Here is a 47960-nt window from a genome sequence, read left to right as displayed (position 1 = left end):
TCGGAACAATCCATACGGTGAGGCGGTGCTCCCGGATTACCAAAGCAATGGTGCAGACTTGCGGTCGATCCACATACACAATTTTTCGTAATCCGGTTTTCGTTGATCGCCCCAGGACAACTCACCGTGCCGTTGAAACGTCCATCTAACGGTAGTTTTATGCCACCCGCTGTCACCCCAACACTCTGCGGAGGTCCCTAGTGCGCACTGCCCGTTTCATCGGGAGCTGGTTGGCGGGCCTGCTCTCGTTGGCAACCGCAGCACTTCTCTTCATGCTGTGGCTCAGGTTCGTCCTCGGCTCCGGTAACGACACCCCGGTTGCCTTCCTGCTGATCATCGGGGTAGGCCTCAACCTCATGGTCTGGTCGCTGATCGGCCTGATCAGACTGATCGATGAATGGATCCATAAACTACTCGGCCGCGATCCCTTCGGCTCCCGCCGGGAGCTTCCACGCCGTGCGAAGGCTCGGATCCGGGACGAAGACAAGCGGGTCACCTTCGCCGCCCGGTCCCGAAGCGGTGCGCGGCGCGCCCGCCGCACTCCCACCCCGGTGCTCAACCCGGACACCGGGGAATTCGAGATCCCCAAAGTCAACACCGACCCGGAGACCATTTCGCTCGCGGTCATCATCCCGGCGCACAACGAAGAACCCGTCATCGACGGCGCTATCCGTTCCGCCCTTCGACTCTTCGACCGCTGGGACATCTACGTGGTGTCGGACAGTTCGAGCGACGCCACCGCCGAAATCGCCGCCCAGACCGGTGTCAACGTCTTGGAACTGCTGACCAACCGCGGTAAGGCGGGCGCGATCGAAGCGGTCATTCAGGAATTCGACCTCATCGACAACTACGACGGTGTCGTCATCCTCGACGCCGACACCGAGCTCGACGAGAACTACGTCAAAGGCGTCCGCGACCAGTTGCGGGACCCCACGGTCGCCGCTGTCGCCGGATTCGTTGTCGCCGAGTGGAAGCCGCAGCAGCGCACCGTCATCGGCCGCCTGATCGCCGCCTACCGCGACCGGCTCTACTGGCTGATGCAGTACATGCTCCGGTTCGGCCAGACCTGGCGATTCACCAGCGTCACCTTCATCGTCCCCGGGTTTGCCAGCACCTACCGCACCAGTGTCCTGAAGCACCTGGATATCAACCCCGAGGGCCTCGTCATCGAAGACTTCAACATGACCTTCGAGGTGCACCACAAGAAGCTGGGCCGCATCTCGATGCGTCCCGACACCAAGGCCTACTCCCAGGACCCCTTCACGCTAAGCGACTACAAGAGCCAGGTGCGGCGGTGGAGCCTCGGCTTCTGGCAGACCGTGCGGCGTCACGGTATTTGGCCGAGCCTCTTCTGGTTCTCGCTGTTCTTCTACATCCTGGAGATCGTTCTGGTCGCGGCCCTGCTCCTGCTGACCGCGCTGATCTTCGTGTTCGTGCTTCCTCCGGCCCTGTTCGGGGAGGAAGTGCTCGTCGTGGAGTGGTACGCCGCAGGCTACGCCGCGGTGACCTCGGTCCTGCCGCTGAGCACGGTGGCGGTCGGCCTCTTCGTGCCGGACTACATCCTCACCTGCGTCGTCGCGATGATCCGCCGTCGGCCGAGCTACCTGTTCTACGGCCTGTTCTACCTGCCGCTGCGGCTGCTCGACTCCTACCTGATGCTCATCACCATTCCGCAAGCGTGGACGACCAAGTCCGACGGCCGGTGGAAGAGCCCCACCCGTATGCCGGTCAAGACGCCGTGACCACGGCACAGCCGGCATCCCGACCCGGGTCACGGGCGTCCAGCACAGCGCTTAGTCTCAAAGAGGAAGCGGAGAACACGGGCCCGGTTGTCCGGCGGCCTCCTGGGCGGTGCCGCCGGACAACCGGGTCCGATCACGAGGTCGAAGCCGAGGTGCCCAAGTGGAGAACAAGCGTCTTCCTCTCACGGTCTACCGTGTCCTGGCCTACGTCACTTCGACGTGGCTGCTGCTGTTGACGTTCGTGGCGATGCCCGCCAAATACCTCGTCGGGGAGACCGCCCAGTTCTCCGTGGTTCCCGCCCCCGCCGGCTTGGAGCAGTGGTTCGGTGCGGAGACTCCGCTGATGATGTACATCGCGATCCCGCACGGCTACATCTACATGGTGTTCGTGCTGTCCGTGCTGTGGCTGGCGCTCAAGCGCCGGTGGAACGCGCTCCGGACCGTCGGGGTCATGCTGTCCGGCACGATCCCGGTCGTGGGATTCTTCGTGGAACGCAAGATCGCAGCCGAGGAGCAGGCCGCGATCGACGCGGAAGAGCAGACGTCCGGTGCCGCTCAGTCGGCGACCATCTCCGCCGACGGCTGAGCCGGTTCGGCAGGGCCCTCGGCCGCCGCACCGCCGTCCTGCCGCGCCTTCCGGTGGTCGTCCAGCTCCCGCCGCATCAGGGAGACCCAGAACACGATGGCGGCCAGCCCGAACACCCACCACTGGGCGGCATAGCTGAGGTTCCGGAAGTTCCACACGATCCCCTGTGGCGGGTCCGGCGGCGGGAACTCTTCCAACGCACTCCCCGCTCCGGCGGGCGTCGGCGGACTCTGCTCCCCTAGCGTGACGTACCCCTCATAGAGCTGGTAAGGCCACTCGTTGACCAGCAGGGCGGAGGAGATCCGCGCGATCTGCCCCTCCGGGAGGATCGCCGAATAGCCGCGTGACGCCTCGTCCTGCGGCAACTGGAGCCAGCCGCGGACCGTGACCTCGCCGTCCGGCGGGGGAGGAACCTCGTCGGCGGCGTCGAGGGGGATCCACCCCCGGTTCACCGCTACCGCGACGCCGTCCTCGGTCACCAGCGGAATCACCACGGAGTACCCTTCAGCGCCGTCCGGGGACAGCGCCGGGGAGAGCAACTGGTGCTCGGCGTCGTAGGTCCCCGTCACGACCACGGCCTCGTTAGCGAGGTCCTGAGGCATGTACTCGCCGGGGCGGAGCAGCGTGCTGATATCCACCGCCGCGGCAAGATCCGCAACCGGGTTGGTCACCGTCTCACGGTCCGGCCGCTGCGCCCGTTCGTACTGCCAGTAGCCGAACAGGGTGCAGGTGAGCACCGCGAGGAGCGCGAGCAGGTGGATACCGAGCCAGCGGGGTCGCAGAAGGAGTGGGACACGCACGCTTCCAGGCTATGCGCGCTGCTGCGCGGCCGCTCAGCACCCCCGCGGCACGGCGGGAGTTGACTGTGCGCAAAGGAACGAATAGCCATCACTTTAAGTGTTCATCAGTGACTCACGGTTGTTTCAGCAGATGAGCATGGGTACTCTGGATATCACCACGGGAGAGAACCACGGCCTCCCGTGACGTAGGCCATTCCGAAGGTCGCCGGCTTCTGGGGGGAGGAGTCGGCGGCCGTTCCCTAGCGAAGGCCGCCTCCGTGCTTTGAGGGGGGACACGGGGGCGGCCTTTGCGCTGCCCTCGCCACTGGACCCCGTGATCTCGCTCTCCTTTTCCTGATGACCGACTCTTTCGTGTTGTCAGCCAATGCCCGAAAAAGGGTTTTCGGTCTTTTCGACAGAACCAACTCTTCTGTGATTTCGTTCATCTGTTCCTGTAGGTGCGTCACGTTCCAGGGAACGGGAATGTGCTCTGGCGGAACCGCCCACGGTGTGGTTCGCTGATGGAGCATGATCGTTCCAGTGGCCATTCACCTAGCCTGCCCGCTCATTCCCGGACGGTTCCCGACATGACGCGGTTTGGAGCCATCCAGTGCCCGGCGGAGTGGAGGGAGAGAACAGTCGTATGACAAGTCCGCTACGGCCTGAGGACCCCACTCGGGTCGGGGATTACGACCTTGTTGCCCGTATCGGCAAGGGCGGCCAAGGCGTGGTGTACCTCGGCAAAGCTCCCGACGGCACCCGCGTCGCCGTCAAAGTCATGGAGACCTCCTGGGCCTCCAACAGCCGAGCGCGCAGCAGGTTCGCCAAAGAGATCGAAGCGGCCTCCAAAGTCGCCCCCTTCTGCACCGCGGCGCTTTTGGACTCCGACATCAACGCGGACCCGCCCTACATCGTCAGCGAGTACATCGAAGGCCCGTCGCTCCGCGACGCCGTGCTCCGTGACGGGCCGCGGACCGGGGCCGCGCTCGACCGGCTCGCTATCTCCACCGCCACCGCCCTCGTGGCGATCCACCAGGCAGGCGTGATCCACCGCGACTTCAAACCGGCCAACGTCCTGCTGGGACCGGACGGCCCCAGGGTGATCGACTTCGGGATCGCCCGGCACTCCGAGGCCACGGTGACCGCGACCGACTCCATCGTCGGCACCCCCGCCTACATGGCCCCGGAACAGGTGGAAGGACGCGAACTCACCCCGGCCGTGGACATCTTCGCCTGGGCCGGGGTCATGGTGTTCGCCGCCACCGGACAGTCGCCCTTCCACGACGAAACCCTGCCCGCGATCATCAACCGGGTCCTCCACCAGCCGCCCCGCCTCGACGGAGTGGACGAGCGGCTCCGGCCGCTCCTGGAGGCCTGCCTCGCCAAAGAGCCGGAGCGCCGCCCCACCGCGGTGCAGGTCCTCGGTGTCCTCGTCGGCCACGACCCGGCGACACTCCCCCAGGTGCCGGTCGAAGAAGTCCTGGAAAACGGGTACACCGCGGCCCTCAACGAGCAGACGCAGATCGCGGCGACCGCTGCACTGCCGATCCCCATCGGCGACCAGGCCCCAGAACCCGCCCCCACCGCGGTGATGCCCGCGGCCGAAGACACCCCCGCCCCGGAGTCCCGCACGCCGGTGAGCGGCCTGGCCGCGCTCGCCGCGAACCGCCCCGCCGACGAGGCCCCCGCCAGCAGTCCCCCGAGCGGCCCGCTGCGTACCACGAGCGGACTCGCCGCCCTCGTCAACACGGGAGAGAACAAGCAGCCAACCGCCTCCTCTCCCGGGGAGGGCCCGCCGCGCCGGAGTGCCGGTCCCGGCCACCAGCCGCTGCCCCCGCGTTCCACACGCGAGCGGAAAACCGTCCTGTCCTGGCTTGTGGCCGCGGGGATCCTCATCATCGTCCTGGCCGGCGGCTGGTTCCTCATCGACACGTTCCTGCTCTCCCCCAACGGGCAGTCCCCCGAAGCCACCCCGGTGGACGGCACCCGCCGCGACACCCCGGCACAGGACGGCATCGACGACTCCGTCCCTTCCCCGTCCGCGATCGACCCCGACACCCCCACGAGCAGCGACACCGGCTACCCCGGCGGAGAGCTCTACCCGTCCCTGCCGTACGACGACATGTCCCAGACCGACCCCATGGAAGAGCCGCACCTCAACCCCACCATTCCCGGGGAAGGCCCCTGGCACAGTCCCCCCGCCGGGGAGGAGGCTCCCGGACAGCCCCACGGAGGCGGTGCTGAGGAAGGCGGTTCCGAAGGGGGCGAGCAGCCGGGCACCGGCGGGCCCGGGGGAAGCGGAGAAGGCGGGGCCGGCGTAGGCCGAGTGGCTGTCTCGCCGGCCGCTCCATGACCGGAACGGCCTGCTCCGTGCCGGACGCACCCGGAAAATGCCCTACGGCTCAAGGGAATGCCGGTAGGCTTTGGCTCGCTGTCCCAGGAGGTCCCAGATGGCCGTTGTCCCCCTTCAGCACCGCTTCGACGGACCGCGGACCGCACCGGTGGTGGTGCTGGTCCCCACCCTCGGCACGAAGTGGTCGATGTGGGAGCCGCAGATGCCGGAGCTCACCCGCCGCTTGCGGGTACTCCGTGTCAACCACCGCGGCCACGGCTCGTCTCCCGCTCCTCCCGGCCCCTATTCCATGCAGGAGCTCGGCGGCGACCTGCTGACCCTCCTCGACGAGTGTGACCTGGAGCAGGTGTCGTTCATCGGGATCGGTTTGGGGGCGATGGTGGCGCTGTGGGTGGCTGCCACGAACCCTTCCCGGGTCTCCCGGCTGGCATTGGTCTCCACCACGGCGTGGGCGCCCCCGCTGCCCCGTTGGCGCGACATCGGCGACCGGGTACGCCACTTCGGGATCTCCTCAGTGATCGACGAGGTCACCCGCTCCTGGTTCACGCCTGGTTTCTGCGAGCGGCGGCCCGACATTGTCACCCGGTTCACCGAAGAATTCGAGAAGATCTCGCCGGAAGGCTACGCCGGGTGCTGTGACGCCATCGCCGCCTTGGACCACCGACCGCTGGCGCGGCTAGTCCACGCACCCACCGTGGTGATCGCGGGCGCCCACGACCCGCAGACCCCGCCGGGTCACGGCCGCAGGCTCGCAGCCCTCCTCCCCCACGCCCGCTTTGAGGTCGTCAGCGGTGCCGCTCACCTCGTCAACGTGGAACGCTCCGACGTCGTCAACGAGCTGCTGCTCCAGCACCTGGACCCGCTCTCGGTCCACTGGCCTTGACTGCGGTACCGCAATAGAGACGACGCCCCGTCTCACACCGGCGGCCCTGCCGTGGCGGCAGCTCTGCGCCTACCCGTTCCGGAGGTCAAAAGGCCGTCCGCTGGCCTGTGCCGCCAGGCCCGCCATTCCGAATCCAGAAAATTCACGCCTTCGGGGATAGACGCACATCCCCTTTTTTATTTCCGGGACTACCCGGAAAGCACACCACCGGGTCTTCTGCGACAGCGGTCCGGAATATCTGCCCCGGCACAAAAACCTCGGAAACATCTTCAGTTGCTCGCGGCCGCCCGCTGAAGAATTTCCTTCTCTTCCCGCAAAACACGCGTCCGGGGTTTTCGCCGCGGCGGCCGCTTTTCCAACCTTCAACAGCGGAATGCGTCAGCGGGGAACCGCGGGCGGGCGCTCCGCCCCTGCCGCGGACCGCGCCACGCCGCCCCCACCGCGGTCGCCGGCATCACCGCTCGTAGCGGCGGCGGCGACTCACCCAGTAGACGTTCAGACACGCCGCGAGGAAACCCGCACCCAAAACGACCGCCAACGGCACGGAGTCCGCCCACACCGCGGCGAGCACCGCTCCCACCAGGAGCACCACTGCACCGAAGACAGCGAGGACCAGGCGGAACGTCAGCGCGCTCGCCGGCCGGTCGTGACTTCCCAACGGCCCTTTGAGACTTCCGCGTCGCATACTCCCCTCCACCGACGGTCGTAGCCTCGCAACGGTCTTCCCTCGGAGGGCAGAACGACGGCTATGACGACGTCCGCCCAGCGGCTACCGCACTGCTGTGGTGTACCGCAGGATGGCCCCGACGCCCTCCGCAGCGCTGTTGTCCGTCAACTCTACGAACTCGGCATCGGTGTAGGCAGCCGCCCGCAGGAGCAGGGCACTGGCCGGCGCCTGGATCGCGTTCTCGGGGTCGCTCAGCGACTCCCGGTCCACCGACACTTCCAGCGGATCGGTGCGGGAGCCCCAAATCCACGGCTCCTTCCCCAAGTCCGCTGCCAGGAGCAGCGTCTTCACTTGGGCGCGGCGCAGGGCTTCCGCGGCAGCCGCGATCCCCTGGGTCGCCCCCTCACCCCGGCTCAGCGCCGTAGTGAACTCGGCACGTTCCCGCTTCCTGGTCTCGGCCACCACGCAGTCCACCACACCGTCTGCGGCCTCCCGCAGACTGGCCAGCGCCGCCGGATCGTGCCGTCCCCCGCCGGGATGCTCCACGAGGATGTCGCGCACCCGTTCGCTCAAGTGGTCACGGAGCTTGCCGATCGCCCGCTCGTCTCCGCCGACGAACACGACCTCGGCGCCCACATGGGCAGCCGTATCCTCCACGTCTTTGGCCACTTCTTGGGCGTTGGCGTCCCACAGGTTCTCCGAGCGGCGCTGGTAGTGCTTGTGCGTCCACCCGCCGACCCGCACCTTCTGGATGTGCAGGGTGCTGCCGGAGAAACTCCGCTGGAACTCGGGTTTGTGCTGGGCAGCGGTGTAGGCGGACACATCAGCCCCTTCCCGGTCCGCCGCCACCGTCACATAGGGGATCTGGTGGTTGCGGTCGATGACCACGCCGAGAGGGTAAGCGACCGGCCACCAGACCGCGCTGTCCCGCAGCGGCGGCCGGGACAGGGTGAACGCGCCCAGCACTCTTCCCTCTGCGGCGAACAGTGCCTCCCCCTGCGGGCCGGGAACACCGGGTTCTCCCTCCGCCACTTCGTCCAACGCTTGCAGGGTCGCCTCATCGGCCCCCTGCTCGGCGAGGCGCTCCCGGGCGGCACGCCAGCGCAGCTCGATCTCTTTGAAGGCGCTCTCTGTGGTCCGAGTGGTGTCCAGGTAGACCGAGGCCACCGGAGCGGTCGTCTCGTACAACGGTCGCAAGAAACCCAGATGCATGCGCCGCGGGCCTGTTGATCGGCGGCCCGCTCACCCCCTCCGAACTCGGTGGTCAACCTTGTCCGGTTCCGCTGCCCGACTCGGGAAGGAGCATGCGCAGGGCTGGGGAAAAAGCCCGCGGTCCGCCCGGTTCGCGCCGGTGCATTGCGGGACTTCTGGGGCGTGGAACGCGTTTCCTGACCGGATGGTCGGGTAGTGCGAAGGATCCAGCCGGTTCAGGAGGTGGAAGGGAGACACCCCTCATGGAGCGCGGCAGCGATAAACACGGTCCCCGACTCGACGAGAGCCTCAAACACGAGATCGAGGGGGCACTCAAAAGCGGCGGCCCGACCCGGGCCCACGAAGACCGCGAACCGGAGCCTTTGGTTGATGACGAGGGAATCCCGGCCACCGACCGTGAGGCAATCCAGCGCAGGCAGCGGAGCGAATAAGCCGCTGCCCGGTCTGCACCCCCGCACGATCCCCGACCGCAGGCTTGGCCCGGCCCCAACTCGGCGGGGCCGGGCCGTACCACAAACTACTTGTTCCCGAAGAGCGCGGGCAGCGTCGACTCGTACGCGTCGCGCAGCTCGGCCACCTCAATGCTGATCCGCCCGGTGCGGTGGACCATGGTCAGCGCGGACCCACCGACAGTACCCAGCCTCCTGACCGGAACCCCGTGCTTGGCGCACAGGTCCACCAGGGCGGTCTCGTGCTCGGGCCGCACACTCACCACGGCGCGCGCCGCGGATTCGCTGAACAGTGCGGTGAACGCGTCATCGCCGAGGTCGACTTCGCAGCCGACGCCGCCGCGCAGGCAGGACTCGGCGAGCGCCACCGCGAGCCCGCCGTCGGAAAGGTCGTGCGCCGAAACCAGCAGTTCCGCTGCGGCGCCGTCGATGAGCACCCGGCCGAGGGCCGCCTCAGCGTCGAGGTCGATCTGGGGCGGGCGGCCGCCCAGGTGCCCGTGGATGACATCCGCCCATGCCGAACCGCCCAGTTCCAGCCGGGTCTCGCCGAGCAGGAAGACCACACTCTCGCCTTCAGCGCTGAATGCGCTGGTCACCCGCTTGTGAACGTCGTCGATGACCCCGAGCACGCCGATCACCGGAGTGGGGTTGATCGCGGTGCTCCCGGTCTGGTTGTAGAAGCTGACGTTGCCGCCGGTCACCGGAGTGCCGAGCGCCTGACAGGCGTCCGCCAGGCCGCGGGTAGCTTCGGCGAACTGCCACATCACCCCCGGGTCCTCAGGAGAGCCGAAGTTGAGGCAGTTGGTGACGGCGAGAGGGCGGGCCCCCGTGGCCGCGACGTTGCGGTACGCCTCGGCGTAGGCGAGCTGGGTACCGACGTAGGGGTCGAGACGGGTGTAGCGGCCGTTGCCGTCGGTGGCCAGCGCCACCCCACGGTCGGTGTCCTCGGCGATCCGGATCATGCCGCTGTCGTGCGGCATGGCCAGGACCGTGTTCCCCATCACGTACCGGTCGTACTGGTCGGTGATCCAGCTCGAGTCGCAGATGCCGGGGGCGGCCAGCACTCGCAGCACCTGGTCGCGGAGCTCTTCGTCGCTGCTGGGGCGGGGCAGTGCCGCAGGGTCGTCGGCGAGCAGGGCGTCCTGGTCGGCGGGCCGCTCAATCGGCCGGTGGTACACCGGCCCCTGGTCGGCAGCGGTCCGGGGCGGCAGGTCCACGATCGTCTCCCCGCGCCAGGTCATGACGAGGCGTCCACCCCGCGCCTCTTCCTCTGGGGTGACGTCGGTCACTTCGCCGATCACGCTGGCGAGAATGTCCCACTTGGCGCAGACGGCGAGGAACTCGTCGAGCTTGTCGGGCTCGACGATCGCCATCATCCGCTCCTGCGACTCGCTCATCAGGATTTCCTCGGGGGTGAGCCGAGGGTCGCGGAGCGGGACCCGGTCCAGTTCGATCCGCATGCCGCCGGTGCCTCCCGCCGCGAGTTCGGTGGTCGCGCAGGACACGCCCGCGGCACCCAGGTCCTGGATGCCGACGACGAGGTCTTTGGCGTACAGCTCCATGCAGCATTCGATGAGGAGCTTCTCCAGGAACGGGTCGCCGACCTGGACACTGGGCCGCTTGGCCTGGCTTTCCTCGTCGAAGCTCGCGCTGGCGAGGACGGACGCGCCGCCGATACCGTCGGGGCCGGTGGCCGCGCCGAACAGCACGACGTGGTTGCCCGGTCCGGACGCCTGGGCGAGCTTGATGTTCTCGTGCTTGAGCACGCCCACGCAGAGGGCGTTGACCAGCGGGTTGCTGGCGTATCCCGCGTCGAAGCCGACCTCACCGCCGATGTTGGGAAGCCCCAGGCAGTTGCCGTAGGAGGAGATCCCGGAGACAACCCCGGGCAGCACCCGCTGGGTGTCGGGGGCGTCGGCGGGCCCGAACCGCAGCGAGTCCATCACCGCGACCGGGCGGGCACCCATGGAGAGGATGTCGCGCACGATACCGCCGACACCGGTCGCCGCCCCCTGGTGCGGCTCCACGTAGGAGGGGTGGTTGTGCGACTCGATCTTGAAGGTGACCGCGTAGCCGTCGCCGACGTCCACCACGCCCGCGTTCTCGCCGATCCCGACGAGCAGCACGTCGGTGTCGGGCGCTTTCTCCCCGAACTGGCGGAGGTGGACTTTGGAACTCTTGTAGGAGCAGTGCTCGCTCCACATGACCGAGTAGATGGCCAACTCGGCGGAGGTGGGACGGCGGCCGAGGATCTCCCGGACCCGCGCGTACTCCTCGTCCTTCATACCGAGTTCGGTGTAGGGCTGCGGGAGGTCCGGGGTGGCCGCGGCCTTGGCGACAGTATCGAACCTGGGCTCTTCAGACATACGGGCTGTTTCCGTTCGGGAAGTGGAGCGGATCAACGTTGCGGAGACGGGGGCGGCGGCACGCGGTGGGCGAGGAGCAGACCCGCCGTGGTGCCTTCGACGTAGGGCTCGAGGCTGCCCTGGACCAGGACCGTGCCGTTGCTGAGCGCCGATTGGGAGTAGGGCACCTCATCAGGGTCGGTCTCGCCTTCCGGCAGGAGGCGTTCCCACCCCTGGTCGCTCAGGTGCGTGTAGATCGTCTCGATCGCCTCCTCGGCGTCGAATCCTTCAGCGGTGACCCCGACCGGGCGGTAGCACTCCTGCGGAGTGCACTGCTGTCCGAGGTCGGTGTAGCTGATGCCGTCCGGGGCCGCCCCCAGCACCTCCAGCGGCGGTGCGGCTGCGGGCACGACGGGAGCGGTGTCGGAGGTCCACGGCCGGTACAGCAGGGTGACGGCTGTCGTGGTCAGCAGCGCGAGGATCCCCGCTACCGCCAGGCCGACTTGGACCCTTCTGGAGCGCAGCAGCGCCATCATCGAGACATCATCCCCCGAGCCCTGCGGGCGTGCTCAACCAGCGGTCTCGGGCACCGGAGTACTACCGGTCAGGTGGGCCAGGAGCGAGGTGAAGAAGCCGAGACCGTCCGTGGAGGGCCCGGTGAGCGCCTCCACAGCGTGTTCCGGGTGCGGCATGAGCCCCACCACGTTGCGGTGCTCGTTGGTCACTCCGGCGATGTTGTCCATGGAGCCGTTGGGCGCGGAGTCGACGTACCGCACCACCACGCGGTTGTCGCGTTTCAGTTCGGCGATGGTCTCCGGGTCGGCCACATAGTTGCCCTCCCCGCTTTTGAGCGGGATGAGGAGTTCCTGGCCGGGCGAGTAGCCGTTGGTCCAGACGGTGTCCGCGGCCTCGACCCTGATCAACTGGTCGCGGCAGATGAAGTGCCGTGACGCGTTGCGGGTCAGTGCGCCGGGCAGCAGCTGGCTTTCGCACAGGATCTGGAACCCGTTGCAGATTCCCAGCACCGGAAGGTTGCCGGAGCGGGCAGCGGGCACGATCTCGGTCATGATCGGCGCGAAGCGGGCAATGGCCCCACAGCGCAGATAGTCGCCGTAGGAGAAGCCGCCAGGCAGCACGACCGCGTCGACACCTTTGAGGTCGGCGTCGCCGTGCCAGAGTGAGACGGGTTCTGCGCCGGCGATCCGCACCGCGCGCGCAGCGTCCCTGTCGTCAAGGGAACCAGGGAAGGTGACGACGCCCACACGTGGGGCAGCCATATGGGCACTCTCCGAAATCGTCGATGGGAGCAAGGCTGGGCCGAGTCTCGTCCCGAACAGCTCGACCTTGTATGAGACTACCCGCTGTGTGAGGCTGTGGTCGTGGCGCTGCCCCGCTTGCAGCCCCGCGGGGCGGGCCTCCCCGGGGAGCGTCGCCTGCGGAGTCCCCGGCAGAAATCCCGCCAGGAAAGGGAATTCCATGCCGCTGGATCCGGAAACCCGCGCGCTGATCGACGAACTCGTCTCCGGCTCCCCGCCCGGGGAAGCGGTAGGGGTGTCGGACGCCTCGCTGCACTCCTCGCTGCGGGAGCGCCGGATCGTCGGCCCTGGCGTGGCTCTCGTGCGTGACCTTACGATTCCCTCCCCCGCGGGCGGGATCCCGGCCCGGCTCTACCATCCGGCGCCGGACAATCCTGCCACCGGGTGCGCGGTGTTTTTCCACGGCGGCGGCTACGTCTTCGGGAATCTCGACACGCACGACCACATTGCGCGCCTGCTCGCCGCGGAAAGCAGGGCCGCCGTGGTCGCGGTGGACTACCGTCTGGCCCCGCAGCACCGGTTCCCGGCCGCGGTCGAGGACGCGTTCACCGCGACCCGCTGGGTGGCTGAGCACGCTACCCGACTGGGGGTGGATGCCGCGCGACTGGCGGTGGTAGGCGACAGTGCGGGCGGCGGGCTCGCCGCGGCAGTCGCTCTCCTGGTCCGGGACGGAGGCCCCCCGCTGGCTGCACAAGTGCTCATCTACCCGGTGATCGACCTGACCGGCTACCCGGTCACCGCGGACACCCCGTACCCTTCCCGGATCGCCCACGGCGAAGGCTGCTTCCTCACCACCGCGGCGATGCAGCACGTGGTCGAACAGTATCTGGCGGATCCCGCGGACGCCGCGGACTTCCGGGCGTCGCCGATCCGTGCGGCGGACCTGTCTGGTGCGGCGCCCGCCCTGGTGGTCAGCGCCGAGTTCGACCCGCTCCGCGACGAGGCGGAAGCCTATGCGCGCGCGTTGGCAGCCGTCGGGGTGCCCGCCACCACAGTCCGGATCAACGGGGGTGTGCACGGCATGTTCGGCCTGGGACCGCTCCTGCCGCTGAGCCGCCACGCAGAGCTTCCGGTCATTGCGCTGCTGCGCGACACGCTGCAACCGCCACAGCGGTGATTGACCCCGTCTTACCTCTTGACGCAGTAGCGTTCCCCCCATGGCAGCCAACCATGACCCCCGACCCTTCCGATGGCCCAGGCTTATTCGGGACGGTGGACTCTTTTTTCGGCAGGCGGTGCAGACTTTCCGCACCACGGGCGCCATCATTCCCAGCGGTGCCGCACTCGCCAGCGAGCTGGCCCGCTACGTTGCCCAGCGGAACGATCCCGCGTCGTCGTTGAGCATTCTGGAAGCAGGCCCCGGTACCGGTCCCGTCTCCCGGGCTATTGCGGCGCGTATGCGCCCCGGTGACGCTGTGGACTTGGTCGAAGCCAATCCGGTGTTCGTCGAGCACCTCACCCGGCTGGTCAAGAGCGATCCGGTGTTCCAGCCGATCGCCGACCGCGTCACCATCCACCCGACACTGGTCACTGAACTGGGCACCGACCGCCAGTTCGACGTGATCATCTCCGGGCTGCCGTTTGCGAACTTCACCGCGGACGAGGTCCGCACCATCATGGAGTACTACTTCAGCGTGCTCCGCCCCGGCGGCTACGTGTCTTTCTTCAGCTACCTGTACCTCAAGCAGGTCACAGCGGTGGTCTCTCCGCTCGACGACTATCTGCGCCGGGTGCGGTCCGGCTGGGAGGTGCGGGAGTGGGTGAACCGGTACGCGGTGGACCAGGTGCACGTGTACCGGAACATTCCCCCGGCGTGCGTCTTTCACCTGCGTAAACCGCTCTGAAAACGCGGGATGCGGTCCCGGGGCCGGGACCGCATCGGAGGAGCCCGCCGCAGTGGCGGGGCTGGGGTGAGAGCCGCGGTAGCGGGCTGCTCCGTGGGGGACGGGAGACGCCACCGAAGGGTTGGTCAGAGGATGTGGCCCACCCCGGCTTTCTGCACCTTGGCGGGCACCGACTGGGTGGGGTCGATCCGGCCGTGGAGCGGAGGGCTCCAGGTCTGCTTGTTCTCGATGGTCGGGCTGTGGACCGCGTTGTATTCGTCGAGGAAGCTCACCTGGTGGTGCCGGGAGCGGCCGTTGGCGTAGCTTCCCTTCTCGTACATCTGGGTGCCCTTCCAGTGGGCGACGACCTGGGAGAAGTCGACGGACGGGTCGATGTCGAAGTAGTTGTTCTCCGCGTACAGCGCGGATTCCACGCCGACCCCCCACGAGTACTCGTAGGTCTTCTCGCCCTCGGGCGTGGCAGGGATCACGTAGTGGTTGTTGTACACGTGGACCTGCCCGTAGCGGACCCGGGGAGCGCGCTGCAGCACGTTCTCCCAGCGGTTGTGGTGCAGGGTGACCCGCAGTTTGCCCACGTCGTAGGTTGGCGAGTCGGTGCTGCCGATGAGCATGGTCTTGTCGTGGTCGCGCAGCACGTTGTAGGAGACGGTGACCAGGTCGGCCCCGTGGGTGATGTCCAGGAGCCCGTCGTGGACCTGGAATTCGCGGCCGAAGTATTCGGGCAGGTCACGGTCGAGTACTGCGCCGTCGCTGAACTCGTTGTGGTCGATCCACACGTGGGTGGAGCGGCGGACCGAGACTCCGTCGAATTCGGAGTTCCAGTTCCCTTCGGGGCCGTCCGTGGGATCCCACTGGGGGAAGCAGTCCTGGGCGGTTTCGAAGATGATGTTGCGGATGATCACGTTGTCGACGCTGTCCACCATGACCTGGGCGCCGACGAGTGTGGCGTCGTCGCCCAGGCCGATGAGGGTCGTGTTGGAGCCGACTTCGATGACGACCTGGTCGCGCTGGTTGCGGTAGGAGCGTTCCCGCGCTTCTTCGAGGGGGCCGGACGGTTCCTGGTCCCAGCCCCAGACTTCGGGGTCGTAGGTAGCGAGGTAGGCGTCGAAGTCGTATTCCGGGTCGGCGTAGTCGTCGCAGGTGAGCTGGTTGCCGTGCTCGTCGGTGTTGGCGTCGATGCGCCCCTTGAGGAAGACGATCTTGGGTGTGTCGTTGGTGCGGCCTCCGGCCAGTGCCTCGCGCAGTTCGGCGTAGGTCGTGACAACGTAGACGTGTTCGGGGTCGGCCGCAGCGCCGCCGGTGGTACCGCCGTCGTAGGCGGCCCAGCCGTCGTTGGGGGCGAGCACTTCGCGGGCGACTTGTTCGGCTTTGGGGGAGACCCCGGCGTGGTGGTGCGGCTGAGCCAACGCGCTGCTGGGTGCCGCCAGGGTGAGCGGCAGCGCGAGGGCCACGCCGAGGGTGGCAGCTCTTCGCATAGAACTCTCCTCGTCACCCGGCTCACAGCCGGTGAACGGTGATGGGGGAAGCAACTCGGGAAAGCGCTTTACGTGAAACTAGTCACATAAGTTACGCGATGTCAATCAGAGAATTCCAGAAAACCTCGACAACCAGGGGATTTTCCAGCAGACCCGGTTTCCTCTCAAGGGAAAGCCCTTACCACAAAGGCCGAGAGCGCCGCTCCCCGCTGCCGGGGAGGGGCGACCGCGCGAACAGTCAACCTCCCATAGCGGCCACCGCCGTGTCGAAGCCGCGCGCGAGCGCAGCCGGATCCTGCCGGGCAGCCTGCTCGTCCAACTCCCCGCGGCTCACCACTTCGAGTGCGCCCCGGTACCCCTGGCTGTCCCTCCGGTCCGGCGGCACCACCTCAGCAGCGCCGCCCCGGACCACGAGCACCGTTCCAGCATCAGTCGAGCGCAGCAGCTCCGCCACATGTTCAGCGCGGATAACCCCCATGCCTCCTCCTGTCTGCTTCGGCCTGGCCCCGAGGTGCACCTACCGCGCCGCCCGGTACTTCTCCCGGCGCTGCTCGTACTCTGCGCGGTCGATCTCTCCCTCAGCGAGCTGCCGGTCGAGGTCCCGGAGCAGCGAATCGCTCTCCAACCGCCTCCGCTCCCAGAACTCTGGTGAACGGACCTGCCGCTCCGCGGACCGCTGCGCGTGCCAGAGCACCACCACGACGGTGATGATCACCCCCACCGGAATGATCACGGCCAACAGGGCCATCAGCAGGAGCCCGAATTCCATGCCGTTCATTGCCCTCCGCTCCCTTCGGCGGGCAGTCAGGTCGTAGCCTTCCGCTACCCAGCCCGCCGCAGCCGACACACCGGCAGAGCGCTAGGGGCGATCGGCCACAAAAATCGCTGTACCGGGGATGATGCGGCCTCGCAGCGGACTCCATCCGCCCCAGACCTGGTCGTTGTCCTCGGGCCACTCCGGTTCGACGATGTCGCGGATGACCAGTCCAGCGTCGGCGAGGGCACGCACCCAGTCGCCGATCGTGTGGTGGGCTTCCACGTACAGGGCGCGCCCGTACTCGTCCTCCTCCACATAGGGGCGGCGGTCGAAATAGGAGTCGCGGGCCTGCAGTCCGTCTTCCCCCGGACTGTCGGGAAAGCACCAGCGGATCGGGTGGCTGACCGAGAACGCCAGCCGCCCGCCCGGCCGCAGCACCCGGGCCGCTTCCGCCAGCGCGGTCCGGATATCCGGAATGAACGGGAAAGCGCCAAACGAGGAGCAGACCACGTCGAATGACGCGTCGGCAAACGGCAGCCACTGCGCATCGGCCTGCACCACGGGCAGCCGGTGCCCAGTGGCCTTGTCCAGGCGGTGCGAATGCTGGAGCTGCCGGGCGGACATGTCAATCCCCACGACTTCGGCGACCCCTTGGGCACGCAGCCACCGGCCGCACTGTCCTGCCCCGCAGCCGATTTCCAAGACCCGCCGCCCCACCAGATCCGCCGGGTTCCCCAGCAACTGCGCTTCCCGTTCAGTGAGCCCTTCGGGACCCCACACGAACTCGGCATCGCCGAGGAAACTGCCGTGCTCCGCCTGGTATTCGTCGGCGGCGCGCTCCCACCACAGCCGGCTGGCCCGGGCACTCTCCTGCGGGCCGAGGGGGCGGCGTGCAACCCGGTGGACGGTCGCCTGCTCCACGTCGTCGATCATGTCCTCATTCTTGCCGCAGGCCCCATGAGAGTGGGGGCCGTACCGCGGGTACGGCCCCCTGCGGGCACTGTTATGGACCTTCCGGTATTCCGGTCGGACCGGTGATGTTCTCCCGCTCTCCCGCTGAGCCATCACCCCCTTTCTCCTCTTTCCTGTGTGGAGCGTGGGGAAGACGGAGTCAGCGGAGCACGGGGAAACGGCGCACGATCCCCAGGTTGCTCCACCAGCCACCGAGTCCGAAGGTGTCGCCGGCGTTCGTCAACGCGAGAGCGATCACGGTGAGCCCCATGACGATGTGGTCGTCCATGAAGGGGTTGGTTTCGGGAGGCAGCACGGCGGTCCACATCAGGAAGAGCAGGAGGGCGCCTGTTGCGGCCGCGATACGCATCCCGATCCCCAGCAGAAGGGCCACCCCGATCCCGAGGAGGCCGAGCATGAAGAGGAAGTCAGCCCAGGCTGCACCAGCAATGGCGCGGTAGGCATCCGCGAACGGTCCCGAGACTGCGTTCGTGAGAAAGCCGTGGGTGGGGCTGCCGCCGTTGATCCATGCTCGTTCTGCGGGTGTGGCGAAGCCCAGACCGATCAGTTTGTCCAGGAAAGCCCAGAGGAAGATCCACCCGATGGACAGCCGGATAGCGGCGAGGACTCCGCGGGCCCACGGGTGGGCCACGATGGGCCGGGGGTCCGTCGACGAGCGGTCGCTTTCGGCGTGCGGGGAAACTGTCCGGACCGTGGTTTTCTCCTCCAGCATTGCAACACCCTTTCGCGGTGCCTGTGGAACCACTTCCAGACAACTCCTGACGCCGATCTTCTTCCAGGGTCTTCCGTAAGGGGAGAGCAAGCCGGAAGGTCCCAGAAAAAGCGACGTATTTATAGATTGAGGGTGTCTTTGCGGGGATATGACTACGGACTAGTTCAAGGTTCTGCCCCTGTCCGGAACTTTCCGGACTCAATCCCTTGTGACCTGCATTAATGCAGAATTCTTTGTCCTATAGGACAGGGGGTCGCTCCTCGCTTTCCACCGGTTTTCCGCGGGGAGCGCCCTGCATGCCAAGGTGAATTCTGTCACACCTTGTTCGGAGTGGTGGAAGAAACGGTGTCCGGCTCGGCGGGTTCCGATTTCTGTGCCGCGTCCTGGACTTCACGGCGGACCAGGAAAACCCATCCGCCAACGGCGATCACCGTGAACGTCCACCATTGGACCGCATAGGAGAAGTTCATCCCCGTGTTGACCTTGGTCACTTCGACCGGTTCGGGCGCGGCTGCGGGAGCCGGGGTCTCCTCGACCAGTTCCACATACCCCCCGTACACCTCGTAGGGGAGGTCTGCGGCAATGGCGGGCACGTCGATGAGCATGATCTGCCCTTCGGGAAGCCCGTCCCGGGAGTGGATGCCGGTGCTCTCCGGGGTCTCCGAGACTTGCAACCGCCCCGTCACGGTGACTTCTCCCTGGGCAGCGGGCGGCACCTCGGGGCTCTCGGTCGCCGTGGGCGGCTGCGCCACCCATCCCCGGTTGACGAGTACCGCTGTGCCGTCCTCCGTCACCAAAGGGGTGAGGACGTGCATCCCGACCCCCCCGGAACCGCTCCGGTTGCGTACGAGGAGCTCCCGGTCAGGGTCGTAGGTGCCCGTGACCGTGACCCTCCGCCAGCGGTCCTCGGGGGCGACTTCGCCACCGACCGAGGTCAGCTCCTCAATCGGGACCGGGTCGGCGGCAAGGTTGGCCTCCTGCAGCTCGACTACCGCGGCTTTGGTCTCGGCCCGTTCGTACTGCCACAGCCCCAGGGCGATGAACGAGGGCACCACCACGAGCAGCAGCACGTGGAACGCCATCATCCGAGGCGAGATCAGGACACGAAGCACACCATCGAGGCTAGGGGATCGTCGCCGGTCCCCTGCACCGCCCCGGTCACTTCGCTCAGGTCCCGTACACCAGGGGACTCTCCAACCGCAGCACCGCCATCACCGCTACGTGGTCCGAGTAGGAGGCGGGGAGCACCGCGCCCTGTTCCCGGACGAGACCTGCGGTAGCAAAGATGTGGTCGAGCTCCTTGTCGGGGTCGTCAGCAGGGAAGGTGGGGGAGGGACGCACCCGGAACAGCGCGTCGTACAGTCCGGCGCGCTCCATCTCCCGCCAGGCTGCGCCGTTGCGTTCGAAGTTGAAGTCACCGCCCACAATGACGGGGCGTCCATGCGCGGAGCGGCGTTTGATGATGATGTCAGCCAAGTCCGCGGCCTGCAGGGTCGGCTCTTTGGGCTCCTCGCCCTCTTCCGTGCCCGGAGACTGCAGATGGGTGGCGATCACCTCGATCTCCGTGGTTTCGTATTTGACCACGACGGCCAGTGCTTGAGCTCCGGTCGTCGAACCGTAGCCGCGCAGCGGATAGCCGACAGTCTCCACGATCGGCAGCCGGGTCAGGACGGCATCGCCCCACAGTTGTCCGTTGGAGGGGGCGAACACGGCCTGCATGTCGAGCATTCGGGCGAGGGTGCCGAGGGTGTCCTGGCCTCCGGTGAGGAACCAGCCCCGGTCCACTTCGTTGAGTAGTACCACGTCGGGCTGGGCGCGCTGGATGGTCTCGGCGATCCCTTCGATGTCGTATGTACCGGCGAGGCCGTACCCCATCCGTATGTTGTAGGCGACCACCCGCAGCTCGTTGACCGCGGGAGTCCGCGTGGTGTCGGAGAAGGGGTCTGTCGTCGCATAGAGCGGCACCACCTGGGGCAGGATCGCGGCCACGATTCCTGCGCTGGCGGCAAGCGTCGCCCCCGGCCACCGGTAGAACACGGACCGGCGGACCCGGCTTCCGGAGTCGCGGTCTTTGGCCCGTCCGTGCACGACCGCCGCCACAGCGATGAGCAGTGCCACCCCGACGACGAGGGCGTCCGTCGGGTAGCCCAGGGTGTATCCCGCGTAGATGCCCAGCAGGACGGCGTAGAAGACGAGGCTGCCGAAGAACACGGCCAGGCTGGCGTTGTTGGCTCGTGGGGGGCGGCCCCGCGCCCCCGGCCAGTCCGCCCAGCTCAACGCAGCGATGAGAGCGATCGCCCCTACCGCTTGGGCGATGGGAGCGTAGAAGGGGAGGAGCCCGGGGACTCCCTCATCGGTCGTGGTGGGGAAGATCGCTGCACCGACCGCGATGACGAGCACGGCCCCGGAGAGGAGCGGGGTGGAGCCGGGGGTGGAGGAAGCTCCCGCGACCACGGCCGCCAGTGCCACGGCCATCATGACGAGGGCAGCGGCCCACCCGTCCGGCCAGCCAGTCGCTGCTTCCGCGCGGGCCGGCGCGGCCGTAACGGTCACCACGACCAGCAGCGCGGGCGGCAGCAAGAAGCACAGCACGGAGTCGGCGGCCTGTTTAACGAAGTCGTCCCGGCTCACGCGGGAGGTTCTGGCCAGCACCCAGGCGAAGAGCAGGAGCTGCACAGCGGTCAGCACCCAGCCGAGCACCTCGGAGCGCCACACCACCGCATAGGTGCCCAGGGCGGTGTGGGTGAGGGTGGCCAAGGCGATGCCGGCCGCGAAACCGCGCAGCAGGGAGCGGCGCATCCGCACGACGATCGTGGCGAGCCAGGTCAGCCCGACAGCGAGCCCGAGGGAGGACACGTACAACTGGAGCTGCTCCCCACTGAGGCCTTGGAGCCCGAGCCGCGCCCCCACGAGCAGGACCGCGAACCACACGTCCACTGGCAGTTGGGCGGAGCGCTCCACCGTCTTCTGGGTGACGAGGAAGCGCAGCAGCAGGATGGGGAGCGGGGCGAGGAACCAGACGAGGACGAAAAGCCCGACGTTCTGCAGTGGTGTCGTCCCTTCCTGGCCAAAAACTATGACTAGTGACGACAACCACACACGGAGTATGTCGAGGAGAATCCAGACTCCGGCTCCGATCGTCGCTGTAGGGACGAATCCACGGTCAGTGAGGCTCTTCGGAGTGCCCATAAGAGTCCTTCTTCTGTTTAGAACCCCGACTTATCCCCCGTCCAGCAGAGAGATTGTGTCTTAGATCACTGAAAAATCCAAGCTTTTCCGAGTTCCTTCGGAACTGTGAATTTTGTCTTCTCAGACACGCAAGTGCCCCCGGCAGGACTGCCGGGGGCACGGAACGTGGGAATCAGGAAAGGAACGGGAATCAGTTCTCGCTTGCGTTCCGCTTCCGCCGCGTGAAGTACATGGCCGCACCGCCGCCGCCCAGAGCCGCGACAGCAGCGGCAACCAGGCCGCCGAGGGCCGCACCGGTCACCGGCAGGGTGTCCTCAGCCGCGGGAGCGGGCTTGGCGTCTTCCGCGGGCTTGTCGTCGGCGGCGGGCTTTTCGCCGCCCTCATCGGGCTTGGGCTGCTCGCTGCCGCCGCCGGGCTGCTCAGGCTCCGCGGGTTTGTTCGGGGCGGCGGTGTCCTCTTCCGGGCAGTCGGACTCGGCCGAGCCGAGGACCGAGACCGCGTTCCCGCAGACGTCGACGTCGGCGTCGATCGGAACGGCGATCTTGTTGTCGTTGAGAAGGCCGCCGCCAGAGCCGTCGGAGGGGACGTCGCTGCTGTTCACCACGTCGTCCGCGGCGTCCTCCAACGCTTCGACGATGGTGTCGCAGGTGCCCTTGGCCTCACCGAGGGCGGTGATGGTGTTGCCGCAGACGTTGAGGGCGACATTCACCGGGATCACGATCTGGTTGCCGTTGGCGAGACCGCCGCCCTGGTTGCTCTGGAGCGTGACTGCTCCGCCGGACGCCGACTTCAGGGCGTCGACGAACGACTGGCAGGCGCCCTGGGCGTCGCCGAGTACGGCAACGGTGTTGCCACAGACGTCGAGAGCGACGTCCACCGGAATGATGATCTGGTTGCCGCTGACGGCCTGATCCGCAGAGGCGGGAGAGGCGAATCCGACCGCCAAACCGGCCGCAAGTACAGCAGCCGAGGCAAACGTGGTTTTACGCATGTTTCCGGTATGACCTTTCGCTAACTATTACTCGTAGCGAATGACAGAGCACAAAGAGTCACCGTGAGCGGGATCGGTGAACCACGGCTCGACATCCAAAGCTTGGTGCTGTGTTCAGCGGCGAGGGAGACCTTATAGGCCATTGGCGGGTCGATAAGAAATATCCGCGATCCACCCTTGGCCGCTGACAGACCGTAACGTTAGCAGTTTATTGGTCTTCCGTGAGGCTTTCTGCGAGACCTTTTGAAGAACTCATGAGTTTCCCCGGACAGCTTTTCGTTCAAAAAGCCGGAAACGTTGCCACACCCCGCGAGCATCCCCGCAACCAGCACAGAGTCCACGAAAAAGGACAAAACAGATACACCACATATCTGCGACACAGAGGCGATCAGCACCCGGAAGAATCGGAAAAAGCCGCATTCTCCTGATTCGCGGCAGAATATGAGAGAAAACCACATTTATGGTTGATATCCGAAGTTTTCCGCCGCAACGCTCACAGCAGAGAGGTCAGCGGGACGATCTATTGGCCGCACGGCGGAATCCCCCTCGATCGGAGCTCTGCTTCCGCGGTCAGGTGCTGTCCCACCGGTCGACTCAATTCATCCGATGACCGGATCTTTTGCTGTCTGGAGGGCTCTTCCTGTCGCAGCAGGCGGAACGGCTGAGGATGCAGTCTCCTGCTCAGAGCCCCGGTCCCGCTCCGGGACACCGGGAAGGCAGAGGCTGCGCCGCTTCTTTCCAGGAACCAGATGTCGCAGGGACCCCATCGCTGCCCCGCGGAACGTGGTCGGACCTCTCCTGCCCGGAGACGCCCGGTATGCACACCGCCAGGCACGCTTCGCCCGGACACCGCCGGTCCCGTTTCCGGAACCTCGAGAGGCCGGATCAGTGCTCCGATTCCTTGGCCTTGCAGGAAGGGCAGATCCCCCAGAAGACCACTTCGGCCTCATCGACGGTGTAACCGTGCGCTTGCGACGGCGCCAAGCACGGGGCTTCCCCCACCACGCAGTCGATGTCGGTCACCTCACCGCAAGCACGGCAGACCAGGTGGTGGTGGTTGTCGCCCACCCGCGTCTCATACCGTGCCGGGGATCCCGCAGGTTCGATACGGCGGAGCAGCCCGGCTGCGGTGAGAGCGTGCAGGCTGTCGTAGACGGCCTGAGTCGACACGTGCCCGACCCGTTCTCGGACAGCGCGCGCCACGCGGTCGGCGTCCAGGTGGTTCCCCTGGCGGACCGCGTCAAGGATCGCCAGGCGTGCGGCGGTCACCCGCAGCCCGGCAGCACGCAGCGAAGCGGCGTCGTCCATGGCTTACACCCCAAGAAGAGGTTATCTGGAATCGATCAAGAAAACGACCGTATCCACTTATTCTGCTGCACCCCTCCCAACACTCCTCCAAGAGCCCCAACTTTCGGTCGCTCCGTTATTACTCTGGGTAATCTCGCTGGTGCATTTCGATGACGCCAAGCCTGACATAAGTAACAAATCAGATTCATCATCACAGCTACCTACACCTGTCGTCCAGTGCCCCGCGTCTTCTATTCACGACGGCCGAACCAGCTTTCCAGGAGACACGTGTGACCCCGTTTTCCTCACTCACTCTCCCCAACGGTCGCCCGCTCCGCTTCGGTGCGCTGCTGGCTACCGCCCTGCTCGCCACCGCCTGCGGCACGGCCTCGGACGAGTTGAGCAACGACTCGTCTGACCGCCCTGCGCAGCCCACCCCGTCGGCCTCCGCCGAACCGGTCAAGGAGCCGTACACCGTGGCGATCGGTGGGGACGTCATGTTCGAGGGCATGCTGCGGCAGCGGCTGGACGCAGACCCGGCCACTGCCATGGGCCCGGTCGCCGAAGTCTTCCAGGAAGCCGACGTCAGCGTCGTCAACCTGGAGACCGCTGTCACCGACGGCGGCACCCCGGCCCCGGCCAAGCAGTTCGTGTTCCGCGCCCCGGCCACCGCCTTCACCGCTCTCAAAGAGGCCGGTATCGACGTGGCCACCGTGGCCAACAACCACGGCATGGACTACGGGACCGAAGGGCTCCTCGACACTCTCGAGAACGCCGAAGCCGCAGACTTCCCCATCATCGGCGCGGGCCGCGACATCGCCGAGGCGTATGAGCCCGAGTTCTTCGAAGTCAAAGGGAACACCCTGGCCATCATCGGCGCCACCGACGTCCTCGACGACCACCTCATCCCCGAATGGACTGCGGGTGAGGGCAAGCCCGGCCTGGCCTCCACCAAGGGCGAGATGATCACCCACGCGATCGACGCTGTGGAGAAGGCGAGCGCTGAAGCCGACGCCGTCATCGTGTTCCTGCACTGGGGGCTCGAAGGCGACCACTGCCCCCTGCCGCACGCCCCCGACCTCGCCAAGCAGCTCATCGACGCCGGCGCCACCGCTGTCGTCGGCGGACACGCCCACGTGGTCAGCCCCGGCGGGTACATGGGCAGCTCCTACGTGCACTACGGTCTCGGCAACTTCGTCTTCTACAACTTCAACGGCCCCACCGCTGAGACCGGTGTCCTCCGCCTCACCCTCCAGGGCGGGGAAATCCTCGAAGACGAATGGCTGCCCGGCCGCATCGAAGGCGGCGTCCCGATCCTGTTCGAAGACGAGCAAGCAATCGCCGAAGGAGTGGCCCGGTTCGAGGGCTACCGAGAACAGTGCAGCGGGATCAACTTGACCGCTGAACCGGGCGAACCGGCTGTCTGACCCGGCTGAGGAAGACCCCGACCAGCTTTCGCGCGGTACGGCGCCCGCCTGCACTGCCGTACCGCGCCCGCCCGGACGCGCCGCGCGGAAAAAGAACACGGAAAGCCGCTAGAGAACTCCGCGTACGCGGGCGGCACGGCCGCACTGCCGCACCGCTGCTCGCCTCCGTCCCCGAGAACTACCCGCGGCGGCCTGCCCCTGCCGCACCGAGCAGATGACCGGCAGCTGGACACTGCCCTGCTTCCCGCACTACCCGGGAAGCACTCCCTCGGTCGACGGCGCCCCTCCTGCTTACCGGTTGCCGCGGCACATGCAGCCTTCGTATTCCCAGGCCAGGCCTGCCCCGTCTCTGCCGCACTAGGGAAACCCCTTTCGAGCGTGACGGACGTCCGCGGGCGCAGCGGCCTTTCATGGCGTGCCGCAGCAGAAAGCCCCCGCATCCCCTTCGGGGGAACGCCTCGCACGGCCGCTCCCTCCCCGCCATGCTCCCCGGGAACGGGAATCAGGACATCCTCTTTTCCGAGATTCGGACAGCGAAGCAGCGGAAAACCCCGCAGGCATCACGGCCACAAGTGGCCAAAATCTATGAAACGGACCATCTATACCCGGGAGTCGGAATAGTACATAAACAAACTGACCACGAAAGGCATCACAGAGATCGTGACCACCAATTCTCGATCTTCCACAACTCGACTTCCCGCACCATCCTCGTGTCCCACCACTTTCACTGGAGAGGAGGTCTTCCCCGCCCTCCGAAACGGATCAGCAGTCATCTCCCCGCCCTCCCTCATCAACGCGCCATTGCGCCGAATCCCCTCCCAGCAGCGCAGCATGGCGCGGGTCCAGCGCATGCTCGACGCCTGCGCGGAACTCCTGGACGAGGCCGGATACGCCGAACTCACCACCACCAAGATCGCGGAACGCGCCGGGGTCGCGATCGGCTCGGTCTACCAGTTCTTCCCCGATAAGAAGGCGATCACCCAAGCACTCGGCCTGCGCTATCTCGACATTTTCAGTGCGCGGATCGTCCGCCGGATCACCGAGCAGAACTTCGACCACTGGACCGAGACCGTTGACGCGATTATCGACGAATACGTCACTATGCACCGTGAGGAACCCGGATTCCGTTTTCTCCGGTTCGGTGACGCAATCGACCCCAAGCTGTTGGATTCCACCCGGGAGAACAATCAAGTCATCGCAACGCGCTTACGCGATCTGCTGATTTCCCTCGCCGGGGCCGTACAAAGTGAGAAGCTTGACTTAGCGGTCCTCGTCTCCGTCGAGGCCGCGGACGCGGTGCTCAAAATGGCTTTCCGCGACGACGCCGACGGCGACCCCCGTCTCATCACCGCGGCCAAACAGCTCGTCCGCAGCTATCTGGAACACGTCTTCGGCGACGAACCGGACACCGCCCAGGAACTCCACAAGAGTACAGACGACAGGTCACCGGCCTAGCGCCGACAGCAGTCCGCGCACCGGCCCCCGCTCCCCCAGTGGCCCGGCTGACCATCCGCGACCGTGGGACGGACCCTCCGGGGCAGCGGAGCAGCGCCTCGTCCGCCGCCCAGCCCCGCACACGCCCGTTATCCGCCTGCCCGCACACCACGAGGTCCGCGACGCGCCGGCCCACCCATCCCCCTCGGTCGGCGGGGCGCATCTCATGAGGGAGGAACTCGCAGTGGTAGCCGACAGCACACTGAGCCGAACGTTGACAGGAATCGCCGCCGGGGTCCCCTACCTCGCGATCCCGCCGCCCGACCCGGCCCCGACCGTGCCCATCGTCGTCGCATTGCACGCCTTCGAACCGCCGCGCAGCGAAGCCGCGCTCGCCGGCACCCTGCCACTACTCGGACTCCCCGCCTGGAGGTTCTACCTCGGCCTTCCCCTCTTCGGCCACCGCCTCCCCAAAGGCGGCGTGTCCGAAGTCAACCGCCTCGGCCGGGAAGACTACCTGCTCCAGCTCTACAGCCCGGTCGTGCGGCAGGCCGCAGCCGAACTCCCCCTCGCCGTCGCGGAACTCCGCCGGTCCTTCTCCCGCGCCGACGCTCCCCTCGGCCTCATGGGTGTTGGAGCGGGCGGAGCCGCCGTCTTCCTCGCCCTCATCGAAAGCGACCTGCCCGTCGGCGCCGTGGGCGTGGTCAACCCCGTCATCGACCCGACCCACGTCCTCTCCGCCCGGGAACGCCACCTCGGAGTCGACTACACGTGGGACGACCAGTCGCGGGACGCCGCTGCCGGACTGGACTTCACCGAACGAGCCGACGAACTCGCCTCCCGCGGGCCGGACACCCCTGTCCTCATCGTCAACGGCGAACACGACGAGATCATCCGGCCCAGCCACGGCCGTCTCCTCCACGACGCGCTCTCCCCGCACCACCAGCCCCACACTCTGCGGCACGTCGTGATTCCCGACCTCGCCCACACTCTAGGCCCCGAACCCGGGCTCGACCCTGGACCGCCCACCCCCGGGACGGTCCTCACCGACCGCGCCCTCACGGAATGGTTCCACACCCACCTGATCGCCCGCCCTCAGGCCGCGCCCTGACTGCTCCGCCCCCGCACCGGCCGCGGGCTGCCCCTCCGAAATCCGCTGCCGGCCAAGAACCGCTGCCCGGCTCCTCGGCGCTCGCTTGCCCCGCTTGCCTAGAGTCACCACTTCCCTGGTGAAGGGCCGGACATCCCCCACTGGTCCCAGCAGCGTGATGAATAATCACTTGGTGCCCCACTCTACGGCTACTCTCCCCGCTGGATGCTCAGCGTGAACGAGTGTCCTCTTCGTGGGGCTCGCGTGTGACAAGTTCTAGGAGGGCGACTCACGTGACTGAGCCGGCGCCGGTGTTCACCAGCGGAATCGATCATGAACGGCTCACTTCTCAACTCCGGTTCGTCCTGGAGGTCGACAAGCTCAAGCGCGTACTGCGGCGTTCTCTGCTCATTGACGGAGCCCGCCGCGAAAACTCTGCCGAGCACTCCTGGCACGTGGCGGTACTCGCTCGCGTATTCGCCGAATACGCCCCCGCGGGCACCGACATCGACCACGTGGTGAACATGCTGCTGGTGCACGACATCGTGGAAATCGACGCCGGAGACACCTACATCTACGACCAGGCCGCCGTGAGCACCCAGGCGGAACGGGAACGTGCCGCCGCGGACCGCATCTTCGCGCTCCTGCCCGAAGACCAGGCCGTGTGGGCACGGAACCTGTGGGACGAGTTCGAAGAACGCAAAACCCCCGAGGCGCGGTTCGCCAGAGCCATCGACCGCCTCTCCCCCCTGCTCGCCAACTGGCACACCGAAGGCGCCATGTGGCGGCAGTTCAAGATCTCCAAGGACGACGTGCTCAAGAACGTGAAACTCATCTCGGAGGGATCCGAGCCACTGGGCGCCTACGCGCTGGCGCTCGTCGATGACGCCGAACGGCGCGGCTACCTCAGCCGAAACTGACTGACCGGCCTCACCGCAGCACCAGTTGGACTGCTGCGGTGAGGCCGATGACGACGATCAGGGCGCGCAGCGCCCCCGGGCGGAGCCGGCGGCCGAACTTCGCGGCAAAATACCCCCCGATCACCGAACCGGTGGAGATCAGCGCCACCGCCCCCCAGTGGGGTTCAGCCAGGACAAGGTAGAACAGGGCCACCGACGCGTTGACGATCAGCGCCAGCACGTTCTTCAACGCGTTGAGGCGCTGCATCTCGTCATTGAGGGAACTGCTGAGCAGGCTGATCAAGATGACGCCCTGAGCGGCGACAAAATACCCGCCGTACACGCCCGCCCCGTAGACGCCGAGCGGCAGCAGCGGGCCGCCGTGGGGGCGGGCCGCACGACGCTCCTGCAGCCGCGCGCTGATCTGAGGCTGGAAAATAATGAGCGCGCAGGCGAACAGGATGAGCACAGGCGCAATCGACGTGAACACCCGCTCCGGCAAAGTGAGCAGCAGGGTTCCGCCGGTCAGCGCCCCCAGGAACGACATCCCGCCGAACCGCAGCACTCGGGCGCGCTGCCCAGCCAGCTCCCTGCGGTAGCCGATCACTCCGGCGATCGACCCCGGGGTGAGTCCGATGCTGTTGGAGATCATGGCCGTCACCGGAGAAATCCCGCACGCCAGCAGCGCCGGAAAAGTGAACAGCGTACCGGAGCCCACCAGCGTGTTGATGGCTCCCGCCCCGGCACCCGCAGCAAAGACGACGCATGCCTCCCACGCGTTCACGGACGCCCCCGAACCGGTGTGTGAACCTTCCCGAATCCCGTGCAGTCTATGAACCTGTTGCACCGGCCACGGAAGGCGGGGCTGCCGTCCCTGCTGCCCGGCCGTGCCGCCCCGGTTACGACGCTCGGGCCGACCAGCGCTCCCCGTCGAACTCCACCTTCAGCCCGATACCGAACGTGGTGCTGAGGTGGTCGGCGGTCATCACCTGCTCCAGCGGCCCCGCGGCCACCACCTTGCCTCCGCGCAGCAGCAGGCCGTGCGTAAACCCGGGGGGAATCTCCTCAACATGGTGGGTAACGAGCACGAGAGCGGGGGCAGACTCGTCTTTCGCGAGCGTGCCGAGGCGGCGCACCAGATCCTCCCGCGCGCCCAAGTCGAGCCCGGCCGCAGGCTCGTCCAAGAGCAGCAGCTCCGGGTTGGACATCAACGCTCGGGCGATCAGCACCCGTTTGCGTTCCCCTTCCGAAAGGGTGCCGAACGCACGGTCCTCGAACCGCAGCACTCCCCACCGGCCCAGCAGTGCCCGGGCCCGCGCATAGTCAGGGGCGCTGTACTCCTCTTTCCCTGTGCCCAGATAGCCGTAGGCGGCGCTGACCACCACGTCCCGGACGCGCATGTCGTCCTCAAGCTGGGCGGCCACCGCAGACGAGGCGAAGCCAATCATCGGCCGGAGCTCGAACACGTCTCCGCGGCCGAGCCGCTCACCGAGCACCTCCACCGTGCCCCGGGTGGGGTGCAGTTGAGTGGCGGCGATCCGCAGCAGGGTGGTCTTGCCTGCACCGTTCGGTCCCACGACCACCCAGCGCTCCCCTTCCGCCACAGTCCAGTCCACTGCGTCCAGCAACACCGTCTGGCCGCGGCGTACCCCGACCCCGCTCATGTGCAGCACGTGCCCGTTCATAGCTCTCCTTCGTGACAGCCCGAGTGCGAACATACTGGACGCTCGGCCGCCGACCGCGCCGGTCGCCCCCGATTCCACCCGTCCGCAGCGACCACCCTTCCAGACGGGGGTGACGGCCGCGTGAACGCCCGCCGCCCTGCGCCTGCGGGGCGCCCCCAGTCAGCGTGCCCGGACGCTTCCGTCCCGCTCGGCGCTGCCCTGGCCGCCACCACGGTCGTCCGGCAGCGCGCAAGGCCTCGACTGCGACTCCGGCGGGTCTCCCCGTCCCGCGTCCCCATCCCGGCAGCGCCCCGCACCCGTATTCTCGCCCCGCGTAATGCCGGGCGGTCTCAGGGTGTCCGCGTGTGAAACTCCGGGACACCTCAGGGTTGTCTCCCGATTCGCTCCCGCCGTCGAAGACAAATAATCGTGACCATGGGAAACGCCGCCAACCACTCGCACGCACTGCCCCCGGAGCGGCGCCGTGCCTCCGACGCCGACCGGGACCGCGTGGCCCAACTCCTCGGCGAGGCCTTCGTCGACGGGAGGCTGACCGCAGAAGAGCACGCTGAACGGCTCGACGCTCTCTCCACCGCCACAACCTTGGGGGATTTGCAGCCGCTCATCGCCGATCTGGGCCCTGCCCCGACGCTCTCCGAAGCCGAGGAGCTCCGGGCCTCCAGCACCGGTGCGGAGAACATCGTCGCCGTGTTCGGCTCCGCGAAGCGCAGCGGACGCTGGCTCGTGGAACCGCGCACCAACACGTCGACCCTGTTCGGAGAGATCGCGCTGGACTTGCGCGAAGCAGTCCTGTCCCAGCGTGAGGTGGTCATCCAGTGCGGGCTGGTTTTCGGCTCGCTGAAACTGACGGTTCCTCCCGGGGTGCGGATCGTCAACGAAACCACACCGATCTTCGGTGACGTCGACTTGAAGAAAACGGACTCGGCGGTCACGGTCAACGCGCCCACGATCCGCCTGCGGGGAAGCGTGATGTTCAGCTCAGTCAAAGTCCGGACACGCACTCTTGGGAAGAGGAAGCTGCCATGGATGCGTTGACGCCGTCTGCTGCTGTGAGGAGCTCCACCATGGACCTGGAACGTCTCCGCGCCTCTGACGCGGACCGCGAGCGCAGCGCCGAAGTGCTCCGCAACGCGCTTGCGGAAGGCCGCATCAACCACGAGGAACTCGACGAACGGTTGGACCGGGTGTACCGGGCGACCACTGTGGGGGAACTCGCCGAAATCACCCGCGACCTTCCCTCATCGCTCGGCGCGTCGCCTGCTTCGGGGACGGACCCGTCGCTGTCCTCCGCGGAGGCGCAGCAACTGGCCGCGCAAAGCCGGGGGAAAGAAGCGATTTCCGCGGTCTTCGGCGGGGTGGAGCGTGCGGGACGCTGGCTGGTGGAGCCGCACACCACCGTGTCCATCCTGTGCGGTGGGGTGGACCTGGACCTGCGGGAGGCGGTGCTCGCCCAGCGCGAAGTCGTCTTCCAGTGCGCGGTGATCTTCGGCGGGCTGCGGATCATCGTGCCGCCCGGCGTGCGGGTGGTCAACCAGGCCAATGTCTTCCTGGGCGGAGTGGACCTCAGTAAGGTGGACAGCGTCACTGATCCGAGCGCCCCGACGATCCGGATCACCGGGACCTGCCTGATGGGTGGCATCCAGGTGCTGGAACAGCGCCCCGGCCAGAAGTGCAGGTGACCGCGGCGCGGATCCGCTGCGGCTCTCCGTGGTACGTGATGTGGAGCACAGTGCTGTCGGCCGGTGAAGGGTCCCACGTCGGGTAACAGAGTGTGCCCGCCCGGGACTGGGGTGCCCTGGTCTACGCCACTGTGGTCCAGCAGAGTACCTTTAGAGCCGTCATGACTCTCGCGAATTCCGTGCCTGAAACCCTGCTGGTGACGGTCACCGGTAAAGATCGTCCGGGCATCAGCGCTCGACTGCTGAGCACCTTGTCGGTCTTCCCGGTCACCATCACCGACTTGGAGCAGGTTGTCATTGGTGGGCGTCTGCTCCTGGGCGCTTTGCTGTCGGCCGACGAACGCGTTGCCCCCGGGGTCCGCAAAGAGCGCCTGTTCGAGGAGATCCGCTCGGCGGTTTCCAAAGTCGCGGTCGATATGGACATGGACGTCGACTTCATGGTCGACGGCGAGCGGGTGCGCCCCTGCACGGGGACCCGCCTCGACGTCACGATCATGGGGGACCCGCTGCGTCCAGGCGCGGTCGGCGCCATCGCTTCCTGTGTGGCACGGGCAGGAGCCAACATCGACCGTATCGAACGCTTGGCCAGCTACCCGGTGACCGCGCTCTCCCTCTCCTTGACCGGGGGCAACCTGGAACAGCTCCGCACCGACCTGGCGTTGGAGGCCGCCACCCAGTCGGTGGACGTGGCCGTGCAGACGAGCGGCCTCCACCGGCGGTCCAAGCACCTGGTGGTGATGGACGTCGACTCCACGCTCATCCAGTGCGAGGTCATCGAACTGCTCGCCCAGTACGCGGGCTGCGGGGACGAGGTCGCCCGGATCACCGAGGAGGCGATGCGCGGTGAACTGGACTTCGAGGAGTCGCTGCGGCGGCGCGTCGCCCTGCTGAAAGGGCTGGACGCGAGCATCCTGGAAGAAGTGCGCGAGAAGATGACGCTCACCCCGGGAGCGCGCACCCTGATCCGCACCCTCAAATTCCTCGGCTACGAGTGCGCCATCGTCAGCGGCGGCTTCACCCAGCTCACCGACTACCTGGTGGAAGAGCTCGGCATCGACTACTCGGCGGCCAACGTCCTCGAAATCGTCGACGGCAAGCTCACCGGTTCGCTGGTCGGACCGATCATCGACCGGAAAGGCAAGGCCGCGGCCCTGGAGCGGTTCGCCGCGGAGGCGGGGGTGCCGCTCAGCCAGACCGTGGCGATCGGCGACGGCGCGAACGACCTCGACATGCTCCGGGTCGCCGGGCTCGGGGTGGCGTTCAACGCCAAACCGGTGGTCCGTGCCCAGGCCGACACGTCGGTGAACGTGCCCTACCTCGACACGGTGCTCTTCCTGCTGGGGATCTCCCGGGAGGAAGTGGAAGCCGCGGAACGGGGCAGCTACGCCTGACCGCAGGGACGCGGGACGGCTCGGTCACATTACGAGCCGCAGCCGCCCGGTTCCCGGAGCGATGTAGAGCCAGTCGACGTCCAGGTCGACCACCGCCACCGAGGCGGGAGGAAAGGACAGGTACCCGGATTCGCTGTCGAACGCGGCGGCGAGCTGCGCCATCGTCGGATTGTGGCCGACCACGAGCAGGGTGCGCACCTGGGGGTCGACGTAGCTGACCAGCTGCAGCGCGGTGTCCACGTCTGCGGTGTACAGCTCTGCGTCGAAGTCCACTTCGGGCTCGCACGGCAGTTGTTCCGCGACCAGGTCCCACGTCTGCCGGGTGCGCCGGGCGGTGGAGCAGAGGACGTGGTCGGGGAGCAGACCTTCCCGGGCGAGGCGTTCGCCCACCATCCTGGCCTGCTGGCGTCCTTCCTGGGTGAGGGGGCGGTCGACGTCAGCAAGAGACGCGGAATGTTCGGCTTGGGCGTGGCGGAGAACGACCAACCGGCGGCTCATGACGTGATCACCGTCGCCACGATGGCTAGTAGGGCGATGAATGCCACCATCACGCCGACGATGACGGCGAGCCCTCTCATACCGCTCATGCCGTCAGTCTGCCATGGGTCGAGTACGGTGCCCAGACCACCCGGAAGGTTGCCGGGTTCCACGGGCGTCGCGCCGGGAAGGGGAGCCGCGTGCTTCCCGGCGCGACGGGTTTTCTTCTGGCGGACAGCCGCCGGTCACTCCTGGGAGGATGCGCCTCCGCCCTGGCTGACCGGCTCCTCCTTGGCGGCGCCCTGGTCGGCTGCCGGCGCCTCCGGCTGCGTCTTGGTGGCCTCAGCGGCGAAGCTGCCGTCCGTGCTGCGCCGCTTGCTCCACACGATGACGCCGACGAGCAGCGCCACGGAGGCCACGGTGATGCCGAGCCGCAGGGCGAGGTTGTCGGCGTAGATGACCACGCTCGGCGCAATGAGCAGCGCCACCAGGTTCATCACCTTGAGCAGCGGGTTGATGGCCGGGCCCGCGGTGTCCTTGAAGGGGTCGCCGATGGTGTCGCCGATGACGGTGGCCTCGTGCGCTTCAGAGCCTTTGCCGCCGTAGTGCCCGTCTTCGACGAGTTTCTTCGCGTTGTCCCAGGCACCGCCGGAGTTGGCAAGGAAGACCGCCATGAGGGCGCCCGCCGCGATACCGCCGCCGAGGAACGCGCCGAGCGGGGCGTAGCCGAGGGCGAAGCCGAGCGCGATGGGGGTGAGGACCGCGAGCAGTCCGGGAGTGATGAGCTCCCGTAGCGAGTCGCGCGTGCAGATGTCGACGACTCGGCCGTATTCGGGTTTCTCCGTGCCGTCCATGATCCCCGGCCGGGTCCGGAACTGTTCGCGGACTTCGTGGACGACGCGGCCCGCAGCACGGCCCACCGCCATAATGGCCAGCCCGGAGAACAGGAAGACGACGGCCGCTCCGATGATCACGCCTACGAGCACGTCCGGCTGGTCCACGGAGAGGCTGAACTCCGTGGCGCCCAGTTCCGCTTCGACCGCGGTGCGGAAGGCGCCGAAGAGCGCGGTCGCGGCGAGTACCGCGGTGGCGATCGCAATGCCCTTGGTGATCGCCTTGGTGGTGTTCCCCACCGCGTCCAGGCTGTTGAGCACCTCAGCCCCGGAGCCTTCCACGTCCCCGGACATTTCGGCGATGCCTTGCGCGTTGTCTGCGACCGGGCCGAACGTGTCCATGGCCACGATGACTCCGACGGTGGTCAGCAGGCCGGTTCCGGCGAGGGCCACAGCGAACAGGCTGACGGTGATGTTGCCGCCGCCCAGGAGGAACGCCGCGTAGACGGCTCCGGCGATGAGCAGCGCCGAATAGACGGCAGACTCCAGTCCCACGGACACGCCGGCGAGGACCACGGTCGCCGGTCCGCTGCGGGAGCTCTCCCCGATTTCCCGTACCGGCGGGCGGTTGGTTTCGGTGAAGTAGCCGGTGAGCAGCTGGATGGCTGCGGCGAGCAGGAGGCCGATGAGTACCGCGCCGATCGCGATGAGCTGCGGGTTGCCGTCCAAGGCAGCGATATCTGCGGGGACGCCCTCCAGTTCCGCGAAGGTGTCGGGCAGGTAGAGCAGGGCTGCTCCCACGACGAGGACGGCGGAGATGACCGCTGAGATGAAGAACCCGCGGTTGATCGCCGCCATGGCGTTGGCGTCGCGGGCGCGGGGGGAGACCACGAAGATCCCGATGATCGCGGTGATGACCCCGATCATGGGCACGAGGAGCGGGAAGACGAGTCCTTCCGTGCCGAAGGCGACCCGGCCCAGGACGAGGGAGGCGACGAGGACCACCGCGTACGACTCGAACAGGTCGGCGGCCATGCCCGCGCAGTCGCCGACGTTGTCGCCCACGTTGTCCGCGATAGTGGCGGCATTGCGGGGGTCGTCTTCGGGGATGTGGTGTTCGACTTTGCCTACCAGGTCGGCGCCGACGTCAGCCGCCTTGGTGAAGATTCCGCCGCCGACCCGCATGAACATGGCGAGCAGGGCCGCGCCGAACCCGAAGCCTTCCAGGACGATCGGGGCGTCGGCCCGGTAGATGAGGACTACGAGAGCTGCGCCGAGCAGGCCGAGGCCGACGGTGAACATGCCGGCGACACCGCCGGTGCGGAAGGCGATCCGCATGGCAGCTCGTGCTTCTCCGGCGCGGGCGGCCGCGGCGACGCGGAGGTTGCCGCGCACGGCGAGCCACATGCCGAGGAACCCGGTCATCGCGGAGAAGAGCGCGCCGATCGCGAAGAAGATGGAGCGTCCCCAGCGGACGGCTTCCGTGTCTGCGGGCAACAGGAGAAGCAGCAGGGGAATGATAATGACAAAGACCGCGAGGGTGCGGAATTGGCGTTTGAGATAGGCAGCCGCGCCTTCTTGGACCGCTCGTGCGATATTCTGCATGCGCTCTGTGCCTTGGCTTGCGGCGAGAACCTCACGCACGAGGGTCCCGGCAACAGCCAGCGCGAGCAGTGCCACCGCGAGAACCACGATGACGAGCGTGAGATCCATACCGAGCAGAGCGAGCTCGGCGCCGCTGTCAGCGGCAAGGTTGAGCCCGGTCAATCCGTCCTCCTCCAGACGGGCAGGGCCCCGCCCGGGTGCTCGCTCCGCCGTCCAGGGCTTTCCGGACGGGTCGCCCTCCAGCACGTCAGGCGGGGTCTTGCCGGTGCCTCCATGGTCGGGAAAATCCCCATCGTTTCCGTTGTATTAACGGATTCGATGTGCCGGGAGTCTACGCATCGTTACCCGGAAATGTGAGGTCCCAAAGGAGGTTTTCGAGAAAACCTTGAGGTTTGCGGTCCGACAACACCCCAAAAAATGCGACATTCACCCAACAGAGAGAACAAACTTCTCTTTTGTCGCTTTTTTCGCAAAAAATGACAAAACGCAACAAATAACGCATGGAGCGCATGCGCCACGGCGCTCAAGGCATCCCCGCGGCGCGATCACCCAGCGGCACAGCAATCACGGAACGCACGATTCGCTGCACGCTGCCCGCCACGCCACCGCACGCGGGAGCCTCCTCGGGAAAGATCCGCCCGGGCATCCCCAGCCCGGTCCCCCACCCGCGGAACACCGCTGGGCGCCGCGCTGCGCCCAGCCCGCGCTACGGTCGCAGTCCGAGCCCTGGCCCGTCACCCTCCAGCAGCCCGGACCAGCCGCAGCTCTGCCGGATCAACTTCGGCCGCCCTGCCAGCTTCGATCCGATCAGCCATCGCCCGCGCACAGGCGGCCACCCCCAGCGCATCCACCCCGTGGGGCGCCTCCGCGCCGTACTCGGCCACCCGGTCCGCTCCCCGGCGCAGCAGGCGGGCCGCCCCCACAGTGTTCCCGCGCTGCGCATGCGTCACCCCCACCGCGACCTGGGCCAGTCCGCGCCACAGCTCCCGTTGCGGGCCGTCCACCGACTTCCACACCGCCTCCAGCACCTCGTGGGCGTGGAAGGCGTACCCCTCGTCCAGCAGCCGCTGGGCCTCCCGCAACCCTTCAGTGGGGGAGAACTCCGCGTCGTCGGGCACCCGCGGCACCCCTGGAGCCCCATACGGCAGCGGACGCCCGTACCGGTCCCGGGGCCGCTGGTTCTGCGCCCGGCCGTCTGCTCTACGGTCCCGGTCACGTCTGTGCTGCGTCATCGGAAAGCCACTCCACAAGCAGTGCATTCACCTGGTCGGGGCGTTCCTGGTGAGGGAAGTGCCCCGCGCCCTCCACCAACCGCAACCGGTAGGGCACGCGTACGTGCCGCTCCAGTCCGTGCGCTGCCGCAGGCAGGATGAGGGGGTCCGCAACACCGTGCACGTACAGCGTGGGGACCGGACTGGGCTCACGCATGCGTTGCAGGTAACGATAGCCGTCCGGGCGGAACCGGGACCGGAACAGCCACCGGTGATACTCCACCGAGCAGTGGGCCACCAAGGGGATCTGGAACGCTTCCCGGAAACGCTGCTCCGTCTGCGCATCCGGCCAACCCGAGCACGACCAGGCACGCAGCGCCTCGGCCACTGCCTGCGCGTTGCGGGCGACCAGGCGGCGTTCCGGCAGCATCGGCACCTGCAGGCCGAGCAGCTCCCACAGGCCGCGGGCCCGGTGCCAGTGCGCCACAGTCGCCGTAGCCAACTGCACCGGATGAGGCGCCGACAAGGCGACCAGCCGCCGGACCGCACGGGGGTGGCACACACTCATCGTCCAACCGATCAGGCCGCCCAGGCCGTGCCCGACCACGGCCGCATCGGCCTCCCCCAGCACCCGGATCAGCCCGGCGATATCCGAAGCCGCAGTGAACAGGTCGTATCCGCGGGGCGGCTTGTCGCTCGCACCATAGCCGCGCAGATCAACGGCGACCGCGCGGTAGCCCGCTGCAGAAAGCGCGGTGATCTGCTGCTCCCACGCCCACCAGAACTGCGGAAAACCGTGGAGCAGCACGACCAGCGGCCCCGTTCCGGCCTCCACCACGTGGAACCGGATCCCTCCGGCGCTGACCAGCCGATGGGTCCATGGACCCTCGATCAGAACCGCAGACTCGTCGGGAACGTTGCTGATCCTGTGAATCACTGTTGCGCGGTATGTTCGCGACGCAGTACGGCCTTGGTCTTGTCGAAGGTCTCCTTCGACCGCGGCATCCCGCGGATCTTCTTGTAGGAGCGCACACCGACGATCCCGAGGATGACCGCCACCAGCGTGTACACAAGGGTAACGATCAAGAAGGCCAGCCATCCAGGCAGACCGAACGCGATCAACGCGAACGCGATCGTCATCGAAGCCAGAATGAGGATCAGGTGCGCGACCAAGGCAGCGGTGATGACCAGCGCGGTCCCTTGGACGACCCGGCGGACGTCCGCGGCCAGCTCCGTCCGAGCAAGTTCAAGCTGCAGGCTCACCAGATGGCTGAGGTGACCGGTCACCTCAGAGGTGAGTTCTCCCAGTGAACGCCGGGGCGCGTCGACGTCCACCGGCTTCCGGCCACCCGTGTTGGTTTTGGACACCGCGGCGGCTCCTTCCATCGGACACATCTCTGGGGAATCCTTGCATAGTTCCCTGCGGCCAGTCCGCTACCGTGCGGGTGCGCGGCGTGTGTCCCCATGGCGTGCGCCCGCGGCCGGCACCGCTCTAGGACTCCCCCGGTCGCGCGCCCCGGCACCACCTCGGCGTAGGGTGCATAACGTGAACGCTGTGCCGACCGATCCTCTGATGCGGATCGCCGAAATTCCCGAGGTCGCTCGCGCGGTCGATGAAACCCGCAGCCTCGTTGACATGCTGATCGGGCAACGGGTGCTGCGCCGCCGCGGCAGCGACGTCTCCATGGAAGCGGCTCTGCGCGGGGCCCGTGCCTCAGCCGTGCTGGAAGGAGCCGACGTCTCCCTCGAGCAGGTGCGCTTCGGGGAGAGCGACGATCCCCGGGTGCGGGGGTCGGTGCGGGTCTCCGGGGAGCTCGGGCTGCTGGTGGAGACCTGGTCTAAGGCGCCCCGCCAGGTCCTGGCCCGCCTGCACGTCCTGGCCGCCTCCGACGTGGTCGCGCCCGAAGCGCTGGGCCGTCCCCGCCGCGACGGGGACGACGTGACCGATCCCCTCGAGCTGGGCTCGCCGCCGCCCGCGTCCGAAGTCATCGCCCGGCTGGAGGCGTTGACTTCCCTGCTCACTGCGCGGACCGAGGCGCCTGCCGTGGTGGTCGGCGCGATCGTGCACGGGGAACTGCTGGCGCTGCGCCCCTTCGGCTGGGGGGACGGCATCGTCGCGCGCGCCGCGGAACGGTTGACCTTGATGGCGCGCGGCCTGGACCCCAACTCGCTGGTCCCTACCCAGTTGGGGCACGAGCAGCGCCGTGAGCACTACGCTGCTGCGCTGCGCGGCTATATGACCGGGACCCCGGAGGGTGTGGCGGGGTGGGTAGTGCACTGCGCACAAGCGGTCATGGAAGGGGCACGCGACTCGCTTGCCACCTGTGAAGCCATCCGGCGCGCCACGACCCGACGCTAAACCGGTGGGGGACGCTGCGTACCGGCAACCGCAGCAACGAAAAGGAAACAGCGCGGTAGCACCGTGGCATCAACGGCAACAATCCGGAAAAACGGCAAAAAACACGCAACAAGGGCGATACCGGGACATCCCTGAGTGGGAGGTTCACAGCATCGCCCATACCACGCCGGACTGGGCTAACATGCGTGCATTATCGCTAGTCTGACCAGGCGGTTCCCTGATCTCGACGGGCCACTCACGGCGCGGTGACGCGTGGGTACCCAGTTGCGGCGTGTCCGATGGGGCGACCCCATCGATTACTTCCTTTCTACGCCTGGTCAGACAGCTTGGAAAGGGGCCGGAAGGCTATTTTTTCGTCAAGTAGGTAAAGTGACTCGATAACTTTACGTATATTATCTATTACTCGGAGGGTCGATCCGGCTGGAGACCGCGGAGAACACCCCGTTCCCGCATGGGAAACGGCACTCCTACGATTGCCCTCCCCATTGACCTCACCGGATACGGGACCGACTCTTCCCCCCGGAGTCGGACCGTCGGACGGCCCCCGCCTTTCCCCCCTGGCGGGGGCCGTCCCCTTGGACGCCGGAGCTTTCCCGGCCCGGCACTGCTGTGCAGCACCCTTGTCAACCGTGGTTATCCACAGCTCGCACAGTTCGGCTTCGCACCGCCCAGACAGCTACGGAAGCGTGGACACCCGGCACACCGCTGTCTTGGGAGGTCCGCGATGCCGTCCACATCTTCCGCACGTCCCCTGTTCCTCACCGACGATCCGGCGCTCCTCGACGACCTGCTCCGCCTCGCTGCCGCAGCCAACGTCGACGTCACCGTGGTCTCCTCTGCGGCACGGAGCAGCCGCTACTGGGCGCAGGCACCTCTCGTCGTCGTCGGCACCGACCTGGTGGGCGTGCTCGCCCGCGCCGAACCGCCCCGGCATGCGCACGCGGTCGTGGTCAGCCGCACCCCCCTCTCCCCGGCCCTGGACTTCAGCGTCTACCCCGACGCCATGCGGATCGGCGCCCGAGACGTTCTCGTCCTACCCGATGCAGAACAGCAGCTGGTGGCGCTCCTCACCGAATCCACCGACCATGCCGGGGAAGAAGCCCTGGTCGTCTCCGTGATCGGCGGCCGGGGCGGGGCCGGAGCAAGCCTGCTCGCCGCGGCACTCGCGCTCGCCGGGCACCGTGCCGGACTGCGCACCGCACTGGTCGACGCCGATCCGCTCGGCGGAGGACTCGACATCCTGCTGGGTGCCGAGCACGTGCCCGGATCCCGCTGGGAGGAGTTCAGCAACCGACAGGGACGCATGCTCTGGCCAGCACTCCGCGACTCGCTGCCCCACATCCACGGTCTTCCCGTGGTGACCTGGACCCGGCACGGCCCGTACGCCCCGATTCCCCCGCAAGCCATGCGCACCGTGCTCCACGCCGCTACCCGGGGATGCCAGATGCTGGTCGTTGACCTGCCCCGGGCCCTCGACGCCGCTGCGGAAGAAGTACTGCGCCGCACCACGGTCGCCCTGATGATCCTCCCCGCTGAAGTGTCTGCCGTCGTGGCCGCGGAACGGCTGCTGCCCGCCCTCCGGGACTCCGTTGCGGACCTGCGGCTGGTGGTCCGCGGCGCAACCCCCGACATCCTGTCCGCGGAATCGGTGGCGTCCTCGCTCAAACTGCCCCTCGCCGGAGACCTCCCCGACGACACTGAACTGCCCCGCCTCCTCGACCAAGGGGAACTGCCCACGCGCCGCACCCGGTCCCCTCTCGTCGCGTTCAGCGAAGCATTCGTCGCCCACCTGTGCCCGGAACGGGTCCGGTCGGCATGAGCAGCCAACTTTCCCTTTCCGGAACAGCGGTGGCGCGACTGCTCGAAGCAGTCCGCACCCGGCTCATGCGCGAGTCGGTGGAACCGACCCCCGCCGCGGTAGCCGCCGCAGTCCGCGCGGAAGACACCACCCTGGGCGACGCCGAAGTGCTGGCGCTCTCCCGGCTCCTCCGCGCCGACCTCACCGGTGCCGGACCGTTGGAACCCTTGCTCGCCGCCCCGGACATCACCGACATCCTGGTCAACGGCCCGCACGAGATCTGGGTGGACGACGGCACCGGGCTGCGCCGCGTCAACGACATTGGCTTCCCCGACGACGACGCGGTGCGCCGCCTAGCGCAACGGCTGGCAGCCCAGGCCGGCCGCCGCTTGGATGCGGCGGAACCGTGGGTGGACGCCCAGCTCCCCTCCGGGGCGCGGCTGCACGCGGTCCTGCCCCCGGTGTCCCCGGAAGGTCCCCGGCTGTCGCTGCGGCTGCCCCGCCACCGCGTGTTCTCCCTTCCGGAACTGGTTTCCTTGGGCACGCTTCCCCCGGCAGGGGCGGCTCTGCTGCATTCCCTCGTGGCCTCCCGGTGCGCTTTCCTCATCTCCGGCGGCACCGGCACCGGGAAGACCACGCTGCTGTCCACCCTGCTGTCCCTTGCCGCTCCCACCGAGCGGCTGGTGCTGGTCGAAGACGCTGCCGAGCTCCGCCCCGACCACCCCCACGTGGTCCGATTGCAGTCGCGTCCACCCAACATCGAAGGGCGCGGCGGAGTGGAACTCCACGAACTCGTCCGCCAAGCACTGCGGATGCGCCCCGACCGGCTCATCGTCGGCGAAGTGCGCGGCCCCGAAGTCGTCTCCTTGCTGCACGCCCTCAACACGGGCCAGGAAGGCAGCACGGGGACCCTGCACGCCAATACCGCAGCCGACGTCCCCGCCCGTATCGAAGCACTGGGGTGCGCGGCCGGGTTGAGCCGCGAAGCCGTGCACAGCCAGCTCGCCGCCACCCGCGCACTCGTCGTCCACCTGGTCCGCCCACCCAGCGGGCCACGCCGCGTCGCCCAAGTGTGCGTTCTGCGCCGCGGGTGCGACGGCCTGGTGGCAGCGGTACCGGCGGTCACCTTCACCGCGCACGGCGACCTGGTGCACGACACCGCGTTCCCCGAATTGTGCGACCGGATCGCTGTACCGCCGGGGAGGGGGCAGTGACCATGCTCGCCGACGGGATCGCCCGCTACGGGATGGTGGTGTGGACGGCCGGCTGGCTGGGCTGCGCCGTGGTGTGGGTACTGCCGTCCGCCGCCGAACTCCGGTTGCGGGCGCTCACCACGGCTCGCGCTCCGCGTCCTTCACTGCGTGCCCTGGCAGCAGTGGTGCGGCGCCGGTTGACGCACCGCCCCGGGCTGCTGGCGCGCCGCCGCCTGCGCGGCTGCGCTGACGTGTGCCGGGCTATCGCCGCGGAGCTCCGCTGCGGCAGCTCCCCGGGGAAGGCGCTCGCCGCCGCCCTCCGCGGCGCTGACCCGCTCATCGCGGCGGAACTCGCCGAAGCAGCAGTGCTCGCTGAAGCGGGACACGACCCGGTGCCTGCGCTGCGGGCTGCGTCCCGCCGTCCCGGCGGCACGGCATGGGCGAGCCTCGCGGTGTGCTGGCAGGTCGCTGCCTCGTCCGGCACCGGTGTAGCGGCGGTCGTGGAACGCCTCGCGGACGCGCTGGCACACCAGGATGCGCTCCACCGTGAACTCGACATCCACCTTGCGGGACCACGCACCACCGCGGTGCTGCTCGCCGGGCTTCCCATTGCCGGGCTGCTGATGGCGAGTGCGCTGGGTGGTGCTCCCCTCCTCTTCTTGTTCACCACACCGCTCGGATGGGGCTGCCTGTGCGCCGGGATCGCGCTCAACGCCGCGGGCGTGTGGTGGACCCGGCGTCTCGTCCACCGAGTGCTGCGCACCGCGGGAATGTGAACGGAGGCACCTGTGACGGGTCTCGATGTCGCTGTCATCGCGCTGGCCGCTGGAACGGGCGCGCTCGCGGTCGGAGACGGCCGGTCGCCCGCAGAACGGCGGCTCGCCGCCTTGTCGGCCCCTGCCCTACGCCGCCCACCCCGGCTTCTGCCCCGGCTTCCCCGCATGCTCGCCGCTGCTGCCGTACTCGCGGCCTGCTGGGCGCTGGGCGGGGCAGGACTCGGCTTGTTCGGGGGCGCACTCCTCGCCGGGTTCGTGGTGTGGCGGCGGAAACGGGCCGCAGCGTCCCCACCGTCCGCCGGGCGGGACACGGAGATCACGGCCGTGCTGCCCCTGGCCCTGGACCTGTTGGCGGCCGGGCTGCGCGCGGGAGCACACCCCACCGACATGGTGGCGGCGGTAGCCCAGGCTCTCGGCGGGCCGCTCGGTACCGCGCTGGACGGGGTGGCCCGGCAGTTACGGCTCGGCGCCGATCCGGCGCGCGCCTGGCAGAGTCTGCACGCCCCCGCAGAGCTGGCCGCGGTAGGCCGGGCCCTGGCCCGGGCAAGCCACACTGGCGCCCCACTGGCCGACGTGGTGGAGTCCCACGCCGCCGACTGCCGCCGTACCGCCCGCGCGACAGCCCTCGAGCTGGCCCACCGCACCGGGGTAGCCGTCGTCATCCCCCTGGGTGTGTGCTTTCTGCCCGCGTTCGTCCTCCTCGGCGTGGTGCCCCTGGCCGCGGGCCTCGTGTCTGGTCTGGTCCTTCCCTGACCGCCCAGCGGCCTTACCAGCGCCGGTCTCGAGTTATCCACAGCCGCGTCTTCCCCCGCCGCACGCCCCGTATCGCCCGGCCACGCTAAACGCTGTGTCGGGCTGTTACGCCCTCGCCTTGTACGGAGGTTCCTGTGTCTGCTGCTCCTGTTCTGCTGCTCCGCTGTCTTCTTCGGTCCGCTGGCCGCGGCCGCGACACCGGAATGGCCACATCCGAATACGCCCTCGTCACTGTGGCGGCCTGCGCGTTCGCCGCGGTCCTCTACGCCATTCTGACCAGCGCTGAGCTCCGCACCGCCCTCACCCGCATGGTCATCGACGCTCTCGGGATGGGTGGTTGAGCCGATGCGCCGCCCTCCCACGGCCCGTCCCACAGCCCCGGCACGCCAGGGCACCAGTGCCCTGTTCCGGGACCGGGGAGCGGTGACCGCGGAAACCGCGGTGGTGCTCCCCGGGCTGGCGCTGCTGCTGGGCGTCGCGCTCTGCTGTGTCCACGCCGCAGCAGCCCACGTGGCGTGCGTGGACGCTGCCCGGGTGGGGGCCCGCGCGCTCGCGCGCGGCGACGACGAGGCAGTCGTCCGCTCCCTTGTCGCCCAGGCCGGTCCCCCGGAGGCCACGGCGGAACTGTCCATGGCGGAAGGTTTCGCCCGGGTAGAGGTCACTGCCCCGGTCCGGATCATCCCCGGGCTGCCTCCGACAGTGCGGGTCAGCGGCACCGCCGCGATCCCCGCGGAACCCGAGGTGGATGCTCTAGCGGTGAGGAGTGCTGATGCGCCCTCCAGCCCTTGATCGCGGCTCCGGCACCGTGTGGGTGCTCACCTTCGCCATGCTGGTCTGGGCGTGCGTAGTCGCAATCGTCGTGGTGGCGAGCGTACGCGTGGACCGGCACCGGGCTGCTGCCGCCGCTGACCTCGCCGCCCTCGCCGGGGCGGAGCAGGCCGCCTCGGGGGCCGACCGGGCCTGCGCGGTGGCCCGCCGCACTGCGCACGCGAACCAGGCCCGGCTGGTCGACTGCACCGTGTCTGGGCTGACTGTTACGGTCACCGTAGCTGTGCCGGGCCGTATAGGACCAGCGCAGCTCACCGCAGTCTCCCGGGCTGGTCCGGTCGGCGCAGAGCACAAGGCTGTATCCCCGGCCTGGCTAGGCCGCTTCCAGCAGCGCGTCCAGGAGCCGGACCGCTCCCGGCTTGCTGAGCGGCTCGTTGCCGTTACCGCATTTGGGCGATTGGATGCAGGACGGGCACCCGGTAGCGCACTCGCAGGCCGCGATCGCGTCCCGTGTGGCGCGCAACCAGTCCCGCGCAGCGGCGTAGCCGCGTTCCGCGAACCCTGCGCCTCCCTCGTGCCCGTCGTAGACGAAGACGGTGAGCAGCCCGGTGTCGGGGTGCAGCGCAGTGGACACCCCGCCGATATCCCACCGGTCGCAGGTGGCGAACAGCGGCAGCAGGCCGATCGACGCGTGCTCGGCTGCGTGGGCAGCGCCGCGCAGCTCCACCCCTTCGTCCCGCAGCCGTTCCTCAGCGTCCGGACCGACCGTCCACCACACCGCCTGCGACTCCAGGACCCGCTCCGGCAGTTCCAGCGGACGCTCGTCCAGGACCGCCCCGGTGCGCAGGTCGCGTCTCAGATAGCTCACCACTTGGCGGGCCACCCGCACTTTCCCGAAGCACACTGTGGCTTCCCCCCACCGCTCCTCGCGCGCGGTGGTGAGGATGTCGATGTGGGTGACCTCCCGCGCCCAGGTGCTGTAGCCGGGGTCTTCGCCGCGCACCAAGGCGATTCCGCTCTCCAAGTCCAACGCGGAGACCACATAGCTGAACCCTTGGTGCAGGTAGACCGCGCCGGGATGCACGGCCGAGCTCGCCGTGGCCTCGTCCACGGAGCCCAGCAGCACGCCGCTGTCTTCGTCCACGATCTGGACCGGCGCCCCGCCCGACCCCCGGATATCGGCCAAGGTGGAGGCCCGTTCCCGACGCGTCCAAAACCAGCCTCGAGGGCGGCGGCGCAGCAGCCCTCGGCCCACCAGCTCGGCAACCACATCGGACGCGTTCGGACCGAAGATCGGCAGTTCTTCCGGGGCGAGCGGAAGTTCCTCGGCTGCGGCACACAAGTGCGGGGCGAGCACATAGGGGTTGTCCGGGTCCAGGACCGTCGCTTCCACGTCCTGCCCGAAGATCGCGTCGGGATGGTGGACCAGGTAGGTGTCGAGCGGATCGTCCCGTGCGACGAACACGGCCAACGCGTCACGGCCGCTCCGGCCGGCCCGCCCGGCCTGCTGCCACAGCGAGGCCCGCGTCCCCGGCCAGCCGGCGAGCACCACAGCGTCCAGTCCGCTCACGTCCACCCCCAACTCAAGCGCGTTGGTGGTGGCCAGTCCCAGCAGCTCCCCGGACCGCAGGCGCTGCTCCAGCCGCCGCCGGTCCTCAGCCAGGTAGCCGCCCCGGTACGCGGCTACGCGCCGGGCCAGCTCTGGGCGCCCCGCATCGGCCAGTGCCCGCTGCGCCGCCAGCGCAACCAGTTCAGCCGCCTGCCGGGACCGCACGAACACCAGAGTGGACACCTCATGGGACACCAGGTCAGCCAACAGTTCCGCGGCGACCGCTGTCGCCGTGCGCCGCAGGGGCGCCCCCTGCTCCCCGGTCTTCTCCGTCAGCTCCGGCTCCACGAGAGCGAACCGCAGCGAGGCGCGCGCCGAACCGTCCCCGGTGACCGCGACCACGGGAAGCCCGGTGAGCTGCTGCGCTGTCTCCGCCGGCGTCGCCGTGGTCGCCGACGCCAGGATGAACCGCGGCTCGGCACCGTAGCAGCCGCACACCCGCCGCAGCCGCCGCAGGATCTGCGCGACATGCGACCCGAACACTCCCCGATAGTGGTGGGCCTCATCCACCACGACATAGCTGAGCCGGCGCAGAAACCCCGCCCAGACCGGGTGGCGCGCCACGATCGAACGGTGCAGCATGTCAGGGTTGGTCAGCACGTAGTTGGCGTGCGCCCGGGCCCAGGACCGTTCTTCCATCGGGGTGTCGCCGTCGTAGACGGCAGCCCGCACCCCGGGCAGCGCCAGCTCCGCGAGTTTGCGCTCCTGGTCGGCGGCGAGTGCTTTGGTGGGAGCCAGGTAGAGCACGCTGCCGCCCTCGGCGATCGCCGCGGTGCACGGCAGCAGAAAACCCAACGACTTCCCGGAAGAGATGCCAGTGGCTATGATCACATTGCTGCCACTGTGAGCCAGGTTCGCTGCCCGCACCTGGTGCGACCAGGGCTTCGCTACACCTGACTTGACCATGCGTTCCACCACCGCAGGCGACGCCCAGCCCGGCCAGTCCTCCCTCACCCCGGGACTATTCGTCAGGCTTTCCACATGGGTCACCTGCGCGGTGCGGGTATGGTCACGCCGCAGCCGTTGGAGAACCGGCTCCCAACGGTTCACACCCGACACCCTCCACAGGATCGTGCGCCTTGGTTATTCGGGACCGCAGTTGATAGCTGAACGATTTCAGTGTGACATCTGGGGGTACGACTGGCGCTACGGCGTGGTTTTCTTGACTTTGCCATAGATACAACAGCCTGGCGTGATTGAATTTCGTCCGGAGAGGGTAACGCCCGGCAGAGGATCCCTCGCGAGTTTTCGCTGTTCGGTGCTGGAGGACCAGTGGACTTGAAGCTTGATCACCACACCCAAGACGACACCGAGGTCGTCGTCGAAGGGGAAATCGACGTCTATACGGCGCCTCGCCTGCGAGAGCTCCTCATCGACCTGGTGAACAAGGGCCACCACCACCTCATCGTCAACA

Annotated in this window: 45 protein-coding genes and 1 pseudogene (1 of these 46 only partly in view); 23 read left to right on the top strand and 23 right to left on the bottom strand. The window is 67.9% G+C overall.

Going from position 1 to position 47960, the window contains the following annotated elements; all coding sequences use genetic code 11:
- The first annotated feature begins 200 nt into the window (after positions 1-200).
- A complete protein-coding gene (locus TF1_RS10250) occupies positions 201-1742 on the top strand; it encodes a glycosyltransferase (protein ID WP_011290613.1) in 1542 nt (513 codons plus the stop codon).
- Between the two features lie 160 nt (positions 1743-1902).
- Entirely contained in the window at positions 1903-2328 is a 426-nt protein-coding gene (locus tag TF1_RS10245; RefSeq protein WP_011290612.1) for a DUF3817 domain-containing protein, read from the top strand.
- Here TF1_RS10245 and TF1_RS10240 read toward each other — a convergent pair.
- Positions 2298-3128: an SURF1 family protein gene (locus tag TF1_RS10240; RefSeq protein ID WP_011290611.1), complete on the bottom strand. Its 831-nt coding sequence runs from the start codon at positions 3126-3128 to the stop codon at positions 2298-2300. The two genes, TF1_RS10245 and TF1_RS10240, sit on opposite strands and share 31 nt — an antisense overlap.
- A gap of 622 nt (positions 3129-3750) precedes the next feature.
- Here TF1_RS10240 and TF1_RS10235 point away from each other — a divergent pair.
- Both TF1_RS10235 and TF1_RS10230 read left to right on the top strand, forming a co-directional pair.
- Positions 3751-5460 carry a serine/threonine-protein kinase gene (locus TF1_RS10235; protein WP_011290610.1) on the top strand — a complete coding sequence of 570 codons (1710 nt, stop codon included), beginning with the start codon at positions 3751-3753 and terminating at the stop codon, positions 5458-5460.
- Positions 5461-5557: 97 nt separating this feature from the next.
- Positions 5558-6343, top strand: a complete 786-nt coding sequence (locus TF1_RS10230) for an alpha/beta fold hydrolase (protein WP_011290609.1) — start codon at positions 5558-5560, stop codon at positions 6341-6343.
- 454 nt (positions 6344-6797) lie between these two features.
- On the opposite strand, the gene TF1_RS10225 is transcribed toward TF1_RS10230, so the two are convergent.
- Together TF1_RS10225 and TF1_RS10220 are read right to left on the bottom strand one after the other, a co-directional pair.
- The gene (locus TF1_RS10225; RefSeq protein WP_011290608.1) at positions 6798-7028 is read right to left on the bottom strand and encodes a hypothetical protein; all 231 of its coding nucleotides are present in this window, start codon (positions 7026-7028) and stop codon (positions 6798-6800) included.
- An 84-nt stretch (positions 7029-7112) separates the two neighbouring features.
- The gene (locus TF1_RS10220) at positions 7113-8207 is read right to left on the bottom strand and encodes a baeRF2 domain-containing protein (RefSeq protein WP_227480979.1); all 1095 of its coding nucleotides are present in this window, start codon (positions 8205-8207) and stop codon (positions 7113-7115) included.
- Between the two features lie 257 nt (positions 8208-8464).
- Here TF1_RS10220 and TF1_RS10215 point away from each other — a divergent pair, with 257 nt between their 5' ends.
- Entirely contained in the window at positions 8465-8653 is a 189-nt protein-coding gene (locus tag TF1_RS10215; protein WP_016188038.1) for a hypothetical protein, read from the top strand.
- Positions 8654-8739: 86 nt separating this feature from the next.
- On the opposite strand, the gene purL is transcribed toward TF1_RS10215, so the two are convergent.
- Genes purL through purQ form a run of 3 tightly spaced genes read right to left on the bottom strand, consistent with a single transcriptional unit; the run spans position 8740 to position 12293 of the window.
- Positions 8740-11037: a phosphoribosylformylglycinamidine synthase subunit PurL gene (purL, locus tag TF1_RS10210; protein ID WP_011290605.1), complete on the bottom strand. Its 2298-nt coding sequence runs from the start codon at positions 11035-11037 to the stop codon at positions 8740-8742.
- 32 nt (positions 11038-11069) lie between these two features.
- Entirely contained in the window at positions 11070-11552 is a 483-nt protein-coding gene (locus TF1_RS10205; protein ID WP_061783845.1) for a hypothetical protein, read from the bottom strand.
- 33 nt (positions 11553-11585) lie between these two features.
- Positions 11586-12293: a phosphoribosylformylglycinamidine synthase subunit PurQ gene (gene purQ / locus TF1_RS10200; protein ID WP_011290603.1), complete on the bottom strand. Its 708-nt coding sequence runs from the start codon at positions 12291-12293 to the stop codon at positions 11586-11588.
- Between the two features lie 199 nt (positions 12294-12492).
- On the opposite strand from purQ, the gene TF1_RS10195 reads away from it, so the two are divergent.
- Complete coding sequence (locus TF1_RS10195) at positions 12493-13449, top strand: alpha/beta hydrolase (protein WP_061783844.1); 957 nt, start codon at positions 12493-12495, stop codon at positions 13447-13449.
- Between the two features lie 40 nt (positions 13450-13489).
- The gene (locus TF1_RS10190; RefSeq protein WP_038043051.1) at positions 13490-14176 is read left to right on the top strand and encodes a class I SAM-dependent methyltransferase; all 687 of its coding nucleotides are present in this window, start codon (positions 13490-13492) and stop codon (positions 14174-14176) included.
- Positions 14177-14301: 125 nt separating this feature from the next.
- Here TF1_RS10190 and TF1_RS10185 read toward each other — a convergent pair whose 3' ends face one another.
- From TF1_RS10185 to TF1_RS10145, 9 genes are all read right to left on the bottom strand, one after another.
- Positions 14302-15651, bottom strand: coding sequence for a pectate lyase family protein (locus TF1_RS10185; protein WP_011290600.1), 1350 nt, complete (start codon positions 15649-15651; stop codon positions 14302-14304).
- Positions 15652-15889: 238 nt separating this feature from the next.
- Complete coding sequence (locus TF1_RS10180) at positions 15890-16129, bottom strand: hypothetical protein (protein WP_016188034.1); 240 nt, start codon at positions 16127-16129, stop codon at positions 15890-15892.
- Between the two features lie 39 nt (positions 16130-16168).
- Positions 16169-16429 (bottom strand): SHOCT domain-containing protein, encoded by a 261-nt coding sequence (locus tag TF1_RS10175; RefSeq protein ID WP_011290598.1) that lies wholly within the window; start codon positions 16427-16429, stop codon positions 16169-16171.
- Positions 16430-16510: 81 nt separating this feature from the next.
- The gene (locus TF1_RS10170) at positions 16511-17341 is read right to left on the bottom strand and encodes a class I SAM-dependent methyltransferase (RefSeq protein ID WP_011290597.1); all 831 of its coding nucleotides are present in this window, start codon (positions 17339-17341) and stop codon (positions 16511-16513) included.
- A gap of 178 nt (positions 17342-17519) precedes the next feature.
- On the bottom strand, positions 17520-18092 hold the full coding sequence (locus tag TF1_RS10165; protein ID WP_011290596.1) for a DoxX family membrane protein: 573 nt from the start codon (positions 18090-18092) through the stop codon (positions 17520-17522).
- Between the two features lie 314 nt (positions 18093-18406).
- Positions 18407-19204 carry an SURF1 family cytochrome oxidase biogenesis protein gene (locus TF1_RS10160; RefSeq protein ID WP_276525619.1) on the bottom strand — a complete coding sequence of 266 codons (798 nt, stop codon included), beginning with the start codon at positions 19202-19204 and terminating at the stop codon, positions 18407-18409.
- A gap of 55 nt (positions 19205-19259) precedes the next feature.
- Positions 19260-21281 carry an endonuclease/exonuclease/phosphatase family protein gene (locus tag TF1_RS10155; protein ID WP_061783843.1) on the bottom strand — a complete coding sequence of 674 codons (2022 nt, stop codon included), beginning with the start codon at positions 21279-21281 and terminating at the stop codon, positions 19260-19262.
- A 190-nt stretch (positions 21282-21471) separates the two neighbouring features.
- Entirely contained in the window at positions 21472-22272 is an 801-nt protein-coding gene (locus TF1_RS10150; RefSeq protein WP_011290593.1) for a chaplin family protein, read from the bottom strand.
- An 885-nt stretch (positions 22273-23157) separates the two neighbouring features.
- Positions 23158-23580: a Fur family transcriptional regulator gene (locus TF1_RS10145; RefSeq protein ID WP_016188032.1), complete on the bottom strand. Its 423-nt coding sequence runs from the start codon at positions 23578-23580 to the stop codon at positions 23158-23160.
- Positions 23581-23849: 269 nt separating this feature from the next.
- Between TF1_RS10145 and TF1_RS10140 the strand changes: the two genes are divergently transcribed.
- The 4 genes from TF1_RS10140 to TF1_RS10125 all read left to right on the top strand — a co-directional run bounded on the left by TF1_RS10140 (position 23850) and on the right by TF1_RS10125 (position 28430).
- Positions 23850-24986 (top strand): CapA family protein, encoded by a 1137-nt coding sequence (locus TF1_RS10140; protein WP_011290591.1) that lies wholly within the window; start codon positions 23850-23852, stop codon positions 24984-24986.
- Between the two features lie 831 nt (positions 24987-25817).
- Positions 25818-26441: a TetR/AcrR family transcriptional regulator gene (locus TF1_RS10135; protein WP_061783842.1), complete on the top strand. Its 624-nt coding sequence runs from the start codon at positions 25818-25820 to the stop codon at positions 26439-26441.
- 205 nt (positions 26442-26646) lie between these two features.
- Entirely contained in the window at positions 26647-27531 is an 885-nt protein-coding gene (locus TF1_RS10130) for an alpha/beta hydrolase family protein (protein WP_255266166.1), read from the top strand.
- A gap of 272 nt (positions 27532-27803) precedes the next feature.
- Complete coding sequence (locus tag TF1_RS10125; RefSeq protein WP_011290588.1) at positions 27804-28430, top strand: HD domain-containing protein; 627 nt, start codon at positions 27804-27806, stop codon at positions 28428-28430.
- A gap of 10 nt (positions 28431-28440) precedes the next feature.
- On the opposite strand, the gene TF1_RS10120 is transcribed toward TF1_RS10125, so the two are convergent.
- Complete coding sequence (locus TF1_RS10120) at positions 28441-29193, bottom strand: sulfite exporter TauE/SafE family protein (RefSeq protein WP_011290587.1); 753 nt, start codon at positions 29191-29193, stop codon at positions 28441-28443.
- Between the two features lie 115 nt (positions 29194-29308).
- Positions 29309-30094, bottom strand: a complete 786-nt coding sequence (locus TF1_RS10115; protein WP_011290586.1) for an ABC transporter ATP-binding protein — start codon at positions 30092-30094, stop codon at positions 29309-29311.
- Between the two features lie 414 nt (positions 30095-30508).
- On the opposite strand from TF1_RS10115, the gene TF1_RS10110 reads away from it, so the two are divergent.
- The 3 genes from TF1_RS10110 to serB all read left to right on the top strand — a co-directional run bounded on the left by TF1_RS10110 (position 30509) and on the right by serB (position 33164).
- Positions 30509-31129, top strand: coding sequence for a DUF1707 SHOCT-like domain-containing protein (locus TF1_RS10110; protein WP_011290585.1), 621 nt, complete (start codon positions 30509-30511; stop codon positions 31127-31129).
- Positions 31130-31158: 29 nt separating this feature from the next.
- Positions 31159-31773 carry a DUF1707 SHOCT-like domain-containing protein gene (locus TF1_RS10105; protein ID WP_011290584.1) on the top strand — a complete coding sequence of 205 codons (615 nt, stop codon included), beginning with the start codon at positions 31159-31161 and terminating at the stop codon, positions 31771-31773.
- Between the two features lie 161 nt (positions 31774-31934).
- Complete coding sequence (gene serB, locus TF1_RS10100; protein ID WP_227480977.1) at positions 31935-33164, top strand: phosphoserine phosphatase SerB; 1230 nt, start codon at positions 31935-31937, stop codon at positions 33162-33164.
- A gap of 24 nt (positions 33165-33188) precedes the next feature.
- Here serB and TF1_RS10095 read toward each other — a convergent pair whose 3' ends face one another.
- From TF1_RS10095 to TF1_RS10075, 5 genes are all read right to left on the bottom strand, one after another.
- Positions 33189-33662 carry a SixA phosphatase family protein gene (locus TF1_RS10095; RefSeq protein WP_011290582.1) on the bottom strand — a complete coding sequence of 158 codons (474 nt, stop codon included), beginning with the start codon at positions 33660-33662 and terminating at the stop codon, positions 33189-33191.
- 224 nt (positions 33663-33886) lie between these two features.
- Complete coding sequence (locus tag TF1_RS10090) at positions 33887-36241, bottom strand: sodium-translocating pyrophosphatase (RefSeq protein ID WP_016188027.1); 2355 nt, start codon at positions 36239-36241, stop codon at positions 33887-33889.
- 572 nt (positions 36242-36813) lie between these two features.
- Complete coding sequence (locus TF1_RS10085; RefSeq protein WP_011290580.1) at positions 36814-37311, bottom strand: DUF309 domain-containing protein; 498 nt, start codon at positions 37309-37311, stop codon at positions 36814-36816.
- Entirely contained in the window at positions 37292-38227 is a 936-nt protein-coding gene (locus TF1_RS10080; protein ID WP_061783840.1) for an alpha/beta fold hydrolase, read from the bottom strand. The genes TF1_RS10085 and TF1_RS10080 overlap by 20 nt, the downstream gene beginning before the upstream one ends.
- Complete coding sequence (locus TF1_RS10075) at positions 38224-38658, bottom strand: phage holin family protein (RefSeq protein WP_169803314.1); 435 nt, start codon at positions 38656-38658, stop codon at positions 38224-38226. Before TF1_RS10075 ends, TF1_RS10080 begins: the two co-directional genes overlap by 4 nt.
- A 205-nt stretch (positions 38659-38863) precedes the next feature.
- Between TF1_RS10075 and TF1_RS10070 the strand changes: the two genes are divergently transcribed.
- From TF1_RS10070 to TF1_RS15875, 8 genes and pseudogenes are all read left to right on the top strand, one after another.
- The gene (locus TF1_RS10070) at positions 38864-39649 is read left to right on the top strand and encodes a Fic family protein (protein ID WP_049755009.1); all 786 of its coding nucleotides are present in this window, start codon (positions 38864-38866) and stop codon (positions 39647-39649) included.
- A gap of 724 nt (positions 39650-40373) precedes the next feature.
- Complete coding sequence (gene ssd, locus TF1_RS10065) at positions 40374-41468, top strand: septum site-determining protein Ssd (RefSeq protein ID WP_011290576.1); 1095 nt, start codon at positions 40374-40376, stop codon at positions 41466-41468.
- The gene (locus TF1_RS10060) at positions 41465-42661 is read left to right on the top strand and encodes a TadA family conjugal transfer-associated ATPase (protein ID WP_061783839.1); all 1197 of its coding nucleotides are present in this window, start codon (positions 41465-41467) and stop codon (positions 42659-42661) included. The genes ssd and TF1_RS10060 overlap by 4 nt, the downstream gene beginning before the upstream one ends.
- A gap of 2 nt (positions 42662-42663) precedes the next feature.
- The gene (locus TF1_RS10055; RefSeq protein ID WP_011290574.1) at positions 42664-43416 is read left to right on the top strand and encodes a type II secretion system F family protein; all 753 of its coding nucleotides are present in this window, start codon (positions 42664-42666) and stop codon (positions 43414-43416) included.
- A 12-nt stretch (positions 43417-43428) separates the two neighbouring features.
- Positions 43429-44169 (top strand): type II secretion system F family protein, encoded by a 741-nt coding sequence (locus tag TF1_RS10050; protein WP_016188021.1) that lies wholly within the window; start codon positions 43429-43431, stop codon positions 44167-44169.
- A gap of 134 nt (positions 44170-44303) precedes the next feature.
- Entirely contained in the window at positions 44304-44510 is a 207-nt protein-coding gene (locus tag TF1_RS10045; protein WP_011290572.1) for a DUF4244 domain-containing protein, read from the top strand.
- A 4-nt stretch (positions 44511-44514) separates the two neighbouring features.
- Positions 44515-44958, top strand: a complete 444-nt coding sequence (locus TF1_RS10040) for a TadE family type IV pilus minor pilin (protein WP_011290571.1) — start codon at positions 44515-44517, stop codon at positions 44956-44958.
- A pseudogene (locus TF1_RS15875) lies at positions 44939-45214 on the top strand (Rv3654c family TadE-like protein); the annotation flags it as partial. The gene TF1_RS10040 and the pseudogene TF1_RS15875, both read left to right, overlap by 20 nt.
- A gap of 96 nt (positions 45215-45310) precedes the next feature.
- On the opposite strand, the gene TF1_RS10035 reads toward TF1_RS15875, so the two are convergent.
- Complete coding sequence (locus TF1_RS10035) at positions 45311-47596, bottom strand: DEAD/DEAH box helicase (protein ID WP_081638409.1); 2286 nt, start codon at positions 47594-47596, stop codon at positions 45311-45313.
- A gap of 222 nt (positions 47597-47818) precedes the next feature.
- Here TF1_RS10035 and TF1_RS10030 point away from each other — a divergent pair, with 222 nt between their 5' ends.
- Positions 47819-47960 carry the 5' portion of an STAS domain-containing protein gene (locus TF1_RS10030; RefSeq protein WP_061783838.1) on the top strand. 209 nt of this gene lie beyond the right edge of the window, so 142 of the gene's 351 nt are visible here — the first part of the coding sequence; its start codon is at positions 47819-47821; its stop codon lies beyond the right edge, outside the window.

Origin of the sequence: Thermobifida fusca NBRC 14071 = JCM 3263 (assembly GCF_001592045.1) — a bacterium.
Taxonomy (GTDB): domain Bacteria; phylum Actinomycetota; class Actinomycetes; order Streptosporangiales; family Streptosporangiaceae; genus Thermobifida; species Thermobifida fusca.
Note: the sequence above shows the minus strand (reverse complement) of the source record. Positions and strands in the feature narration are given on the sequence as shown.

Bases quoted from the DNA above. Each gene is read 5' to 3' on its own strand.
- TF1_RS10235 (WP_011290610.1), top strand. From the start codon at position 3,751: ATGACAAGTCCGCTACGGCCTGAGGACCCCACTCGGGTCGGGGATTAC.
- TF1_RS10230 (WP_011290609.1), top strand. From the start codon at position 5,558: ATGGCCGTTGTCCCCCTTCAGCACCGCTTCGACGGACCGCGGACCGCA.
- TF1_RS10225 (WP_011290608.1), bottom strand. From the start codon at position 7,028: ATGCGACGCGGAAGTCTCAAAGGGCCGTTGGGAAGTCACGACCGGCCG.
- TF1_RS10215 (WP_016188038.1), top strand. From the start codon at position 8,465: ATGGAGCGCGGCAGCGATAAACACGGTCCCCGACTCGACGAGAGCCTC.
- purL (WP_011290605.1), bottom strand. From the start codon at position 11,037: ATGTCTGAAGAGCCCAGGTTCGATACTGTCGCCAAGGCCGCGGCCACC.
- TF1_RS10205 (WP_061783845.1), bottom strand. From the start codon at position 11,552: ATGATGGCGCTGCTGCGCTCCAGAAGGGTCCAAGTCGGCCTGGCGGTA.
- purQ (WP_011290603.1), bottom strand. From the start codon at position 12,293: ATGGCTGCCCCACGTGTGGGCGTCGTCACCTTCCCTGGTTCCCTTGAC.
- TF1_RS10195 (WP_061783844.1), top strand. From the start codon at position 12,493: ATGCCGCTGGATCCGGAAACCCGCGCGCTGATCGACGAACTCGTCTCC.
- TF1_RS10190 (WP_038043051.1), top strand. From the start codon at position 13,490: ATGGCAGCCAACCATGACCCCCGACCCTTCCGATGGCCCAGGCTTATT.
- TF1_RS10185 (WP_011290600.1), bottom strand. From the start codon at position 15,651: ATGCGAAGAGCTGCCACCCTCGGCGTGGCCCTCGCGCTGCCGCTCACC.
- TF1_RS10180 (WP_016188034.1), bottom strand. From the start codon at position 16,129: ATGGGGGTTATCCGCGCTGAACATGTGGCGGAGCTGCTGCGCTCGACT.
- TF1_RS10175 (WP_011290598.1), bottom strand. From the start codon at position 16,429: ATGAACGGCATGGAATTCGGGCTCCTGCTGATGGCCCTGTTGGCCGTG.
- TF1_RS10170 (WP_011290597.1), bottom strand. From the start codon at position 17,341: ATGATCGACGACGTGGAGCAGGCGACCGTCCACCGGGTTGCACGCCGC.
- TF1_RS10165 (WP_011290596.1), bottom strand. From the start codon at position 18,092: ATGCTGGAGGAGAAAACCACGGTCCGGACAGTTTCCCCGCACGCCGAA.
- TF1_RS10155 (WP_061783843.1), bottom strand. From the start codon at position 21,281: ATGGGCACTCCGAAGAGCCTCACTGACCGTGGATTCGTCCCTACAGCG.
- TF1_RS10150 (WP_011290593.1), bottom strand. From the start codon at position 22,272: ATGCGTAAAACCACGTTTGCCTCGGCTGCTGTACTTGCGGCCGGTTTG.
- TF1_RS10145 (WP_016188032.1), bottom strand. From the start codon at position 23,580: ATGGACGACGCCGCTTCGCTGCGTGCTGCCGGGCTGCGGGTGACCGCC.
- TF1_RS10135 (WP_061783842.1), top strand. From the start codon at position 25,818: ATGGCGCGGGTCCAGCGCATGCTCGACGCCTGCGCGGAACTCCTGGAC.
- TF1_RS10130 (WP_255266166.1), top strand. From the start codon at position 26,647: ATGAGGGAGGAACTCGCAGTGGTAGCCGACAGCACACTGAGCCGAACG.
- TF1_RS10115 (WP_011290586.1), bottom strand. From the start codon at position 30,094: ATGAACGGGCACGTGCTGCACATGAGCGGGGTCGGGGTACGCCGCGGC.
- TF1_RS10110 (WP_011290585.1), top strand. From the start codon at position 30,509: ATGGGAAACGCCGCCAACCACTCGCACGCACTGCCCCCGGAGCGGCGC.
- TF1_RS10105 (WP_011290584.1), top strand. From the start codon at position 31,159: ATGGACCTGGAACGTCTCCGCGCCTCTGACGCGGACCGCGAGCGCAGC.
- serB (WP_227480977.1), top strand. From the start codon at position 31,935: ATGACTCTCGCGAATTCCGTGCCTGAAACCCTGCTGGTGACGGTCACC.
- TF1_RS10095 (WP_011290582.1), bottom strand. From the start codon at position 33,662: ATGAGCCGCCGGTTGGTCGTTCTCCGCCACGCCCAAGCCGAACATTCC.
- TF1_RS10085 (WP_011290580.1), bottom strand. From the start codon at position 37,311: ATGACGCAGCACAGACGTGACCGGGACCGTAGAGCAGACGGCCGGGCG.
- TF1_RS10070 (WP_049755009.1), top strand. From the start codon at position 38,864: ATGCGGATCGCCGAAATTCCCGAGGTCGCTCGCGCGGTCGATGAAACC.
- ssd (WP_011290576.1), top strand. From the start codon at position 40,374: ATGCCGTCCACATCTTCCGCACGTCCCCTGTTCCTCACCGACGATCCG.
- TF1_RS10060 (WP_061783839.1), top strand. From the start codon at position 41,465: ATGAGCAGCCAACTTTCCCTTTCCGGAACAGCGGTGGCGCGACTGCTC.
- TF1_RS10055 (WP_011290574.1), top strand. From the start codon at position 42,664: ATGCTCGCCGACGGGATCGCCCGCTACGGGATGGTGGTGTGGACGGCC.
- TF1_RS10040 (WP_011290571.1), top strand. From the start codon at position 44,515: ATGCGCCGCCCTCCCACGGCCCGTCCCACAGCCCCGGCACGCCAGGGC.